The sequence below is a fragment of the Thalassospira mesophila genome (genome assembly GCF_002115755.1).
GTDB lineage: Bacteria > Pseudomonadota > Alphaproteobacteria > Rhodospirillales > Thalassospiraceae > Thalassospira > Thalassospira mesophila.
In genome coordinates, this window is record NZ_JFKA01000005.1 from 1 (window position 1) to 57671 (window position 57671).

The window sequence follows — 57671 nt, forward strand, 5'->3', positions numbered from 1 at the left end:
TTTGCTCTACCAACTGAGCTATGCCGGATTAGTGGAGGCGCGAGCCGGAATCGAACCGGCGTGCAAGGATTTGCAGTCCTCTGCGTAACCACTCCGCCATCGCGCCAGCGCGTCGGCAGGGCGGTGTATAGCCCCTAGGAATGCAGGCCGTCAAGCACCCAATTTTACATTTTTCATACAATGGCTTGAAATATGCTTCAAATACAGGCCCGCCGCCAGTTTGATGCTGGCGGCGGGGATAGAGGGTATGCCGGAACGGCGGTTATCCCCGGAACTGGGGTTGGCGCTGTAACCATGGGCGCAGGATTTTTTCGCGATCCGCCGAGGGACCGAAATTCAGGTTGGCAATATCACCGCCGCTGTTTTCGGCCTCGAATGACAATGTGATGTTCGGGCCATCAACGCGAATGGTACCACGCGCGCCACGAGAAATGCCTTTTTGCAGTTTCACTTTGCAGCCGCCTAGCGACAAATCAAGGGTTTTGCCACTTATCGTTTCGCCGTTTACCGTGATCTGGATTTTGGTTTCAATTGCAAACCGGGGATCACGGCGACGGTTAACTTCCGGCGTTGCAGTTCGAACAATCCGCACCAGGGTGGCCCGCAGTTCGGCAATGCTGGAATCGACCTCGGATGCGATTTTGTTCATGTTTTCGGCACGTTCCAGGTTGCTGTCGGCTTCCTGGGCCACATCGGAGATTTTTTCTGTTACCTCGTTCGAGGCCGTTGCCGTTTCAATCACGTTACGGGCAATTTCCTGGGTGGCGCTGTCTTGCTGATGCACGGATGTGGCAACATTTGATGCCACCTGGTCAATACGGCGGATGTTTTCGCTCATATGTTGCACGGTTGACACGACCGAGCCGGTAACCTGCTGGATATCGCCAATTTGCCGTGTGATTTCCTCGGTCGAGCGGGCGGTCTGATTGGCGAGGTTTTTAACTTCCTGGGCAACCACGGCAAAACCTTTGCCGGCATCGCCGGCACGGGCGGCTTCAATCGTTGCATTCAGGGCTAAAAGGTTGGTCTGGGCGGCGATATCGGCAATCAGTTCGGCAACCTCGCCAATCCGGTCAACACTGTCTTTTAGAGACAAAACAGTCCGTTCGGCCTCAACACCTGATGCGTTGGCTTCGGTTGTGATCGCGGTTGCTTCTTCGATCTGGCGCGAGATTTCGCGAATGGAGGCGGCAAGTTCTTCAGATGCGCCAGATACGGTTTCGGCATTGGCAAGGGCTTCGTGGGCGGCCGCTGCAACGCTTTCAGAATTGGTTGAAACCCGCTGCGAAGACGACGCCATATCGCTGGCCGATGAATTAAGCCGCGCTGTTTGATCAATGATCGCTTCAACAACAATCTGCAATTCACGCTCGACCGTTTCAGCGAGGTTTTGCAGCGCATTGACGCGCAAGGCGGCGGCCTTTTCCTCGTTTTGCTGACGCTCCAGTGCGGCATAGGCCAGCTTGGCATGCAGCGCGCGCAATTGCTGGGTTGCGGGTTTGAAATCCGGCACTGTTGGTAATTCGATGTCGTGGGACAGGTCGTTATGGGCAATGGCCTCGAAATGATCTTCCATGCGCAGCAAAGGCATGCGCAATTTGCGAATCATCAAAGCCCCGTAAAGAAGTGTCAGGCCGATTGCCGCAGCGATAATGATCAGGTTTACGGTAATTGCTGTATAAAAATTGGCTTCCGCGGCACCAACCCGTTCTTCCGTCAGCTCTGTTTGCATATGGGCAAGCTCGCCCAGCGCCGATGTTAGTGGATCAATGGTTTGATAAAGCTGCTGTTCAACGATTGTTTTCAGCTTTGCTTTGTCTTTGGCGCGAAATGCGGATTCAAGATTGGCACTCAACGCGTCTGCCGACGTCATCATCGCGCGAATTTGTTCGAGAATTTTTTGTTCTCGCGAGTTTAAATCTTCGGTCGGGTAGTTGGCAATATTGGCGTGGATTCGCTTTTGCGCTGTCGTAATGCCCGAAAGCCCGGCGTCCCAGTCAAAGTTGCCATTATTCACCTTATGCGCGGCATCAACGATAAAAACGGCATAGTCATCCGACACTTCTTTCAAAAGATTAAGCGGCTTGACCCGTTTTTCATAAACGTTGACCAGATGATTTTCGGTGTTTTGCTCCGCCCAAATGCCAAAGCCACCAATGACGACCATCAAAATAATCATTGAACCAAAAGCCAGGGTCAGGCTGCCGCGAATCCCCGAAACGAAATTTCGTACCGAAGCACCAAAACCGGTTTTGATTATTTGTCCATCGTCCAGCCTATGACCGGACGCCGTACCATTGCGCATATCGGCATAGGTTTGTTCGGCTTCGCGTTTTTCCTTGGCGGTTGGCTTGGTGCGGATCGAGATGAAGCCGGCAATTTTGCCTTCCTCGATGACGGGGGTAACGTTGGCCCGCACCCAGTAATGGTCGCCATTTTTGCGTCTGTTTTTCACCAGCCCCTGCCATGGGCGGCCCGCCTTTATGGTTTTCCACAAGTCGGCAAAGGCCTCTTTGGGCATGTCGCGATGGCGGACAATATTATGTGCAGATCCAATCAGTTCGCTTTCTTCAAAACCACTGATCTTGATGAATTCTCTATTGGCAAAATCAATTTTGCCACCGATATCGGTCCGGGAGACAAGAATACTGTTGTCTTCCATTTCGATTTCGCGGTTTGTAACCGGCCCCGTGTCCCGCATGGTCCCCTCTGGTGTTGCTGGCGTTACGCAATTTATGCAGTTGTTGCTAATACGCAGATACAACGCGGAAAAGTTTGATATATCTTTGTATGTAGAGATAAAATCAATTGTGTTATTGATGCTATCCATTGGTATTATAAATAGCAAGTTCTCTGGATGGTTGAAATTGCGTCTGCCAATGGTCCCCAATATTTAACGGGCACAATTAATGCATCCCGTTTGTCGTTCAACCATAAGATCATACTTAAATTGGCACCAATTACCAACGGCGATCTCGGGACGATAGCCCGTTGGTAATCTGATTTGGCTGTGATGCGCTCAGGGCAGGTTTTTTTGTGGGGAGGGTGTGTTTTTGTGGGCACAGGCCGCATTGCCTGCATTTGGGGGCTGGCTGTGAAAATATCGCGTTAAGTGATTATCCCGGGTGGCTAAGGGTGTAATTTGGCGAAAAACATGCCAATAAATACATTCAGTAACGGATGTGCTGATTTCCAATGTTGTCAGGGGCACGCAGGCTGATTATAAACAGGACACCTCATCTGGCTCCCGGGCTTTATTCGTCGCGGGGGTTTATAGTGCATTTCTTGCGGGAATTTCAGGTCAGACATGATGGATTATCAAATCGCGCGCCACAACATGGTGGAAAATCAGGTTCGTGCCAACAAGGTCACCGATCCTTTGGTCATCGCGGCGATGGAAGAAGTCCCGCGCGAACTGTTTTTACCGGAAAGCAAGCGTGGCATCGCCTATACGGATGAAGACATTGCCATTGGTAATGGTCGTTATGCCATCGAACCGATGGTCATTGCCCGTTTGATGCAAATCGGCGAAATCGCCCAAACCGACGTCGCACTGATTGTCGGGGCAGGGTATGGTTACGCCAGTGCCCTTGTTTCGCGAGTAGCAGAAACGGTTGTTGCTGTTGAAAGTGACCCGGTCATTGCGCAGGCCGCCGAAAAAATTATGCAGCAAAACAATTACGACAACGTCATCGTTGTTGAAGGTGATGCCGTGACCGGTTACGCAAAACAGTCACCTTATAATATTATTATGTTTGATGGCGCAGTTGCCGAAGTTCCCCAGGCCATTCTGGCCCAGCTTGCCGAAGGCGGCCGGTTGCTCGCAGTGGTGCGCGAAGAAGGCAAGGTTGGCATTGCGCGTCTGTATGAGCGCGAACATGGTGTCATCGGGCACCGTGATCTGTTTGATGCCTATGTTCCTTATTTGCCAGGTTTCGAACCAATAGAAAGTTTTGTATTTTGATTTAAACAATAATTGCGGATCTGATGTCGGGGGTACGATATTGGAACGCATCGTTGTGTTAATCGCTGTTGCAAGGTCTGGTTCAATTGGACATGGTTCGGGAAATTTCATGTGAAGACGTCGCGCGGATGATAAAAACATCTGCGCCGTTAACCGTGATAGACGTGCGAGAAGCCTGGGAAGTGGAAATTTGCGCCATTAATGGCGCTGTCCATATTCCGCTTGGCGATATTGCGCAACGGATCGATGAAATTGATACCGGCAAACCGGTGGCAGTTTTGTGCCATCATGGTGTTCGAAGTCGCCACGCCGCCATGTTTTTGATGTCACGCGGGGTTCAAGACGTTTTTAATATCGTCGGTGGTATTGATTTGTGGGCTATCGATATCGCGCCAGAAATGGCACGATACGAATGATGGAATTGAACTAATTCGGCTAATATAAGGGACTGAGGGCACTTTTTGCTTTCAACGGGCTCTTTTTTTAGACATTTTTAGTAGCAACGTTACCATATCGGAACTGCGCTGGGGTCGGGACTTGGTGTAGGACTTTGACAAGGGTGTATAAATGATAAAACGGTTCTTGCTGACCTGCAGTATTCTGGCGACCGCCGGAATTGTTTCTGCCGGGGCGTCTGCGGAAACCCTCGAAGATGCGTTAGCCAAAGCATATCAGAGCAACCCGACCCTCGAAGCTGGACGGGCTCAACTGCGTGCAACGGACGAGCAAATTTCTCAGGCATTGTCGAATTGGCGTCCCACTGTTCAGCTGAACGGTAGTGCCGGTATTCGCAAGCTTGACGTTGATACCAATCAGGCATCAACAACCCGCGATACCACGCTTAATCCTTATGAAGTCGGATTGAATGTCAGCCAGCCGCTTTATCGTGGTGGCCGAACTGAAGCCCAGACCGAACGTGCCGACGCACAAATCAAATCACAGCGTGCGGCTTTGCGCTCAAGCGAGCAGAACGTATTTCTGAACGTTGCCACGGCATATTTCAACGTTTTGCGTGATACGGCTGTTGTGGAACTGAACCAGAACAACATTCGTGTTCTCGAACGTCAGCTTGAAGCCACCCGTGACCGCTTTTCCGTGGGTGAAGTAACCCGTACTGACGTATCGCAGGGTGAAGCCCGTTTGGCTGGTGCCAAGGCTGACCTGATTGCAGCGCAGGGTACATTGGCCAACACGCGTGCGGTCTACGAACGTCTGGTTGGCAATGCACCGGCTGATCTTAAAATTCCTGATCCGCTGGGCGGGCTTCCGACCGGTGTCAAACAGGTTGTTGAAACAGCAAGTGCGCAGCATCCTGATGTGTTGCAGGCGCAGTATTCTGAAGATGCAGCCAATGATGACATCCGGCTGAACGAAGGCGTTTTGTACCCGGTCGTTAGCCTGACGGCAGGCGTTTCGCGCAGCAGCGAAGCCAGCGCCGAGGATACCACTACCGATACGGCCGAAGTTTTGGCCGAGGTAACGGTGCCGATCTATCAAAAGGGTGCTGAATATTCCAGTATTCGTGCGGCTAAACAGTCTGCTAGTCAGGCGCGCATGATTGTTGACCAGACCCGTCGTGAAGTGATCGAAAGTGCAACCAGTGCCTGGGAAAATCTGGTAACAGCACGGGCCAGCATCGAAAGCCAGCAGGCTGAAGTTTCTGCTGCTGAAGTCGCCCTTGATGGCGTTCAGCGGGAAGCATCGGTTGGCTCGCGGACGGTTCTGGACGTTCTTGACCAGGAACAGGAACTGTTACAGGCGCGTGTGTCGCTGGTGCAGTCTCGCCGGGATGCCGCTGTTGCGGAATTTCAGGTGAAGGCCGCAATCGGTGCATTGAATGCCCAGGTTCTGGGGCTGCCGGTTGATATTTACGATGTCGAACAGAACTATAATAAAGTTAAGGATCAATTGTGGGGATCTGATTGATCTGGAAGTGCCAACACCGGCCCCGAACGGGAAGGGGTCGGATAATCGACCGGACCAGTTCGGTGATTATTTTTTAGCGCGGAAGAAAACCAATGAGTGACGGGCAACAGGAACCTTCGATGGAGGACATCCTTCAGTCCATTCGCAAAATTCTTGCGGATGAAGGTGAGGATGACAAAAAGGAACCGGCAAAACCAAAGCCGGCCCCGGCCCCGGTGCCTGAACCTGAACCAGAGGTTTTTGACGAGCCGGAAGACGATTTTGACGAACTGGTGCTGGAAGATGAGCCCGAAGAGCTGGAGCTTGAGGACGAAGAACCGGAACTTCTTGATCTTGACGATGAAGAAGAACTGGAACTTGAGCCCGAGCCTGCGGGCATGGACCTTGACGACATGCTTGATTTTGACGAGCAGGTTGAAGAAGAACCGGAACCCGAACCAGAGCCGGAACCGGTTTATGAAAAGCCACGTCAGCCTGTGCCTGCTTTTTATGAAGAAGAAGATGATGACGAACCTGCCCTGATTTCAGGACAGACGGAATCTTCGGCTTCGGGCAGCATGACCGAACTGGCCCAGGCCGTTGCGCGCAAGCGTGCGATCGGGCTGGGGATCAATGCCGGTCACGCCACGCTTGAAGATCTGGTGCGCGACATGTTGCGCCCGATCCTGAAAGAGTGGCTGGACGAGAATTTGCCCTATATGATCGAACGCCTTGTGAAAAAGGAAATCGAGCGGATTGTCAGCCGCGCCGAAGACCTCTAGGCGAGCCGATTAGCAACAATCAGCGGCGCGCCTTTCGGTGCGCCGCTTTTTTTTCTTTTATCGATAAAACCCGCAGCGGATCAGAAAGACGATGTTGGATAAAACCTACAACCCGACCGACGTGGAAAACAAACTCTACGAAAAATGGGAAAAATCCGGAGCCTTTGCCGCCCATCCGGAAAGCAAAGAAAATCCCTATGTCATTATGATGCCGCCGCCCAACGTGACCGGCAGCCTGCATATGGGCCATGCTTTGACCTTTACCTTGCAGGACATTCTGGTGCGTTATAACCGCATGACCGGCAAGGATACCCTGTGGCAGCCGGGCACGGACCATGCCGGTATTGCGACCCAGATGGTGGTGGAACGTCAGCTTGGCGCCCAAAATGTGACCCGTCACGATCTGGGCCGCGAAAAGTTCGTCGAAAAAGTCTGGGAATGGAAAGAAGAATCGGGCGGTACCATTACCAATCAGCTGCGCCGTCTGGGCACATCACCCGATTGGCCGCGCGAACGCTTTACGATGGATGAAGGCCTGTCGTCTGCTGTGCGCAAGGTATTTGTCACCCTGCACAAACAAGGGCTGATTTACCGCGACAAGCGACTGGTCAATTGGGACCCGAAACTTCTGACCGCAATTTCAGACCTGGAAGTGGTGCAAAAAGAGGTCAAAGGCCATTACTGGCATTTCAAATACCCGATTGAAGGCCGCGAAGGCGAATTTATTACCGTGGCCACCACGCGCCCGGAAACCATGCTGGGCGATACGGCCGTTGCGGTTCATCCCGATGATGAACGCTATCAGGATCTGATTGGCAAATATTGTATTTTGCCAATCGTGGGCCGTCGTATCCGCATTGTTGCCGACGAATATGCCGACCCGGAAAAGGGTTCAGGTGCGGTTAAAATTACCCCGGCGCATGATTTTAACGACTTTGAAGTCGGCAAGCGTCACGACCTTGAAAAAATCAACATTCTTGATGATCACGCCTGCATTAACGACACCGCGCCCGAAGAATATCGCGGGCTTGACCGGTTTAAGGTGCGCGACCTGATCATTGCCCGGATGGATGAATTTGGTCTGTTGGAAAAGATCGAAGACACCGTTCATATGGTGCCCTATGGCGACCGCTCAAATGTTGTGATCGAACCCTATTTGACCGATCAGTGGTTTGTGAACGCCGAGGTATTGGCGAAACCGGCGTCCGAAGCAGTTGAAGATGGTCGCATCCGATTTGTGCCGAAAAACTGGGAAAACACCTATTTTGAATGGATGCGCAACATCCAGCCCTGGTGTATTTCGCGTCAATTGTGGTGGGGCCATCGCATCCCGGCGTGGTTTGGTCCGGATGGCACCTTCTTTGTTGAAGAAACAGAAGAAGAAGCCATTGCAGCAGCCAAAGCCCACTATGGCAAGGATGTTGAACTTAATCAGGAAACCGATGTTCTTGATACGTGGTTTTCATCCGCCTTGTGGCCGTTTTCGACCCTGGGCTGGCCGGAACAAACGGCAGAACTTGGAAAATATTATCCGGGTGATGTGCTGGTTACCGGCTTTGACATTATTTTCTTCTGGGTTGCCCGCATGATTATGATGGGCATGCATTTTATGGACGGGCAGGTACCGTTTCGTGATGTGTATATCCATGCTCTGGTGCGTGATGAAAACGGCCAGAAAATGTCCAAGTCCAAGGGCAACGTCATCGACCCGCTGGACCTTATTTCCGAATATGGCTGTGATGCGCTGCGCATGACGCTAACCGCGTTGGCCGCACAGGGACGCGACATTAAACTTGCGGCGTCGCGGGTTGAAGGCTATCGCAATTTCGCGACCAAAATCTGGAACGCTGCGCGTTTCTGCGAAATGAACGAATGCAATGTCATAGACGGTTTTGATCCCAAATCGGTTAAAACAACCCTGAACCGCTGGATTGTGGGCAAGGTTGCCGAAGCGGCGAAAACTGTTTCCGGCTCGATTGAAAACTACCGTTTCAATGATGCCGCGGCCGGTGCCTACCAGTTTGTTTGGGGCACCTTCTGTGACTGGTATCTGGAATTGGCAAAGCCTGTATTCATGGGCGATGACGCCGATGCCAAAGCCGAAACACGTGCCACGGCGGCCTGGGTTTTTGATCAAATATTGCTGATCTTGCATCCGGTGATGCCGTTTATCACCGAAGAATTGTGGGCGCAAACCAGTGAGAAACACACCGGATTGCTGATGGCGCAAGCCTGGCCCGCACTGGCCGATGATTTGATCGATACCGGCGTCGAAGCCGAAATGGATCTGGCCTTGCGCCTGATTGGCAATATTCGCGGTGTGCGTTCGGAAATGAATGTACCGCCGTCGGCAGAAGTGCCGATTTATCTGGTCGATGCCACCGATGCCATGAAAGCAGCGATTGCCGCACAGGAAGCCCAGGTAAAACGGTTGGCCCGTGTTGCCGTAATCGAGTTTATCGGGGCGGACCGGGTGGAATCTGTTGCCAAGGGTGCGATCCAGACTGTGGTGGATGGTGTACCGGTATTTGTTTCTGTGGCCGATTTCATTGACATTGCGGCTGAAAAGGCGCGACTGGAAAAAGAAATCGACAAGATCGGCAAATATATCAAGGCGCAGGAAGGCAAACTGTCAAATGAACGATTTGTCAGCCGTGCCCCTGAAGAAATTGTTGCAGCGGAAAAAGCCAAACTGGCCGATGCCCGTGATACGCTGACCAAGCTGCAGGAAGGTTTTGACCGCATTGCCGCCATGTAAGGTTGTGCGACGTTAACGCTGATCGAACAGGGGATGTGGCAAAAGCTGCATCCCCTTTTTGATGCTGGTATTGATCCGTGAATAGCCTAAATTAGGCTCACTTATTTTGCGCTGGAGATATATATCATGCCCTTTTCCAGGTTGCCTGAACCGCCCTATTACGCCGTGATTTTTTCATCAATTCGCACCGAAGGCGATGATGCGGCATATGGTGAAACCGCAGCCATGATGAGCCAGCTTGCCGCGGCCCAGGACGGGTATCTGGGCGAAGATTCAACCATGCGTGATGGTGAAGGTATGGGCATTACGGTGTCATACTGGCGTGATGAAGCTGCAATTCGCGCATGGAAACAACATCTTGATCATACTGTTGCCCGGAACGCCGGACGCGAGAAATGGTATCAATCCTATACGTTGCGTGTGGCCAAGGTAGAGCGGGCATATGATTTTGATCGTCCCGAAAGCGGGTTTTCAAAACAGGCTGCCGTTTGATGCATGTTGAAGAATATCCGTTCGTCGACCCTGTTAGCGCCTATAAAACACTGGCGAAAATTGATGCGTGCCATTTGCTGGATTCGGGCAACCGGGATGGATTTGCCTATATCGCTGCGGGATCAATCCATAAGCTGACGGCACGCGACGGGCAGGTGACACTCGATGGAAACATTGTTTCGGGTGCACCCTTTGCCGTGCTGGCCGATGTTTTGGATCAATATCAATTACTGCATAACCCGGCCTTGCCACCCTTTCAGGGCGGGGCTGTGGGCTATTTCGGATATGACCTGTGCCAGCAACTCGAACATCTGCCCACACCCGGGCAGGATTGGCTCGATATCCCCGACATGATGGTGGGGATCCATGACGTTGTGGTTTCATTTGATTTGAGCCAACGCCGCATGTGGATTATCTCGCATGGCTTTCCGGCCACCCAAGATTCCGACAGGCAAAGCAGTTCCCGTAAGCGGGTTCGCCAGATCAGGGATTGTTTGCGAGGGGCGGGCGCGCGCGATCTGGAAATACCGGCAGCACCGCAACCGCCAGCCATAACACCGTGGCAGTCAAATTTCACCCGGACGCAATATGAAAATGCAGTACAACGGGTGAAGGACTACATTTTTGACGGTGATATTTTTCAGGCCAATTTATCGCAGTCATTTTTTGCACAATATGGGCAAGACCAGCTTTGCGATCCGTTTGGTTTATATCGCAGGCTGTCATCGTTAAGTCCGGCTCCGTTTGGTGCTTTTCTTGATTTTGGCGATGTATCAATCCTGTCAAATTCGCCCGAACGATTTTTAAAGGTAGGTCCGGACGGGCAGGTTGAAAGCAAACCGATCAAGGGAACGCGCCCGCGCGGCAAAACGCCGGTAGAGGACGCAAAATTTGCGCAGGATCTGCTTTTGTCGGAAAAGGATCATGCCGAAAATGTCATGATCGTTGATCTGCTGCGCAATGATTTATCCCGGGTTTGTCAACCGCACACGGTGGATGCAAGCAACATTTGCCAGCTGGAAAGCTTTGCCAATGTGCATCATCTTGTGTCCACCGTCACCGGAACGCTTGAGGGCGCCAAAACAGCGATTGATGCCCTGGTTGCCTGTTTCCCCGGCGGGTCCATTACCGGTGCCCCAAAAATTCGCGCCATGGAAATTATCACAGAACTGGAAAACCGGCGCCGGTCTGTCTATTGCGGTGCAATTGGCTTTATCGGGTTTGACGGGGTCATGGACACCAACATCGCCATTCGCACCTTGGCGGTTCATAATGGCCGGATGGCGTTTAACGTGGGGGGCGGCATTGTGGCCGATAGTATCCCGGCGCATGAATATGACGAAACCCTGTCAAAAGCGGAAAAACTGATGGCAGCCCTTGGGATATCTGCCGAAAATGCGTGATTATTGGCCATGGGGTGACCTGTGCCTGAAGACAGAAAATGGAAATCGGTTGTGATTCTGCTGATCGATAATTACGATTCTTTTGTTTTCAATCTTGCCCGGTATGTCCGTGAATTGGGCCGCGAGGTGCAGGTTATGCGCAATGATGCGATTGACAGTGCTGGCATTCGCGACCTGAACCCGACCGCCATTATATTATCACCTGGTCCCTGTGCGCCCGATCAGGCCGGAAACTGCCTTGATATTGTGCATAAGCTGAGCGCCGATTTTCCGATATTAGGGGTATGTCTGGGCCATCAGGTTATAGCACAGGCCTTTGGCGGCAAGGTCGCGCGGGCAAACCATCCCCTGCATGGCAAAACCAGCCTTGTTGAACACGACGGCACCGGTGTTTTTGGAGGTTTACCTAATCCGTTTCGGGTAACGCGCTATCATTCGCTGATTGCCAAGTTACCCCATGCTGGCACCGCTTTAAAAGCAACAGCACATAGCCCGGATGGCGAGTTAATGGCATTGGCGCACGCGGACTTGCCTGTTTATGGTGTGCAATTTCACCCCGAATCCGTGCTAACCGAACATGGGCATGCTTTGCTTGCCAACTTTCTGAGCATTGCCGAAGGTTTCAAAAAGATGCCTGCAAAGCAGGGTTTATCGGGTGACGAAGCAAGACAGGGGCCAGAAACATGCTGTGGCTAAATGGCAAATTTTACCCTGATGACGACGCAACAATTTCCGTTTTCGACCGGGGTTTTCTGCTGGGTGACGGGGGTTTTGAAACCATGCGCGCAACTTCAGGCAAGGTTTCATGGCTGGATAAACACCTTAACAGAATATTGCAGAGCATTGAAATTATTGGTGGTGGCTTCACCGATTTGCCCCAAAAAAATGCTATCGCCGATATTATTGCAAGGCTTTGTCAAGGGTATGAAAGCCGCCACGCTGTTATTCGGTTAACCGTGTCGCGTGGCCAGGGTGGGCAGGGGTTGTTGCCGGTAAAAGTGCATGACGGGGCGGTTTTGATAACGGCAAAACCGTTTGATCTGACTATTGGAAGTTGGCCCATGACACTTGCCGTTTCACAAAAGGTGCGGAGAAACCTGTGGTCGGTAACGGCGAAAATCAAAAGCCTGAATTACCTTGATAATATTATCGCGCGCCAGGAAGCCGCCGATAATGGGGCCGAAGATTGCCTTGTTTTGACACAGGATGGTTATGTCGGAGAAACGACAATCGGGAATATTTTTGCGCTTAAAAACGGAAAGCTGCATACCGCAGCCAACGACACAGGAATATTCGCCGGGTTAAGCCGGTCTTTTATTATTGATTGGGCCCAGCGCCATTTGATTGACATATGTTACGATCCTTTAACGGTTGAACAGTTACATACCGCGCAATGCGTATTTGTCAGCAATGCGTTACGTGGTGTGCGCCCGGTGGCCTGTATTGGTAACCGCAAGCTTGAAACCACGCAGGCTGGACTGGAATTATATAAAAAAATTGCGGCTGACATTGAAAACAGCCTTGGGCGATAGCTTCTAAAAGGGGACCAACTTTTCAAGTTGCCAACACGCTTACGGGTTGGATGCAAACGCAGGAAGCAGATGACAGAAACGGGTAAATTAAAAGAAATACCGGCGATACGTTTGCTGGAAATGCTTAAGAAAAATGATCAGTCGGGCAAGACGCTTTTTGTCGGCCTGCTGGATTTACCGGCATCGTTACGTTTGTCTGATGATGATTACGCGGTTTTGATGCGCGAAGCGTTCCGCCAGTTACCCGAGCGAACCCAGCAATACAAACTTGATAACGGCATGGTGGCGTTTGTGCGTTTGGGACGCGGTTTTGGCAGTGTTGACATGTTTGTCGATACCATCAGCGAATTGCTGGAAACGGTTATTTCCCGGCATGGGCTGGGCACCGTTCCAGAAACGATCTGGAATGAATATCGCTGGCCTGATGACGATGCCGGTTTGCGAGCAGGTTTGCGGATTAACGAAAAAGAGGTTGTTTCCTCGACGGGCAAAAAGAAAATAAGCTTGGCCAGCCTGTTGCAAGCCGCCATTTCGGCAGACGCCGTTTACGATTCCTGTCGGCGTCAGGCAATACTGGAAATCCGCGATACCCAGCGTGAAATTATAGGGCACGAGCTTTATTGCTCGCTGGATTTTTTGCGTCACAATCACCTGGCCAATTTTGTCCTTGAAGGATCAGGTGAACTGGAAATTCTGTCGCGTGTCCTTGACGAAAAGGTGATGGCCTTTACGCAAAAGATATCGCCTTTATTGCTGCCTGATGTGCTGCATCTTAACATGCAGGTTCAAACTATTTTTTCCGACGCCTTCACCAGCTTTCTTGACAGCGGAGACAGCCGCTTTGCGCGCAATCTGGCGATTGAAGTGTCGCTGGAAAATGCCATTGCCGACTGGTGGGAATTTGAAGATGCCTGCAAATTATTGCAGTCCGCCGGTGTGCGTGTGGGGCTGGACCGTATTACGCTGCCAGCACTGGAGTTTTTGTCGCCGCGCAAGATCAAGGTCGATTTTGTCAAAGTGATCTGGGACCAGAATATTATTGGCTCCAAACGATCAACCGTGGCCGAAAGGCTGCGTGAATTTGCAACGGCGCTGGGCAATCGCAACCTGATTTTAACCCGCTGCGACAGTCGCACCGCCGTGCGTATGGGGCGCAGCCTTGGCGTTGATGCGTTTCAGGGCAGTTATGTTGATGCCTTGTTGGGCAAGCACCTTGCCGATCATTGCGATTCGCCGCATGCCGCAGGTAACGAACGCCGGTGTGCAGTGTGCCAATGGGCGCCGCGCGAAACCCAAAGCAACGGCTGCAGTTTTCATTTCCGGGCCGGTAAAGTGCTACCGCCGCTTTAAGAGCCGGGGCAGACTTGGCATTCGCCGTGCATTGGCGAGCAAACCGGTTATCCCCATTTTCGCAACACTATGTTGGCAAGGTTTGAACTTGCCAACATAGGCGTAATTTTCTAGTGTTGGCGCGCTGATCGTTTGTTGCGGTCAGTTATGTCGTTATTACAACGGCGCTTATTCTCAGGGCAGGGTGTAATTCCTGACCGGCGGTAACCCGATTTCGGGAAGCCCGCGAGCGCCTGACGGTTTATCTGTCAGGGTCAAGCAGATCTGGTGTGATTCCAGGGCCGACGGTAAGAGTCCGGATGGGAGAGGATAAGGCGTGACGGGGCAGGTTAATGGATATTCCATGTGCCTGTTTTGTCAGGTATCGACAAAGGGCGATGTTTTGGCATCGTTGCTTTGGCCTTTCTTGTGTGCCCTGATTCGTAAGCCGCCATCAAGGAGGACGGTTATGAATCAGAGTGATCATCAGGAACCCGCATTGTCGCAATTTGGCAATTCAATGGCCCGTATGGAACGTGCTATTGCCGATTTGCAGGCAGGAAAAGGGGTTCTGGTTGTTGATGACGAAGATCGCGAAAACGAAGGCGATCTGATTTTTTCTGCACAGCATTTAACCAATGAACAAATGGCGATGCTTATTCGCGATTGTTCCGGCATTGTGTGCCTGTGCCTGACAGATGCCCATGCAACCGCGCTGGATTTGCCGCCAATGGTGGACAACAATACATCGAGCATGGGAACAGGCTTTACCGTGACCATCGAAGCCAAAGCTGGCGTTACCACCGGCGTTTCGGCAGCCGACCGTGTGACAACGGTTAAGGTTGCCACGGCAGAGGGTGCCAAGGCATCGGACCTTGCCCGTCCTGGTCATGTGTTTCCGTTGCGCGCCCGTCCGGGCGGGGTGATGGAACGTCGCGGCCATACCGAGGCCACGGTTGATATGATGCGTCTGGCAGGGCTAAAACCGGCCGGGGTGTTGTGTGAAGTCACCAACCCCGATGGCACCATGACCCGCTTGCCCGGACTTGTGGAATATGCCGCCCGCCATGACATGGTTGTGATCAGCATCGATGATATCGTCGCCTATCGCCAGCAAATGCAACAGGCCGCTGAATAATTTTGCTGCCGTTTGATCGGTGCAAAAACATAAAGGGACGGTCACATGAACCGTCCCTTTTGTTTTTATCATCTATCAGATCAATAACTCATCGCATCTGTTTGATTACAATAAATTATCCGTCAATCATACACCAGACCGGTGTGTGATCCGATGCCTTTTCCTTGCCGCGCGGATCACGGTCAATATCGGCAGCACTTAACCGGTCTGCGGCGGCCGGGGTGAGCAGCAAATGGTCAATACGCAGCCCGTTATCCTTGTTCCATGCCCCGGCGCGATAATCCCACCAGCTATATTGATGGCCATTGGCATTAAAGGTGCGAAAGGCATCGGTGTAGCCCAAATTCATCATGGTGCGCAGGCGTTTGCGCTCTTGTGTTGAACACAAAACCTTTTCATGCAGTTTTTCCGGGTCATAAACATCGGAATCATCGGGTGTGATATTGTAATCGCCGCCCATAACCGCGGCTTCCCCACTGGCAAAAACGCCCTCAAACCGCGTGATCAGGCGGTCCAGAAAATTCAGCTTGTAAGCAAATTTCTCTGATCCGACTTCTGTTCCCATCGGCACATAAATAGAGGCAACCCGCACCGGGTTTTGCCCTGAAATCACGGCTTCAATATAACGGGCCTGTTCGTCATCGTCGTTGCCGGGCAGGCCGCGCTGAACGTCCTCAATCGGGAATTTAGACAGGATGGCGACGCCGTTATAGGTTTTCTGTCCGTGAATGGCGATGTTATAGCCAAGGTCTTCAATTTCCATGGCCGGGAAACCATCATCAACCGTTTTGGTTTCTTGCAACAAAACCACATCGGGCTGGGCTTGCTCCAGCCATTCGAGGATATTGGGAAGGCGCGCCTTGATCGAGTTGACATTCCAGGTGGCGATTTTCATAGTTTCCTCGAATTTCGGTAAAACATTGCCAAAAATAAAACGGGACCTGCGATATCACAGGTCCCGAAAAGATTTAACGCTTTCGTACCGGTCGATCAAACCGAGAAACTTGACCCGCAGCCACAAGACGATGATGCATTGGGATTATTTACCCGAAATGCCGCACCGACCAGTTCGCGAACAAAATCAATTTCGGCGCCGCCCAGCAGGTCGAGCGAAACGTCATCGACGACCATTTTGGCACCGTGATTTTCGAAAACATGGTCTTCGTTGTTGCTGTTATCATCTAGCGAAAATTCATATTGAAAACCGCTGCAACCGCCACCAGAAACCTGTAACCGCAGCATCAGGCCGTTATTGCCTTCGCTGTTGATCAGTTCCTGGATGCGGGTCGCAGCACTTTCTGTCATCTGTACTTGCCGGGATGCTTCCGCCATTTACATGCTCCTTGACGCTCAACCCAACGGGTGGGGTTTCATAATCTGAAGTCACTTTAACACATTCAGACCTGCCTGTTTAACCTGTATTTAGCCCATCATTGCTAAATGTCAAAACCCCGGATCAACAAGGCTGCCATGCCACTGGCATGCCTTGCTTGCGTTTTGTCGTGAAATGGCTCAAAACACCGGCAGACTGTTGGCCATTGGCCCTAACTCACAAATTACAAAAGTCTTTATTGCCATGAATGTTTTCAGCCAGTTGAAAAGCGATATCGAAGGCCAGATTGCGGTCCTTCAAACCGAAGGCATCCTGTCGGGTGATCTTGACGTGTCGCGCGTTACCGTCGAACCCCCGCGCGACCCGTCGCACGGCGATGCCGCCACCAATGCCGCCATGTTGCTGGCCAAGGGTGCCGGGATGAAGCCGCGCGACCTGGCCGAAAAGCTGGCCGAAAAGTTGCGCACAGTTTCCGGTATTGCGGCAGTTGAAATTGCCGGTCCCGGTTTTATCAATTTGCGTATGGCCAATGAATTCTGGCTGTCGCAAATTACCGAAGTCCTTAATGTTGGCACGGAATATGGCAACAGCCCGATGGGGCAGGGTGAACGGGTGAATGTCGAATATGTTTCGGCCAACCCGACCGGGCCGATGCATGTGGGCCATTGCCGGGGTGCGGTTGTTGGTGATGTGCTGGCAAACCTGCTGTCTAAAGCTGGCTACGACGTTACCAAGGAATATTACGTCAACGATGCCGGTGCGCAGGTTGATGTGCTGGCGCGTTCCCTTCACCTTCGTTATCGCGAAGCCCTGGGGCAGAATATCGGCACCATTCCCGCCGGTCTTTACCCCGGCGATTATCTGGTGGCACCGGGTAAAAAACTGGCTGCGCGCGACGGCGACAAATGGGTCGATCAGCCCGAAGAATCCTGGCTGCAGGAATTTCGCGGTTTCGCCATTGCCGAAATGATGGGCCTGATCCGCGACGATCTGGCACAGCTTGGTGTGGAACATGATGTTTTCACTTCCGAAGCAGCGCTGGTTGCCGCAGGCAAGGTTCAATCGGCGTTTGATTTTCTTGAAAGCAAGGGCGACATTTATGTTGGCGTGCTTGAGCCGCCAAAAGGTAAAACCCCGGAAGATTGGGAACCGCGCCCGCAAACCCTGTTCCGGTCGACCGAATTTGGCGACGATGTGGACCGCCCGCTAAAAAAATCCGATGGCAGCTGGACCTATTTTGCCTCCGACATCGCGTGTCATTTCGATAAATACGAACGTGGCTTTGCCAACATGATTGACATTTTCGGGGCCGATCACGGCGGTTATGTCAAACGCATGAAAGCCGCGACCAAGGCCATTACCAGTGGTAATGGATCGCTTGATGTCAAACTGTGCCAGTTGGTGAACCTGTTTGATAATGGCGAACCGGTTAAAATGTCGAAACGGTCGGGAACGTTTGTGACATTGAACGAAGTTGTCGAGCAGGTCGGCAAAGACGTTGTCCGTTTCATTATGCTGACCCGCAAAAACGATGCGACGCTGGATTTTGACTTTGCCAAGGTAACCGAGCAATCCAAAGATAACCCGGTTTTCTATGTGCAATATGCCCATGCCCGGATCTGTTCGGTGTTCCGTCAGGCGGCGGAAGCCTTCAGGAATGTTGATTTTTCGGATGCGGCACTGGTTGGTAGCGATTTGTCGGTGCTTGATTCCGACGAAGAAATGCGCCTTGTGCGCCGCATCGCCGAATGGCCGCGTATTGTTGAACAGGCCGCAACCGCGCATGAACCGCACCGGATTGCGTTTTTCCTAAGCGAAATTTCCGCTGACTTCCATTCGCTGTGGAACCGGGGCCGCGACAATACCGAATTGCGCTTTATCAAGGCCGATGACCTGGCCACCACCCAGGCACGCCTGGCAATGATCCGTGCTGTTGCCCTGGTGATTGCGTCCGGTCTTGCGGTTGTTGGGGTTAGCCCGCTCGAGGAGATGTAACCATGTCCGGGGATCACAGCCGCGGATTGCACGCCGAACACCGTCGTCCTGCATCTGGCTCAGGTCAGGGCGGAGGCTGGAAAAGGGGTGCCGCGACTGTGGTTCTGGGAATGGCTGTTATCGGCGGCGGCATTGGCCTCGGCACATGGTGGTTTTATGGTCACGGCCAGTTTATCACCCAGGAAGGTGATTTGCCGGTTCTCGTACCCGAAGACGGGCCGATCAAGGTGCGCCCTGATAGCCCCGGCGGCATGGAAGTGCCTCATCGTGACACTACCATTTATCAGGAACTTGATGAAAGTGGCGGCGACGTTGCTGTGGTTATTGACGCCATTCCCGATATGCCAAAGGCACCCGATGCCTCTGAACTGGGGCCGCCGCCCGATGCGCGCAATCTGGTTGGTGATCAAATTGCCATTGATACCGGTAACGACATAACCGCCCCCAAACTTGATGCGCCGTCCTCAGACGGTTTGCAAGACAGCGCCAATACCGGCCCGGCATCAAAGCCTGCCGAAAAATCAGCCGCCGCACCAAACCCGCCGCCAACTGCGGTTGAAAGTTCAACCGATGGCGAGTTTCGCATTCAGCTGGCATCCTTGCGCGATGAGACACAGGCAAGTGTTGCCTGGAAGAAAATAGCATCGGAAAACAAAGATTTGGTCGGTAATCTTAAGATGTTTGTCCAGCGGGTTGACCTGGGTGACAAAGGTGTCTTTTATCGTTTGCAGGCAGGCCCGCTTGACGGACTTGCTGCTGCTGACAAAATTTGTTCCGAATTAAAACAACGCAATGTGGGGTGCCTCAGTGTCCGGCCTTGAGTTCAAACGACCCAGAGCCTGTATCCTCGGGCTTGAAGGAACAGCATTAAGTAATTGGGAAAAAGGCTTTTTTCGCGAGGCTGATCCTTATGGTTATATCATTTTTGCCCGAAATGTGGCCGACCCTGATCAGCTCAAACGCTTAACGGGCGAGTTGCGCGACCTAAACGGACGCAGCAATTTGCCCATTCTGGTCGATCAGGAAGGGGGCCGGGTGACGCGGTTAAAGCCGCCGCACTGGCGCAAAATGCCCGCTGCCGGGGTGTTTGGGCAGCTCTATGAACAACATCCCGACGATGCCCGGGAAGCGGCCTATCTGAATGGGCGGTTGCTGGCCGCGGATTTGATTGATGTCGGCATTTCGGTCGCCTGTGCGCCGGTACTGGACCTGTATTTTCCGGGTATGAGCGACGTTGTCGGTGATCGTGCCTATGGTAGCGAAGTTGCCAATGTTGTTGCCCTTGCCAGTGCTGTTTCAGCAGGACTTATGGATGGTGGAATTGTACCGGTGGTCAAACATATCCCCGGTCACGGGCGGGCATCGGTTGATAGCCACAAGGATTTGCCGGTGGTCAGTGCCTCGCGCAGCAGCCTGTCGGTGAATGATTTTGAACCGTTTCGCCAGATGAAAGATGTTCTTGCCGCGATGTCGGCACATATCCTGTTTAGTGCGATTGACGACCAGCGCCCCGGCACGGTTTCGCCCAAGGTGATTGACGAGATTATTCGCGGTGATATCGGATTTGATAACCTTTTGATCAGCGATGATTTGTCGATGGAAGCCCTGGGCGGTTCCATCGCCAGTCGCACCTATGAATGTCTTGTTGCGGGCTGTGATATTGCCCTGCATTGCAATGGCAAGCGCACCGAACTTGAACAGGTTGTTTCGATGTCGCCCAAACTTGACGGGCAGGCATTGGCACGTGCCCTTGCGGTAACCAACAAGATAACATCCCTTCAGGGCTCTGTCCCTGCACGGCCGGTTCTGGCGGACTGGAATGCGCGACTGGCGCAATTGCTGGCACCTGTGTGGCCCGCGGCACAAGGAGAAGGTGCTTGAACCATATTATCGACGTGATTATTTCGGCAACCACATGGGTTTTGCCGGTGCTTTTTGCTGTGACCTTGCACGAAGCCGCACACGGTTTTGCCGCCAAGGCCTTTGGCGACGATACCGCACAGCGGGCAGGGCGGCTAAGCCTTAATCCGATCCGCCATATTGATCCGGTTGGTACCATTGTTATCCCGGGGCTTTTGCTGTTAACCGGGGCGCCGTTTTTGTTTGGTTACGCCAAACCGGTGCCAGTGGCATTTCACCGTCTGCATCCCCAGCGGCTGGGCATTATTGGCGTGGCTATCGCGGGGCCGGCAATTAATATTGTGCTGGCAATTTTCTCGATCATGCTGTTGGCATGGTTGCCGTCATTCTCGCCTGCGCTGAACGACTGGCTTGGCAAAACCCTGAACAATTCCATCGCCTTGAACTGTGTTTTGGCCGTGTTTAACATGTTGCCCATTCCGCCGCTTGATGGCGGACGGGTCCTGACGGCCATTTCACCGGCCCCGATTGCCCGTGTTTTGATGAGGATGGAAAAAGCCGGTATGGTCTTGTTGATCGCACTGGTGTTTTTACTGCCTTATGTGACAGCGCAGCTGGGCATTAATCTGCCGATTTTTCAATGGATTGTTGTTGAACCGGCAATGTGGCTTATCAATTTTCTGGTCAGCTTTTTTGTTTGACCGGTCATTGCCATTATATGAGATCTGAATGGCTAAAACCGTTTCACCAGAATCTGGCATCAGTGACGAAGCCTTCGACGTAGCCCCCGTCGATCAGGTCAGTCTGGCTGACCGTCTGGTTCTGGATCTCGACGGTTTTGAAGGCCCGATTGACGTTTTGCTTGAACTGGCCCGTGATCAAAAGGTCGATATCATTCGCATATCGATCCTGGCCCTGGCCGAACAGTTTCTGGATTTTATCAATCGCGCGCACGAAATGCGCCTGGAACTGGCAGCCGACTATCTGGTGATGGCGGCGTGGCTGGCTTATTTAAAGTCGCGCCTGTTATTACCCAAACAGGAAGATGACGGCGAAGAGCTAAGCGCAGAAGAAATGGCCGAATTGCTGGCGTTTCAGTTGCGCAGGCTGGAGGCCATGAAAGCCGCCGGGGCCAAATTAACCGACGGGCCCAATCTGGGACGAGATTTTTTCGCCCGGGGCGCGCCCGAGGAAATGCAGGTAACCACATCGTCGGTTTATGATGCCTCGCTTTACGATTTGCTAAAATCTTACGCGCACATCATGCTAAGTGCCGAGGCCAAAACGCTTGAGATCGAGGCCTTTGATCTCTATGCGATGGATGATGCGATCCGACGTCTGCGCGATTTGTTTGGTCGGCGGATTGTACCGCAATGGACGTTGTTGATGGAATTTATGCCACGCGGGCTGGGCTCGCCTTTAAAAGCGCGATCCGCGCTTGCCGCACATTTTGTTGCCAGCCTGGAAATGTGCCGCGATGGCGAACTTGAAATTGCGCAAGAACAGGTGTTTGGCCCGATCATGTTGCGGTCGCCACAAAAGCCACGCCCGGAACAAACGGTATCCTTTGATGATGGCTGGGATGGGGTAACCGGCGCGGATAAAGACCGCGGCCTTGCGACCCAAGATGCAATTGGTGCAATTGACGGGGCGGGCGATGACCGGGGCTTTGAACGCGATGGGGGCGATGATGAGTGATAATAATAACGATAACGGCCAGCTTGAAATGGCTGGCATGGTGCAGAAACCGGCCATCGATCTGCAACATCTGCGCATTGTCGAAGCCGTTCTGTTTGCCTCTAGCGAGCCGTTAAGCGAAAAGCTTCTGGGCGCACGCTTGCCATCCGATGCAAAAATCGCTGATATTCTGGCTGAATTGCAGGAAACCTATGCGCAACGCGGCGTTAATCTGGTGCATGTTGGCGATAAATGGGCGTTTCGCACGGCCATTGACCTTGCCGGGGATTTACATGTCGAGGTCGAAAAATCCAAAAAGATGACCCGGGCGACATTGGAAACACTGGCGATTATTGCCTATCACGAACCGGTCACGCGGTCCGAGGTTGAAGAAATTCGCGGTGTGGCCCTGTCAAAGGGCACGCTTGATATTTTGCTTGAAGCCAAATGGATCCGCCCGCGCGGACGCAAACGTGTGCCGGGCCGCCCGGTTTTGTGGGCAACAACGGATGATTTCCTTGATCATTTCGGGCTGCAAAACCGCGATGATTTACCCGGTCTTGCCGATTTGAAAGCCGCAGGTTTGCTCGATAGCCGCCCGGGCATGGGGCGTTATGGCGCAAGTTCGGGCGATGACAGTTTGTTGCCTGAACCCGAAGATGACCCGTCAAGCACGGAATCCGCTGTTGAAGAAGCACTGACCAGCCGAAACCTGGCCGATCTTGATGCGGAAATATATGCACAAAATCTTCCGGGCGATGATCTGAAGCCTGATTGATCGCGATCAATTCATTCAACAGGCAAACTGTTGCATGTGACGGGCGAGGGCTTTAAACCACAACGAGGCATTGCTTGTCATTCGCACTGTTTGCGGGGCAAAAACCGTTTTTGGTCGATTTAAATCAATAAAGAGTACGTCATGCCGGTTGGCCTTAGCCTGAAAAATGTCAGCCATGAATTTGGCAATACCCGTGTTTTGCGTGACATCAATGTCGATGTTGCGCCGGGCGAACTGGTGTGTTTGCTTGGCCCATCGGGCTGTGGCAAGACAACGGCCCTTCGCATCGCGGCCGGGCTGGAGCGTTTGCAAACCGGTTCTGTTTTGATCCATGACGAGGTTGTGGCATCTGCCGGGCAGTATCTGGAACCTGAAAAGCGCGGCGTCGGGTTGGTATTTCAGGATTATGCCCTGTTTCCGCACCTTGATGTTGCGGGCAATATCGGGTTCGGGTTGCGTCATATGGCGGCGGACGACCGGCGCAAAGCCGTGGTGAATGCACTGGAACGGGTTGGCATGGTTGATTATATCGACGCCTTTCCCCATCAATTATCGGGCGGACAACAACAACGCGTTGCCCTGGCGCGCGCATTGGCACCGGTGCCACGTGTTATGTTGCTTGACGAACCTTTTTCCGGGTTGGATGTGGCGCGCCGGGCCGAATTGCGCGACACCACGCTTCATGTACTGAAAAATGCCGGTATTGCAACGGTTATGGTCACCCATGACCCGGAAGAAGCCATGTATATGGGCGACCGGATCATTGTGATGAATGAAGGGCAGGTGATGCAGGATGGCACCCCCGAGGAGCTTTATTTTCACCCGGCAAACCATTTCGTGGCGTCGTTTTTTGGCGAGGTAAACCTGTTTCCCTCCCGCGTTGAAAACAGCGTTGCGGCAACGCCGCTGGGCGAGGTTGCGACGGATGGAATTGCCGATGGCACAGCCGTTGATGTTTTGGTCCGTCCCGAGGGATTGCGCATTGGCGCAGCGGGGCACAATGGCGATGTTTTGGCCAATATTGATGCGGTCCGATCACTTGGCGGGGTGAGCTTGATGCATCTTTCGGTTCACAATGGCCCGCATATTCATGCGCGGGTGCCACGCCGTCAGGTTATAGACAAGGGGGGAGTCGTATCTATTACGCTTGATCCCGAGATGACGTTCGTGTTTCCTAGGGAATAGAAACGACGGCGGAAGAACCCAAACCCGCAAACACCGCGTTGCACACCATGGGGCTTTCTGCCATTATCGCTTGCCCTGTTCAAAGGGCGAGTACCGTATTGGGAGTAGAAAAGTTATGAGTATCGGCGTCTGGCAAATTGTACTGATTTTGGCCATTGTCCTGATTATTTTTGGTGCCGGTAAACTTCCGCGCGTCATGGGTGACATGGGCAAAGGTATTCGTAGCTTCAAGTCTGGCATCAACGAAAAAGATGATGAAGAATCCGACAAGGCTTCTATTGGCAACACCACCTCGGCTTCGGTGCATACCGAAAGCAAGGACAAGGATTCGGTTAAGTCCTGACCTCGTCTGTCCGACTGGCTTTGCTCTGATAGGCGCTATTCATGTTTGATATCGGTTGGACCGAAATGGCACTTGTGGCCGTCGTCGCGCTTTTTGTCGTCGGCCCCAAGGATTTGCCCCATGTCCTTTATAAAATGGCACATTACTGGAAAAAAGTGCGCGGTATGGCGCGCGAATTCCAGGGCGGCATCGACAGCCTGATCCGCGAGGCCGAGCTTGACGAATTGCGCAAGCAGGCCACTGGTGCCAGTACCAGCGCGACTGATTTTCTCGAAAAGCATATTGGCGGCAGCGATACCAATGTATCAAAGCCGACCACCAAAAAAGCCGATTCTCCTTCTGTACCGGCGGATGCAACCGTTTCTGCGACGTCTTCTGACGCAGTTAAGGGCGATGACACAAAAAATTCTTCGTCTGAATCTTCGCCGGAATCTGCGCCAGAACCTGCTGTGAAACCGGTGCGTCAGTCCGTGACGGAACCGGCGGACATAAAAGATCAACCAGAACCGGCAACCGCCCGGACCCAGCCGGAGAAATAGGCGTGAATATGCAGCTTCCAGACCAGCAGATGCCAATTATGGAGCATCTGATAGAGTTGCGGAATCGCCTGACATGGTCGGTGCTTGCACTTATTGTGACTTTTGGCGTCTGTTACTATTTTGTCGAAGACATATACGCTTTTCTGGTGCGGCCATTGGCCGCAGCCATGGGCCCTGGCAGTGACCGCCGCATGATTTACACCGCCTTGACCGAAGTGTTTTTCACTTACGTCAAGGTGTCGTTTTTTGCGGCCATGTTTGTGTCAACACCGGTGGTGCTGGGCCAGATATGGGCTTTTGTGGCACCGGGGCTTTATAAAAACGAACGCCGGGCTTTTTATCCATTTTTGTTTGCCACCCCCATCCTGTTCTTGCTGGGCGGGGCGATGGTTTATTATTTTATCATGCCGCTGGCATGGAAGTTTTTCCTCAGCTTTGAAACCGCGGGCAGCCAGACCGGGCTTGCCATTCAGCTTGAAGCCAAAGTCGGCGAATATCTGTCGCTGGTAATGAAGCTGATTTTTGCCTTTGGTCTTAGTTTTCAGTTGCCGGTATTGCTGACCCTGATGGCCCGTGCCGGGCTGGTGACAGCCGCCGGACTTGCCAAAAAACGCAAATACGCCGTTGTCGTGACCTTTGTCTTTGCCGCCGTCATGACCCCGCCGGACCTGATCTCGCAGGTCGGTCTGGCAATACCGATTATGCTGCTTTATGAAATTTCGATCGTCATGGCCCGGATGAGCGAGCGCAAACGTGCCGCAAGCCAGGCAGCAGAAGATGACGAAGACGATTATAATAACAGCGGTCGGTCAGACGATGATGTGAATGCACAGTCTGCTGCGGCGGCGCGTGCAGGAAATAGCGACACATCGGCGAAAAACAGCGGTGCGACATCCGATGAAAATACGGATGCGAAAAAGCAGTCACCCTCATCACAATCTGGTTCAATGACCGGTGATGATGATGAAGATGATTTTAACAATGCCCGTTAAATAACCTTCGCAAATAACAAGACGTTTGGGCGGGGTGGACCAATGGTTCACCCCGTCGTATAACCAGCCCCTAAAAATCAGACAAACAAGGTGCGGTTTTATGCACGATATAAAATGGATTCGTGACAACCCCGATGCATTTGACGCAGCGATGAGCATGCGCAATGCCGAAATTACTGCGGCCCGATTAATCGAGATTGACGCCGAACGCCGCCGCCTGATGACAGAACATCAGGAATTGCTGGCGCGCAGAAAGTCGATCTCGGGGGATATTGGCAAGGCCAAAAAATCTGGCGAAAACGCAGATGACCTGATGGCCGAAATGGGCGGATTAAAAGACCGCATCAAAGCTGCCGAAGATGGTCAGGCGTCACTAAATGAACAGCTTGATCTGCTGCTAACGTCATTTCCCAACATTCTTGATGCAAACGTTCCCAAGGGTGCGGATGAAGACGACAATGTTGAAATTCGTCGTTGGGGCACCCCGGCCACGTTTGATTTTGACGTCAGCGAACATTTTGATCTGGGCGAAAAGCTCGGCATGATGGATTTCGCCACGGCAGCCAAACTTTCAGGCTCGCGCTTTGTGATATTGCGTGGCCAGTTGGCACGGCTGGAACGTGCCCTGGCCCAGTTCATGATCGACCTGCATGTCAATGAACATGGCTATGAAGAAACCACAACACCAATGCTGGTCAAAGACGACGCCATGTTTGGCACCGGCCAATTACCCAAGTTCGCCGAAGATTCGTTTAAAACCACCAACGACATGTGGTTGATCCCGACATCGGAGGTAACCCTGACCAACCAGGTCGCGGGCGATATTATCGATGTTGCACGGCTGCCATTGCGGTACACCGCCTTAACCCAGTGTTTCCGCTCCGAAGCGGGCTCTGCCGGGCGTGATACCCGTGGCATGATCCGCCAGCACCAGTTTGCCAAGGTTGAAATGGTGTCGATTGTCGACCCGGACCAGTCTGATGCCGAACTGGAACGTAAAACCGGCTGTGCGGAAGAAATCTTGCAAAAGCTCGATCTTCCTTATCGCACCATGCTGCTATGTTCGGGCGATACCGGATTTTCGGCGATGAAAACCTATGACATCGAAGTCTGGTTGCCAGGGCAGGGACGGTATCGTGAAATTTCGTCATGCTCGAACACTGGCGAGTTTCAGGCGCGGCGCATGAATGCCCGTTGTCGGACACAGGGTGATAAAAAAACGCGGTTTGTTCACACCCTTAACGGATCGGGGCTGGCGGTTGGCCGGTGCCTGATTGCGGTAATGGAAAATTATCAGCAGGCCGATGGCTCGATCCGGGTTCCCGATGTGCTGGTGCCTTATATGGGCGGATTGACCAAAATTGCCGCCGTTAACTAAGGGAAACTGATGATCGATCTGCAAAACGCCCGCATCCTGATTTGCAATGATGACGGCATTGATGCCCCTGGCATCAAACTTCTGGAAAATCTTGCACGCCAGTTTTCTGATGATGTGTGGGTGGTTGCACCATCGATAGAACAAAGCGGCGCAGGTCATTCATTGACCCTGCGCCGCCCCTTGCGCATTCACAAACGTGACGACCGGCATTTTGCCGTTGATGGCACGCCGACAGACTGCATTTTGCTGGCCATGCAAGTGATCATGCGTGAAACGCCGCCCGATATTGTGTTTTCCGGCATCAATCGTGGCGGCAATCTGGGCGAGGACGTGACCTATTCCGGCACGGTGGCTGCCGCCATGGAAGCCGCCTTGCTAAATGTGCCCGCCATTGCCTTTTCGCAGTATTTTTCGCAAAAGCTGATCAATTGGGACGTCGCCAGTGCTTATCTGGTCGATGTGGTGCGTTCACTTATTAAAGCAGAATGGCCCAGTAACGTTTTGATAAACGTGAATTTTCCCGAACAGGAACGCAATGGTGGCGCGCAAATACGCGTCACCCGCCAGGGGCAACGCAAGATTGGCGACCATGTTGCAGAACGCCTTGATCCGCGCGGCGAACCCTATTACTGGATCGGGGCTATTCGATCGGAATTGCCCGAAGATGAAAACGCCGATTTACATGTGATTGAAAAGGGCGATATTTCTGTTACGCCTATCGGCCTGGATTTTACCGATAACGCGACCCACGAAAAACTGACGAAGGCATTTCAGTGAATACGCCTGCCATTACCCGTGCCCCGGAAATTGATGCCCTGCTGGCAACCCTGCGACTTGATGGCATTCATGATGATGCGGTCCTGGAAGCGCTTGCCGCTATTCCGCGTGAAATGTTTGTTGCCGAACCGTTTGTTGGCCGGGCATGGGAAAATGTCGCCCTGCCGATCAGCAAGGGCCAAACCATTTCCCAACCCTATATCGTCGCGTTGATGACGCAGGCCTTACAGCTTAACGACCGCATGAAGGTCCTCGAAGTCGGGACGGGGTCGGGTTATCAGGCGGCCATTCTGGCGCGGCTGGCCCGGCGGGTTTATACGCTGGAACGGCAAAAACCATTGCTGCGCGAAGCGGAAAACAGATTTCGCCGCCTTGGCTTGCACACCATTTCCACCCTTCACGCTGATGGCGGGCTGGGCTGGAAGGCGCAGGCCCCGTTTGACCGGATCATTGTTACCGCATCGGCACAGGATGTGCCCCCGGTTCTGGTCGACCAGTTGGCCATTGGGGGCATTATGGTGGTGCCCGTGGGCGAGGTTTCCCATACCCAGATCCTGTTGCGCGTCATGCGCACCCCGACCGGAATTGACGTAACCGAGCTAATGCCGGTACGTTTTGTGCCCATGCTGGCGGGCACCGAAGAATTCTAGCAATCATCACCGGTCGAGAAAATTGCCACCTGCTTACCGATTGTTAACCGGTAGTGATGGAAAATCTTTGGCATGATGAAAAATTATGCCAAACACGTCGTTCACAATGTCCGGACGTTGCTGTTTGTCTGCGCGACAACAGCGACGCTTGGCGGCTGTTTGCTTAATTCCAGGCCGGTTCCGGTTGTGTATGACGAGGGAACAAATTATTCGCTGACAGCAATGCCAGAATTGCGCAATGGCGAACGTGTTATCACCGTTAAAAGCGGCGATAGCGTTTCCCTGTTGGCGGAGCGGTATCATGCTGATTTTCAGAAATTTTCCGCGCGAAATAATCTGAGTTCCCCCTATGTGATTTATCCGGGGCAACGCCTTGTGTTGCCACCCTGGCAAGCCGATTATAACAGCAACCCGCCGGGAACGGCTGTGGCGTCATCATCGCGAAAATTAACCACAACCAAACAGGTTGTTATTGCCGGGCGCAATCAGTCGGCTGAGATAAGTGCATCGCCCCTTGATGCGCCAGAAGATGCGCGCGCGACATCGCCGGCCACACGCCCGTCTGATCTTAGCCCCGTTACCGATATTACCAGCCAGAAGGCCAATTATGCCACCGGGGCCAATGTCCCGGTGCCGGGGATAAAACCGCAGGATGTTGCAATTCAGGCGCAACGCCAGTTTGCGGCGGGGAAAAGCTGGCATAATGAACCAGCGACAACGGTGGCGCGCAATTCAGCCCCATCCGGCGCTGCGTCTGCACCGGCGTCGGTTAAACCTGCTACAATGTCCCGGGCCCGTGTCGACGAGATCGATCCGGCCAATCGACAGGGTTTTATCTGGCCCGTGCAGGGCAAAGTGGTTTTAGGATATGGCGCCGGGCCAGGCGGCCTGTTTAATGACGGCATCAATATTGCTGCCGAACGCGGAACGGCCATTCTGGCCACCGACAATGGGGTTGTGACCTATGTTGGCAACGAATTGCGCGGTTTTGGCAACCTGATCCTGATCAAACATGCCGATGGTTATGTGTCGGCCTATGCCCACACCGAAAATCCGCTGGTGGCGCGCGGCGACATTGTCACACGGGGCCAGCGCATTTCATCGGTCGGGGCGACAGGGGCCGTTAACCGGCCACAACTTCATTTTGAAATTCGTCAGGGCCGCAAATCGCGCGACCCGGTCAAATATCTGCCGCAGGCGGTTGCCTCGCGATAAAATGAAAACGGCCTGACGCGATATCAGGCCGTTTTCCGTATCGGGATTGTATTTGATGCCGGGGCTTAAGAAATGTGTTTTCCCTGTTCGCCGGCTATTTCCTGAATAAACTGCCATGCGACTCGCCCGGAGCGGCTGCCGCGTGTCACGGTCCATTCCTTGGCGCGGGCAAAAAGCTCTGCTTTGGGCATATCCAGACCAAACTCGTCGGCGTAACCGGCGATAATTTCGAAATACACATCTTGCGAAATATTGTGAAAACCCAGCCACAATCCGAACCGGTCAGACAGCGAAACTTTTTCCTCGACAGCTTCCGACGGATTAATTGCCGTTGAGCGTTCATTTTCGATCATGTCACGGGCCATCAAATGGCGACGGTTCGAAGTGGCATAGAAAATAACGTTATCGGGGCGGCCTTCAATACCGCCATCGAGCACCGCCTTTAGCGACTTGTAGGATTCGTCCTGAAGGTCAAACGACAAATCATCACAAAACAAAACCGTTTTACGCGCACTTTCCTGCAAGATACCTAAAAGCACGGGCATGGTGGGAATATCCTCGCGGTGAATTTCCACCAAAGCCAGCGATGCCGGGGTTTCCTGATTGATCAGGGCATGCATGGCCTTGACGATCGAACTTTTACCGGTGCCGCGCGCGCCCCACAGCAAGGCGTTGTTGGCGGGCAGGCCGTCGGCGAACCGTTTTGTGTTGTTATATAAAATCGTTTTTTGCTGCTCGATCCCCTGCAACAGGCCGATATCGACCCGGTTGACCTGTTTGATCGGGTGCAAATAACCGGTTTCGGCATGCCAGACAAAGGCATCGGCGGCGGAAAGGTCATTTTTCTGGCGGGCAGGCGGGGCCATGCGCTCAAGCGCGTCGGCAATGCGGTTCAAGGTTGGCAGCAAATCGGCAAGGGTATCGGTCATCGGGGCCTCTTGAAGGGTTTGTTTTTGATTGCGGCGTTAGGACCGCGTTTTATGGCCGAACCCTATCACAGCATTATCAAAGGGGAATAGTCTGTTGCCGCGCGCATAAATACTGTGAATCCGATCACAAACCCAGTTAAAGCCGCGCTATTCAACTGCTAATGGGCAAGGGTATGGAGATTATAAGGCATCAATGGGGATGTTTGGGGCAAAATTGCGCGATCTTCCTTGCAACGACGAACGACACCGTTATATTCCGGCAGTTGATTAGTTTTTCCGTTTTAGGTTAGGAGTTCCTAATGTTGATTTCACCGGCTTTTGCGCAGGGTGCTGGTGCCGCTTCTGGCGGAGCAGATATGCTGACCAGCTTTCTGCCCCTTATCCTGATTTTTGTGGTTTTCTATTTTCTGCTCATTCGTCCGCAGCAGAAGAAAGCAAAAGAACACAAAGCAATGCTGGCCGCGGTTCGTCGCGGTGACAAAGTCGTGACTGCTGGCGGGATCATCGGGACCGTTGTTAAGGTTGTCTCGGACGATGAAGTTTCGGTCGAAATTGCTGATGGTGTGAAAGTTAAAGTCGCACGCGGTATGATTTCGAACGTTCTGTCGCGAACCGAACCTGCCAAGGGCGGTTCGGATGCCGAAGAAAAGGCAGACGACAAGAAAATTGAAGAAGTCAAAAAAGACTGATTTCTGTCAAGGCGCACAGGCGGGACCCCACGGTTCCGCCTTTCTGCTTATTACTGGCGGTCGGCCGGGCAAGTCCTTCCTTATTTCCTGATTGCGCCCTGAGCCCGATGTCGCAATGTTCCCCAGACATCTCTGGTTAAAGGACACATGCTTTATTTTACCAAATGGAAAGCAACACTGGTGCTTCTGGTGTGTGCTTTGGGCGTGATATATGCCGCGCCAAACTTCCTTCCCAAGGGTATATTTTCGACAGAAGCAAGCTGGATGCCCGGCAAACAGATCAGCCTCGGGCTTGATCTGCGTGGCGGTTCACACATGCTTTTGGAAGTGGGCGTCGATTCCGTTATTCGGGAACGTTACGACTCACTTACCGAAAACATGCGCGATGCCCTGCGTGAACAACGTATCCGCTATCGCGGTTTACGGGGTTCGGCAGAAGGTGCATCGGTAAGCATCGTAAGCGATGATGATGTCGAAAAGGCCCGATCCATGCTGGCAAAGCTGGACCCGTTGACAATTGTCGGCGGTGAAGGCAACCACATCATGATGACCTACAACGAAAAGACGCGTCGTGAAATGATCGACCGCGCCATCAGCCAGTCGCTGGAAGTTGTACGTCGCCGTGTTGACGAACTGGGGACGACAGAACCGTCGATCCAGCGTCAGGGGGAAGACCGTATCGTTGTGCAGGTTCCTGGTCTGGATAACCCGACGCGCTTGCGCGATATTCTGGGTCGTACAGCCAAAATGAACTTTCACCTGATCAATGAAACCAAAACACCGCAACAGGCAAAGGCGACCGGCATTCCGCCCGGCGCTGTTATTATGCCTGGTGCCGACGATGCGTCGCCTGGGGAACCGGAAGAATATCTGGTTGACCGCCGCGTTGTCGTTTCGGGTGATAACCTGATCGATAGCCAGCCGACCTTTAACGATGGTCGCCCGGTGGTTTCGTTCCGGTTTGATGCTGCCGGTGGTGCGCGGTTTGGCGATGTTACCAGCAAAAATACCGGTCGCCGTCTGGCGATCGTACTGGACGGCAAGGTCATTTCGGCCCCCCGGATCAATGAACCGATCATGGGTGGTAGTGGCATCATTACCGGCCAGTTCGGTGCGCAGGAAGCCAACGACCTCTCGTTGCTGCTGCGCGCAGGGGCGCTGCCTGCACCGATGAAAATTCTTGAAGAACGTTCGGTCGGTCCGGGACTTGGCCAGGATTCAATTGATTCGGGCGAAATCGCCGCCATTCTTGGCATGGTTTTCGTGGTCGCCTTCATGGCAATCAGCTATGGCCTGTTTGGTATCTTTGCCAACATCGCGTTGGTCGTGAACCTGATTTTGATTTTGGCGGTTATGTCGATCCTTCAGGCAACACTGACCTTGCCGGGCATTGCCGGTATCGTTCTGACAGTCGGGATGGCGGTTGATGCCAACGTTCTTATTTTTGAACGGATCCGCGAAGAACGAAAAGTCGGCCGATCGATTATCAATTCGATTGATGCCGGTTACCGTAGTGCAATGTCGACAATTCTTGATGCCAACATCACAACCCTTATCGCAGCCCTGGTCCTGTTCAGCTTTGGATCAGGCCCAATCAAAGGGTTTGCTGTAACCCTGGCTATCGGGATTATCACATCGATGTTCGCAGCCATCTGGGTGACACGTCTGATCGTGGCAATCTGGGTCAAGCGGTGTCGTCCGACTGAGCTGGTATTATGAGGAAGGGAGCAAACCGCACATGAAACCGTTGCATCTTGTTCCGGATGAAGTGAACATCCCGTTCCTCAAGCTCCGGAATTTTTTCTACATCTTTTCCGTATCGCTGGTGGTTCTTTCTGCAGTTCTGTTCTTTACCAAAGGGCTGAATTTCGGGATCGACTTTCGCGGCGGTATTCTGGTCGAAGCAAAAACCAGCGGGCCTGCCGATATTCCGGGCCTGCGCGATAATCTGGGCAGCCTTGGCCTGGGTGACGTTTCGATCCAGCAATTTGGCGAACCCGACGACGTTCTGATTCAGCTACAGCGTCAGGACGGCGACGAAAAGGCCCAGATGGCCGCGCTTGAAACCGTTACCAAAGCCCTTGGTGACGAGGTCAGCATTCGCCGTTCAGAACTTGTTGGCCCGAAAGTCGGTGGCGAGCTTAAAGAAGCCGGGATCTATTCGGTCGTGATTTCGCTGGCGCTGATCATGATTTATATCTGGTTGCGGTTCGAATGGCAGTTCGCCGTGGCGTCGGTTGTGGCTCTTTTGCATGACGTGATCATCACGGTTGGTTTGTTTGTGATCAGTGGTGTCCAGTTCGACCTGGCAACGCTGGCGGCAATCCTGACCGTAGCCGGTTATTCCATCAACGATACCGTTGTGGTTTTTGACCGTATTCGCGAATTTATGCGCAAATTCCGCAAGATGGACCTGGTCGAACTGCTCGACCTGTCAATCAATACCACCTTGTCGCGGACAGTGATGACCTCACTGACCACGCTGCTGGCTTTGATTGCGCTGTTCCTGTTTGGTGGCGAGGCCATTCGCGGCTTTACCTTTGCCCTTATTTTCGGGATCGTGATCGGCACCTATTCGTCGATTTGCGTGGCATCGCCGTTGCTGGTGGTGTTGAAGTTGCGTCGTAAAATTCCCGAAGGTGAAGAAGCCTCGGCCGAAGAAGCCGGCGTGCTTTAAGATCACTTTTGGCGCGATCCGTTGCGTCAGACATTTACAAGAAGGCCGGGATCGTGCGAAAACGACCCGGCCTTTTTTATGTCGGACTGGCAAACCAACCCGACACGCCAATGCCAGAAACGTCATCACCCGCGTCACTATCAACGAGGTCAATCATGTCACTCGACATCACACCGATGGTTACATCGGGCCGCAAAATCGTTACCAGCTATGGCGATGGTCTGTTTCGTTTTGGCACGGAAAAGGCCGAAGGTTCCATTTTGCTGTTTTCAACCGAGGTCCTCGCGTGGCCGCATGCAAGCCTTGATAGCATCGATGTAGATGCCTTTGCCGAGGTCATTGCCCGGGCAGGGCAGATCGATTTCCTGTTGTTGGGAATGGGCAACCGCATGCAGCCGGTTAAAACCGCGTGGCGAAACGCTCTGCGCCCGCATGGTATTGTCATTGAACCGATGGATACCGGGGCGGCTTGTCGCACTTTCAATGTCTTGCAATCCGAAGAACGGCGTGTTGCCGCGGCATTAATTGCGGTTTAAGCGCCCGTTCCACCACCGATAATGACGGCAAACACGCACACCAATCACTGCAAAAATCCGAAAAAAACGGGCTAAGCCCTGTTTTGGGCATTTGCAACTGCCGGGTAAAACTGTTCCATGAACGAGACACCAGACCTTTCCTATTGTGCCCAATATGTTCGCCGGAATGACCGGGACCGGTTCCTGTGCGCGCTTTTTGCCGCCCCTGACCGGCGCGAGGATCTGTTTGCCCTGTATGCCTTTAATCAGGAAATATCAAAAACCCGCGAAATGGTTAGTGAAGCGATGCTGGGGCAGATCCGACTGCAATGGTGGCGCGATGCCCTTGATGGTATTGAAAAGGGCGAGGTTCGCAAACATGAAGTTGTTGAACCGCTGGCCGGTTTGATCTCGACGGACAAAGTGGCACGTGGCACGCTTGAGGCCCTGATCGATGCGCGCGAATTTGATTTGTTCGATACAGCTCCGGACAGCTTGAAGGCGCTTGATGATTATATTGATCAGACAGCAGGCCGTGTCAGTCAGGCTGCTGTTGGTGTGCTGGGCGTGAATGATGCCGATGCAGACGAGGCGGCGCGTCGTGCCGGGAATGCCTATGGCACAGTAGGTATTTTGCGGGCGATGGTTTTTCATGGTCGGGCCAAACGCCAATATGTTCCGACCGACCTTCTGGAACAACATGGCGTGTCGACAGGGGATATTTTTGAATTCCGTCGCACCGATGCGGTCCGGCAGATGACAAAACATATGGCCGAGCATGCCGACAAAAAAATCCGCGAGGCACGTAAAATGCGCTCAGCAGTTCCAAAACCGGCACTATCGGCGGTATTGCAGGTCGTGTTGGCTGAAAACTATTTGAAAAAGCTGAAAAAGGCCGATTATGACCCGTTTTCTGCGGAATTTGGCTTGGCCCGCCCGGCCAGTTTCCGCCTGACATTGCGGGCTTTTTCCGGTTATTGGTAAAGCGGTGTCTTTACAATGGGCGAAAAGGTTATAAATCTTTACATGTCAACCGGTTCCTGACCAAAATCATACCTTGAACCGGTGTTTTAAGCCCGTGGGGTCACAAAATGAAAATCATCAGGAAACTCGCATTTCTCGTCATCGTTCCTGCGGCGATTCTGGTGGCATTTTGGCCGGGTCGGCACCCTGCGGCGGCCATGTCGATTGATCCTTTTCTGGGCACCTATCACGGCACCGCAATTTCCGAAGCCAGAAACGAGCTGAAGGCCCGCGACCTTGACGTTGCGATCAAAAAAGCGGGCAATGCCTTTTCAATCGACTGGTCGACGGTTATTTACAAATCCGATGGGCGCGAAAAAACTGCCGCGATTAGCATCGATTTTTTTGAAACCGACCGTCCCGAAATTTTTGGCAGTGCCATGCGCACCGGCCTGTTTGGCAAACGTGTCCCCAATGACCCGCTAAAAGGCCAGCCCTTTGTCTGGGCGCGCATTGTCGATAAAACGCTTACTGTGCATGCGATGTATATTCTCGATGATGGCGGCTATGAAATGCAGGTTTACGAGCGCACGCTTGATGACGATGGCAATCTGGATCTGGTTTTCAAGCGTTTTCGCAATGGCAAAAGCATTCGCGAAATAACCGGCAAGCTAACCCGGGTTGATCTGGGCCGCGATTGACTGATCGACTGATTGATACATGAAACGCCCGATCATCACTGACCGGGCGTTTTTGTTTGGTATGAACAGCTATTTTCGGGTGTCAGCTAATTGATGCTGGCCAGCCACTCATCAAAGACCGGTATCGCGCGGTCGGTATACAGCTTTTTGCGATCCCGCCCTTTAACCCGTTTGGTCAGTTCAAGTTCGGGAAACAGCCCGAAATTAACATTCATCGGCTGGAATGTGCTTTCATCGGCACCACCGGTAATGTGGCCCAGCAATGCGCCCATCGCGGTAACTGCCGGGGGCAGGGGCAATTCACGGCCCTGTTTTTCGGCTGCGGTAAAGCGCCCGGTCATCAGGCCGACAGCCGCACTTTCAACATAGCCTTCGCAACCGGTAATCTGCCCCGCAAAGCGAATATCGGGCCGCGTTTTCAGGCGCAGGGTCGGGTCGAGCAAACGGGGCGAATTGATAAAGGTATTACGGTGAATGCCGCCCAGGCGGGCAAAGTCGGCGTTTTCCAAACCAGGGATGGTTTTAAACACTTCAACCTGGGCACCGTATTTTAGTTTGGTCTGAAACCCGACCATATTGTAAAGCGTGCCCAGGGCATTATCCTGGCGCAGTTGAACAATGGCATAGGACTTCACCAGCGGGTCATGCGGGTTGGTCAGGCCAACCGGCTTCATCGGGCCGTGGCGCAGGGTTTCGCGGCCCCGTTCGGCCATCACCTCAATTGGCAGGCAACCATCAAAATACGGGGTGTCTTTTTCCCAATCCTTGAATTCGGTTTTTTCACCGGCCAGAAGCGCGTCGATAAAGGCATTATATTCATCCCGGTTCATCGGGCAGTTGATGTAATCCTTGCCGTCGCCCTTGTCATAACGCGACTGAAACCACGCCTTGTCGAAATCAATGCTTTCCTTGTACATGATCGGGGCGATGGCATCAAAAAACGCCAGCGATTTTTCGCTGGTGGCCTCGCGGATGGCTTCGGCCAGCGGGCCTGATGTCAGCGGGCCGGTGGCAATAATGGTGTTGCCCCATTCGACCGGCGGCAAACCATCAATCTCGCCACGCTCCAGCGTGATCAGCGGATGATTGGAAAGCGCATCGGTAACCGCTTGCGAAAAACCTTCGCGGTCGACAGCCAATGCCGCCCCGGCGGGAACCTTGTGTTTATCGGCACAGCGCAAAATCAAGGAATTGGCGCGGCGCATTTCATCATGGATCAGGCCGACAGCATTATATTCCTTGTCGTCAGACCGGAATGAATTCGAGCAAACCAGTTCGGCGCATTTGTCGGTGTGGTGCGCATCGGTCGGGCGGGTAGGCCGCATTTCGTGAATGATCACGGGGATGCCAGCTTCGGCCAATTGCCATGCCGCTTCGCTACCGGCCAATCCGGCACCAATGATATGAACGGGTGTAACCGTATTCAAGCTGAACCTCCGTCAAGCAGGTGATGGCATAACGCCAAGATTGCCCCACACATAGCGGTGCAACGGGCCAAATTTCAAGACAATTGCAGAATTTTCTGGCCCTCATTTGCCAAAATATCGTTTCGACAATGGCCTGTGTCACATTTTCGGGCGATCAACGTCAGTTGGGTGGTGCTTGTGCTCACAAGCAGCCAGATGAACAAGCAGGAATTCGCCCAAATGGAACCATCCACGCCAAACCCGGCAAAACCCGCCGATACGTCAAATTCCGGTTCGGCATCGGGGAACGCCCCCTTATCAACAGCCGAAACTGTCGCTGATACGCCGCCAGCATCGTCGTTATTGCCGTCCGCACAAACGACACCGAAAGAACCTGTGAACCGGTTTATCGCAATACTGGTATCGGGCGGGGATGTGGCAAAGCTATCGGCGGCAAGTGCTGCGCTGATATTGTCGCCGGTTGTTCTTGTTGTTGTTTTGGGGACATTTTTTGCGATTGATACGCTGGTCAGTTCGTGGGGTGGGCGATTGTTCGGGTTCAGTTATGATCTGGTGTTTTTTGTCGGCGTTTTTGGTGCGTTGGGTGCAACTGTCAGCGTGATGCTACATATGGGCAATAGCCACAACTGGCCGGGCATATCGCCGCTGGATGTCTTTTTCAAATTTCTGTTTCGGCCATTTTTGGGCTTTATTTTTGCCGTTCTGGCCTTGCTGGTTATCCGCGCCGGTATTGTCCCGGAATCGCTTAACCAGTTACAGGCGATCAAAGACCTCAACGATATTGGTACAAACAGTCTGGCCGCCGATACAGGTCAACAAGTGGCGATCATGTTATTGATTGCCTTTGTTGCCGGGTTCAGCGAACGGTTGGTCAAGGCGATTTTACAAACGGTCGAGGGCCGCATCCGTGCTTTGGCAATCGGGTCTGATAACGCCAAATCCACGTGATGCGGCCATATCGTTATTCAATGCGCAAATGCCGTTTCAGGTATTTACCGGTATAGCTGCGCTCATTGTTCATGATGTCTTCCGGCGTTCCGGCCCCCACCAGTTCGCCACCGCCGTCACCCCCTTCGGGGCCAATATCAATAATCCAGTCGGCGGTTTTGATGACATCAAGGTTATGTTCAATCACAACCACGGTGTTGCCCTGATCGGCCAGTGTATGCAGCACTTCTAACAATTTGCGAATATCGTGGAAATGAAGGCCGGTTGTCGGCTCGTCCAGAATATAAATGGTGCGCCCGGTTGCCCGTTTTGACAGTTCTTTGGCAAGTTTTACCCGCTGGGCTTCACCGCCCGACAGGGTGGTGGCCTGCTGGCCCAGATGAACGTAACTTAAACCCACCTGTTTAAGGGTTTCCATTTTGTCGCGAATGCTGGGAACGGCTTTGAAAAACTCGGCACCCTCCTCAACAGTCATATCAAGAATATCGGCTATTGATTTGCCTTTAAACGATATTTCCAGCGTTTCGCGGTTATATCGTTTGCCTTTGCACTGGTCACAGGTGACATAAACATCGGGCAAAAAGTGCATTTCAATTTTGATAAGGCCATCACCCTGGCAGGCTTCACAACGACCGCCCTTGACGTTAAACGAAAAACGACCGGGCTTGTAACCGCGTGTTTTGGCCTCGGGCAACTGGGCAAACCATTCGCGAATGGGGGTAAAGGCGCCAGTATAGGTGACCGGGTTAGAACGCGGGGTGCGGCCAATCGGGCTTTGGTCAATATCGATAATTTTATCGATATGTTCGATGCCCGAAATGCTGTCATGGGCGCCGGGTTGGCTGCGCGCATTGTGCATGCGTTTGGCTAGCGATTTATATAGCGTTTCAATCACCAGGCTGGATTTACCGCCACCCGATACCCCGGTCACGCAAATGAATTTGCCGAGCGGAAAATCAACCGTGATGTTTTGCAAGTTATTGGCCCGCGCACCGGTAACGGTAATCGCTTTGCCACTGCCAGCCCGGTGTTTGTCGGGGACGGCAATTTTTTCAACCCCGGTCAGGTATTTTCCGGTCAGGCTATTGGGGTTTTGCTGAATTTCTTCCGGTGTGCCTTCTGCGACAATACGGCCACCATGAATACCGGCACCCGGACCCATATCAACCACGTAATCAGCAGCACGGATGGCGTCTTCGTCATGCTCGACCACCAGCACGGTATTGCCAAGGTCACGCAAGCGTTTTAACGTTTCGAGCAAACGGTCATTATCGCGCTGATGCAGGCCGATGGACGGTTCATCAAGCACATATAAAACGCCGGTCAGGCCCGATCCGATTTGCGATGCCAAGCGAATACGCTGGCTTTCGCCGCCCGATAACGTGCCCGATGTGCGTGACATCGACAGATAGTTCAAACCGACATCGTTCAAAAACCGCAATCGGTCATTAATCTCGCGTAAAATACGTCGGGCGATTTCGGTCTGTTTTTCGTTCAGTTTTGGTTCAAGCGCAACAAACCAGTCCACAGCCTTGCCAATCGACAGGGCAGTGATTTCAGAAATGGTGCAATGGTCGATTTTAACGGCCAGGGCTTCGGGTTTCAGGCGCTGCCCATGGCAGGCATCGCAGCTTGAAATGGTCTGGTATTTGGCCAGTTCATCGCGCGCCCACTGACTATCCGTTTCACGCCAGCGCCGCGACATGTTGGGAATAACCCCTTCAAACGGGCGGGTAACTTTATAGCTGCGCGATCCGTCATCATAGGTCACGGTCACTTCTTCTTCGCCAGAACCGTGCAAAATAATCTGCTGTGCTGACGCAGGCAGTTTTTCCCACGCAACATTGGTTTTAAAGCCGAAATGCTTGGCAATGGCGCGCAGTGTTTGCAAATAGTATTTTGATGTTCCACCGGCCCACGGGGCCACGGCGCCGGTATCAAGCGTTTTGCTGGTGTCGGGCACAACCAGGTCGGCATCAAATTCCATCTGGGTGCCAAGGCCGTCACAAACCGGGCAGGCGCCAAACGGGTTGTTAAACGAAAACAGGCGCGGTTCAATTTCTTCAATGGTAAAGCCTGAAACCGGGCAGGCGAACTTGGCCGAAAAAAGCGTGCTGTCGCCGCTTCGCGCATCTTCGGTAAACACGATGCCGTCGGTTAGTTCAAGGGCGGTTTCAAAACTGTCGGCAAGGCGCGTCTGAATGCCGTCCTTCACCACAAGGCGGTCGACAATGACAGATATGTCGTGTTTCAGCTTTTTGTTAAGATCGGGGGCGTCATCAATGTCGTACATTTCGCCATCGATTTTAACGCGCTGAAAGCCGCGCGCGCGCAGGTCTTTCAATTCCTTTTTATATTCACCCTTGCGGCCGCGCACGATGGGGGCCAGCAAATAAAGCCGCGTGCCTTCTTCCATTTCCATCACCCGATCGACCATTTGTGAAACGGTCTGGCTGACAATTGGAAGGCCGGTGGCCGGAGAATAGGGAATGCCGACCCGCGCCCACAACAGACGCATATAGTCGTAAATCTCGGTCACAGTCCCCACCGTCGAACGCGGATTGCGCGAGGTGGTTTTTTGTTCAATCGAAATGGCCGGCGACAGCCCGTCGATATATTCGACATCGGGCTTTTGCATCATTTCCAAAAACTGGCGCGCATAGGCCGACAGGCTTTCGACATAGCGGCGCTGGCCTTCGGCATAGATGGTATCAAACGCAAGCGAGCTTTTACCCGAGCCTGAAAGGCCGGTAATGACCACAAGTGAATCGCGCGGCAGGTCCACATCAATGTTTTGAAGATTGTGTTCTTTCGCACCGCGAACCGAAATTTTTGTCAGCATATCCGGCCTTTGTTCCTGAATTGTTCGGAAAATGTATAGAGGAGCCAGTCTATATACGCAAGTGGCCCCCTGACAGTTCCTGTCAGGAGATGTCAGCATAACCGATATGCGGGGGGGGGGGAGGCCGCACAATATGGGGACAAAAACAAAACCCGCCAGAGGGCTCTGGCGGGTTTTGATAACAGTGCAGCGTGATTAGCCCTTGGCGACAGACTTGCCGGTCGCGCCCAGATCCTTGAAGGCTTCTTCAAGGCGGGCGGCCATCGAAAGTTCGGCCTCGCGAACCCAGACACGCGGGTCATATTGCTTTTTGTAAGGCGTGTCGTTGTCTGGATCGACCTGGTATTTGAAGGCGCGGGCGTTTTCTTCAACATATTTACCAACCGCCGTTGCATAGGCAAACTGGGTGTCGGTATCGATGTTCATTTTGAAAACGCCATAGCCAACGGCTTCTTCGATTTTTTCTTTTTCCGAACCGGAACCACCGTGGAAAACGAAATCAAGCGGGAAACCGTCAAGGTCGTGTTTTTCGGCAACGTATTTCTGCGATTCCAGCAAAATTTCCGGGCGCAGCTTTACATTGCCGGGCTTGTACACGCCGTGAACGTTGCCAAATGCCGCTGCGACCGAAAAATGGCCCAGCGGTTTAAGGCGACGATAGGCTTCTTCAACTTCTTCAGGCCGGGTATACAAGCGCGGGTCAATATCGTCTTGGGACGTATCAAGTTCCTTGCCAATACCGTCTTCTTCACCGCCGGTAACACCCAGTTCGATTTCCAGGCTCATATCGACAGCAGAAAGACGTTTGAGAAATTCCTCGCAGGTGGCCAGATTGTCTTCAAGGGGTTCTTCTGACAGATCAAGCATATGCGAGCTAAACAAAGGCTTGCCGGTTTCCTTGTACGCTTTTTCGCCCCAGCTCAGCATACCATCGACCCACGGAACAAACTTCCGGTTGGCATGATCGGTATGAAGAACAACGGCGACGCCATAATATTCAGCCATAAGCTGGGCATGGCGGGCGGCAGAAACGGCGCCAATAATACGGGCAGCATTGGCATCCTTGATGCCCTTGCCGGCAAAAAACTGGGCACCACCGTTCGATAGCTGAATGATGATATCCGAACCGGCATTGGCAGCAGCTTCAAGGGCTGCGTTTAATGTGCTCGACGAGGTAACGTTAACCGCGGGTAGGGCGTAACCGTCCTGCTTGCAAGCAGCGACGAGTTCGCGATAGTCAGCGCCGGTAACAACACCGGCTTTAACGGAAGGCATGTGGGTACTCCTCCTGGGGGTCAGAGCATTATAATAGTCCCCGTGCGAACTGATTGGTCCGCAGCAAGGGCGATCCGTAAGGAGCCCAATGCATCCGTCATATGCTGCGTAAGGTCAAGATCTTCCGTCATAGACTTTAGGAAAAACTGCTGTTCACGCAGACACAAAGCATCATGATCGGGCTCGTCGTCCGTTCTGATGATCTCATCTGATTGTGTGAATTTTCCGTCACGATCTGTGGCAGCATGATGTAATTTTAAGGCACTGGTTTTGGTATGTGTATCAATATCGGCCGATCCGGCGCCTTTTTCTTCTACATCTGTGATTGAGACAGAGCCCTTCGGCCCGATCACGTCTTTAACGAAAAACGCCGTCTCGCTAATCATGGGCCCCCAGCCCGCTTCATACCAGCCAATCGACCCGTCATCGAACCGTACCTGCAATTGGCCATAATTATACATATCTTCGGCAACGTCGGGCGACAGGCGAACTCCCATGGCGTTCACCGATACCGGTTTGGCACCGGTTATCAGGCACATCATGTCCAGGTAATGCACCCCGCAATCGACAATCGGCGACACACTGTTTAACAGGCGTTTATGGGTTTCCCAAAAGGCCCCGCTGCTTTGCTGGTTCAAATTCATGCGCATCACCAGCGGCTTGCCCAGTGTTTGCGCCAGTTCGACAAACTTCTCCCATGATGGGTGATGGCGCAGAATATAACCGATCACGAGCTTTCGATTGTTTTTCATCGCGCTGTCAACAACCCGCTTCGCATCTTCAACGGTGGCGGCCAGCGGCTTTTCAATAAATACGTGCGCCCCGGCTTCAAACGCCGCCACGGCATAATCAGCATGGGTTTCGGTATAGGTATTAATCGAAACGGCATCGGGTTTTGTAGCTGTTAGTGCCGTTTCATAATCGGTAAATTGCGGATAACCGGCGAAACCATCGGGTAGGGTGCCATCTGCAATGGGGGATCGTGTGCAAAGCCCGACAATTTCATAGCCCTTAAGGGCGTGATAAGCCTTGGCATGGGACATCCCCATATTGCCCAGTCCGACGACAAGAACGCGTACGGGTTTCGACGTCATGAGGTGCCTCCATTTTAATGCTTTATATAACGAACAGTCGTTATTGCCCTGAAATCCATGTGTTTTTTACCGAAAATTCCGCGCTATCAAACAAAACCAGATCGGCATCAAAGCCAGGTTTGATCCGACCTTTGCGGTTGCCCAGTTTTAAGAATTCCGCAGGGTAAAGCGATGCCATACGCAGGGCTTCGGCCAGATCCGTGCCGATCATTTCCACCGTATTTTTGACTGCCGACATCATATCAAGATCGGACCCGGCCAGGGTGCCATCGGCCAGCGCGCAGCGGCCATTGGTGGCAATAATTTCCTCCCCCCCCAGAACAAAACTTTTGTTCTTTGCGCCCACCGTTGGCATGGCGTCGGTCACCAGCATGATTTTGCCGGTTTTTTTGGCGCGCACAGCGATTTGCATGGCAGCAGGATGCACATGAAAGCCATCGGCAATCAGCCCGCACCAGGTGTTGTCATCGGCAATGGCGGCCCCGGCAACGCCCGGTTCCCGGTGGTTAAGCGGGCTCATGGCATTAAAAAGGTGGGTAAAGCCGCGCAAACCTTCGCCAATGGCCTTTTGCACATCATCATATGTGCCCGCCGTATGGCCGGCACAAACCAGAACGTTGTTTTCGGTCAGCTTGGCAATGGTGCCGGCCTTGGCCTTTTCCGGTGCCATGGTCACCACAATGCGACCATTGGGCAGGCTGGTCAGAACCTCAATCGCATCATCTTCCATCGGGCGGATAATGCTGGCGTCATGAACGCCTTTGCGTTCGGTATTCAAATAAGGCCCTTCAAGGTGAATGCCGATAATGCCGGGTACATGTTGCGCAATCGCATCTTTAACGGCCGCAATTGCCGCCAGCATTTTTTCGCGGGTATCGGTAATCAGGGTTGGTAACATGGCCGTTGTGCCAAATTGCCGGTGACCGGCCATAATTGCGCGCAGGCCATCCACCGTCGGACTGTGGTTTAACAAAACGCCGCCGCCGCCATTCACCTGAACATCAATGAAGCCCGGCGCAAGAATATTACCACCCGCATCATATATTTCCGCATCTGGCGGGATAATGCTGGCATCGCCAATGGCCGAGACTTTCCCGTTTTCGATCAGAACTGTTTTATCTTTAAAAAACTGGTCCCCATCGAACAGATGGGCATGAGTAATGGCAAGAACCGGCATTAATGCGTCTCCGTTACCTTTGAGAGATGCGGCGGGGCATCGGGGTTACAGCCGCGCAACAAGGCGACATGTTCGGCCAGCGTATAAAATGTCTGGATCATGGCGATAGGCGCAAATAACGGGTGGATATCTTCGACAACCGGCAAATGGCCTTTGGTGTCGCTATGCCCGGTTTCAGCAGCAAACAGGTTGTCGGTTTTGGCACGCATTTCGGCCAAAAAACCTTCAACACTCTCGCGCGTGGCATCTTGTTGTGAAAATACCAGCATCGGGAAATCGCTTGTGACCAGTGCCATCGGGCCATGTTTGACTTCGGCGGCACTGAACGCTTCGGCATGCAGGCTGCTGGTTTCCTTGAATTTAAGGGCTGCTTCCTGCGCAATAGCAAAGGCCGGGCCGCGACCGATAACATAGAGTCCCTGCGATTTTGCAATTGGTTCGGCCGCGTCAAGCCAGTCCTTGTCCAGCGCGCGGGTCAATTGTTCGGGCAGGGCATCAAGCGCTTTATTCAGCGTATCGTCATTGACCCATGCTGCCACAATCTGGGCAATGGCCGATAAGGTCGCGATATAGGATTTTGTCGCGGCAACACTGGTTTCAGAACCAGCCAGCAACGGAATAACGTGGTCAACCGTTTTGGCAAGCGGAGAATCCGTTACATTGACCAAGGCAACGGTGCGGGCCCCGGCTTTTTTCGCCGCTGCGGCACTTTGCACCAGATCCGGACTTTTGCCCGACTGTGAAACGGCAATAAACAGTGCCCCCTTAACCGCCAGCGTCTTGCCGTAAATCGAGGTAATAGACGGGGCTGCCGATACCACAGGAATGCCAAGCTGGCTTTCGATCAGGTATTTGGCATACAGCGTTGCATGGTCCGAACTGCCGCGACCACACGTCATGACAAAGGTGGGCGGGGTTGCGCGTAATTCTTCGGCCAGTTGAGCAATTGCTGCATGATTGGTCGCAAGTTGCGCTTTTACAACCGACGGGGCCTGAGCCGTTTCGCGACCCATCTGGGTTTGCGGTGTCCAGCGTGTGGTCATGTTTCGTGTCCTTAATTTGCAATGTGCATATACGGTGGTGGCACCTGGGTTCTACCCCTAGCGCGCATCGACCTGCATTTCGGCGATAAAGTCGTAACTGTCGCCGCGATAATGCGATCTGGTGAATTCAACGGGGGTGCCATTGGCCAGAAACGACCGGCGTTCAATATAAAGGGCGGCACTTCCTTCGGGCACGCCAAGGGCGCGGGCTGTTTCGTAATCAAACAGTTCGGCGCGTAACCTTTGCAGGGCGCGTTCAGGTTTTTTGCCATATTTCGCCAGTGCGTCGTAAAGCGACTTGTCCACTTCTTCGGGCACGGGAATAAACTGTTTGGGCACCACGGCAAATTCCAGCGCCATCGGTTTGTCATTGGCGGTACGCAACCGGCGAAACCGGGCGACCTCGGTGCCGGGCGACAGGTTTAACGCCATGGCTTCTTCCGGGGTTGCATAACCGACAGATTTTTCCAGCCAGACTGCACCGGGGTTCATGCCCCGTGTGGTCATGTCTTCGGTAAAGGATGTCAGCCGCGACAGGGCCTGTTCAACGCGCGGTGCGACAAAGGTGCCCGCACCATGGCGTTGCACCAGAACGCCATCATCGACCAGTGCGCGTACAGCATTGCGTACCGTAACGCGTGAAATACCCAGTTCCGTTGCCAAATCCCGTTCACTTGGCAGGGCATCGTCAACCTTTAATAGCCCATCATCAATAATGGCCTTAAGGGCGGTTTGCAGGCGACGGTATAGCGGACCATGGCCGGTATTTTCAAAGTCGCGGGCGCGCAGGCTTTTTAAAACGTCATCTGGTGCAATCATGGGTGGGCCTCAAATTGGCGTTTGGCCATCAAAATGGCCCCATCAAGGGCGTCGCCCGATGCGGGAACCATTTTTTGCTGAATATCAGCGGGCATTAACGCAGCCATGCGTTGGGCAATGCCGCCCATCAATGTCAGGCACGGGGCACCAAATGCCAGTAACCGGCGCAATATTTGTTGGTTGGCGGAACCGGCATGCGAAACAATTTCCGACGCAACTTTGTCGTCGGCATCAAAGGCATCAAAAACAGCCATGGTAAATTGCCCGTAATCGGCGGGGCGCGCAGTTTCGGCAAAGGATACCATTTCTTCCGGGCTGTTATGAAAATGTGCCATTAACTGGCGGGTCAGCCCGGATTCCAGACCAATTTTTTCATGCGCCAGCAGGGTTTTTTCCAACGCATGTTTGCCAATGCGTGCGCCGCTGCCAATGTCGGAAATTTCAAATCCCCAACCGGCAACAGCCAATTGCTGGTCGCCAACAATGGCTTGCCCGCAGGTTCCGGTGCCGACAATCAAAATAGCACCATCGCGGCCATTATGCGCGCCAAGGCATGCGCTATAGGCATCGGTTTCAAAAACGGCACTGGCAAACGGGTGGGGATGGGCACGAATCCGGTTTTTCTCGCGGGTGAGCGATAAACCGGCAAGGCCCAAACCGGCATGAATATCACCGATTCGATTCCGCGGCAGCGATGCCTTTTCAAGGGCTTCAAAGGCCGCACCGGTTATTTCGGCAAAGATTTTTTCCAGACCAAGGCGTGTATTGGCGCTGCCGCGCATGGCTTCCCCCAGGATATCGCCATTATCGTTGCACAGCCGGACCCGGCACCGCGTTCCGCCGCCATCAACCCCCAGGAAAAGTCTTTTTGCTTCCGGTTTATTCATTGTTTGTCATCCCTAACTGGCATCACCATAACAGAGTGGTATCAATAATAGCAATACCAATACAGGTCCACTTATCGCAAGTGAGAGCCCCTTAGTCTGTACCAACCAGCCCGGACAAACATGCTGTTTAAATTAAATTTTTCTTTATCCACTGGCACTTAAACCAAAAAACACACCACATCTTGCAGGTGCCGACAGGTTGAAATTTAACGCCTTGCGTGTCTGGTATCACAATGGTATTTAATTATGGAAGGGAGATCAGGGAAATGGCATCAGGCACCGAAGTTTTCGATATGCGCTTTGCCGGGTTGGACCAATGGTCCGATGCCGATTTCCTGACGGCGTTATGGGAAGGCCAGATACGCGCTGTTGCCGCGGTCGGCCCGATGATTGAACCCTTGGCCCATGCGGCTGCCGACATTGCGGATCGATTGCTGGGTGGTGGTCGCCTTGTTTATGCCGGGGCCGGGACATCGGGCACAGTTGCCTGGCAGGACGCCAAGGAACTGGGCGGTACTTTTGGCTGGCCCGAAGACAAAACAATTGTTTTGCTGGCGGGCGGTGTTGACAGTGCGCCGGGTGTTTTCAATTCCGCCGAAGATGACCGCGATGCCGCACAGAACGAAATTTCCCGACACAATATCGGCCCCAAAGATGCGGTTATTGCGGTTGCCGCCAGCGGATCGACCCCCTTTACCTTAAGTGCGGTGCAGGCGGCTAACAATGCCGGGGCGCTTACAATTGGAATTTGCAATAATGCCGACGGGGCTTTGTTGACCCATGCGCATCACGGTATTTTTCTTGATAGCGCACCCGAGGTTGTGGCGGGTTCCACCCGAATGGGGGCGGGCACTGCGCAAAAAGCGGCTCTTAACATGCTGTCAACACTGGTAATGAACAAGCTGGGACGGTTGTTTGATAACCTGATGGTTGGCATGCGGGCCGAAAACATCAAATTACAGGGCAGGGCGGTTCGCATCGTTTGCCATATCGCCGGGTGCGATGGCGATGGCGCACAGGCCGCCCTTGAACAATCCGGTTTTGATATCCGCTGCGCCGTTTTAATGGTGCGCGGCCAAACTTTGCGAAAAGCAAAAGAAATTCTGGCGTCCGTGAACGGTAATCTTCGGGCGGCGCTTGAATATAAGGGTTGAACCCGGTTCACAAAGGACCGGGCAGCCTACCGACATTGATCAGAGGAGGCATAAATGTCGAACAAACTATTGGCCAAAGGGCTGGCGGGTGCCTTGGCGGCAAGTGTCGCCCTGGTTCCGTTGATGGCGCAGGCTGGCGATCTGGTGATCGAAAGCTGGCGTAATGACGATATTGATATCTGGAATGACAAAATCATCCCGGCTTTTAACGAACAATATCCTGATATTCATGTGTCGTTCAAACCGACAACACCAACCGAATATAATGCAGCGCTGAATGCAAAACTTTCCGGCGGGACTGCAGGCGATCTGGTGGCGTGTCGTCCGTTTGATGCCTCGCTTGAGCTTTATAAACAGGGCAATCTTGCGTCCCTGAACGATCTGCCGGGCATGGATAACTTTTCCGATGTGGCAAAATCGGCATGGCAGACCGATGACGGGTCAACCACGTTTTGCGTGCCGATGGCGTCGGTTATTCATGGCTTTATCTATAACAAGGAAGCCTTTGAAGAAGTTGGCGTAGAGGTTCCCAAAACCACCGAAGAATTCTTCCAGGTTCTTGATAAAATCAAGGAAGATGGCACCTATATTCCGATGGCAATGGGCACGGCCGACCAGTGGGAAGCCGCTACCATGGGCTTCCAGAATATCGGTCCGAACCATTGGAAAGGCGAAGAGGGCCGCAAAGCCCTGATCGACGGCAGCCAGAAATTTACCGACAAACCCTATGTCGATACTTTCACCGAACTGGCCCGTTGGAAAGATTACCTGCCTGATGGTTTTGAAGCCATTTCCTATCCCGATGCGCAGAACCTGTTCTCGCTGGGCCGTGCGGCCATTTATCCGGCGGGTTCATGGGACATATCCTTGTTTAACAAACAGGCCGATTTCAAATTCAGTGCCTTTCCACCGCCCGCACCGGCGGGTTCTGATACCTGCTATATCAGTGACCACACCGATATCGGCATGGGCCTGAATGCCCATTCCAAAAATGCCAAAGACGCCAAGGTATTCCTTGAATGGATGACTGGCCCGGCCTTTGCCGAGCTTTATTCCAACGCGCTTCCGGGCTTCTTCTCGTTGTCGAATGCCAAAGTCGATATTAAGGATCCGGTTGCACAGGAATTTGTCAGCTGGCGCCAGAAATGCAAATCGACCATTCGGAACTCCTATCAGATCCTTTCGCGCGGCACGCCGAACCTTGAAAATGACCTGTGGAACATTTCCGCCCAGGTTATCAACGGCACGCTGACGCCGGAACAAGGGGCACAAAAGGCCGAAGACGGCCTGGCAAAATGGTATGCACCGCATCAGAAATGATCGGACAAGCAATTGGACAGGCGCAAAATTGTGCCTGTCCACCCTTCGGGGTATGGGATAATTTTATAAAAGCGGGCGGCGTTTGATAACGCCCGACAGGTGGGAGAGGGGCTATCTGTCCATCTTATCTATCGCCCCGCCATCAGACATTTTCAGACAGACAGGACATGGTATGGCGCATTCAGGGCCCATGACCGATTGGCGCAAGGCAAAGCTGCCTGTGTTTGCCTTTCTGGCACCCGCAACAATCCTTTATACGCTGTTTATGATTTACCCGTTGATCGATTCGATCCGGTTAAGTTTTTACAGCGCGCCATCGGGCGGCGATCTGGCTTTTGTCGGTTTCGATAATTATCGCACAATCTTAAGCGATCCCGACTGGGCCTCAACGTTCTGGAACAGCTTCTGGAACAACATGAAATTTTTTGCCGTTCACATGCTGGTGCAAAACCCCATCGGCATTGCGCTTGCCGCAGTTCTTAGCCTGCCGCGCCTTAAATTTCGCAATACCTACCGCACCCTTATTTTCATGCCGACCATGCTGTCGGTGGTGATTGTCGGCTTTATCTGGCAGCTTATTTTAAGCCCGGTTTGGGGTGTTGGTGCCGATATTCTTGATATTGTCGGCCTGAAATCGCTGTTTGGTCCGTGGCTGGGCAAGGAAGGCAGTGCGCTGATAACACTGGCATTCATTTCCGTCTGGCAATGGGTCGGCATTCCGATGATGCTGATTTATGCAGCCTTGCTGGCCATTCCCGAAGACCTGGTTGATGCCGCCATTGTCGATGGGGCGTCCCATTTCGAGGTGTTCTGGCATATCAAAATGCCCCTGATCCTGCCAACGGTCGCCATGGTGTCGATTTTAACATTTGTCGGTAACTTCAATGCCTTCGACCTTGTTTATACCGTAAAAGGTGCGCTGGCCGGGCCGAATTTCTCCAGCGATATCATGGGCACTTTGTTTTACCGCACCTTCTTTGGCTATCAGTTGCAGCTTGGCAGCCCGACACTTGGCGCAACCGTGGCATCGTTGATGTTTATGATCATCCTTGCCGGTGTGCTGTTTTACCTGTTTGTCGTGCAGCGCCGCATGTCACGCTATCAACTGTAAAGGGGGACTGCATCCATGGCTTTTAATGTTCGCAAGGATCAGGCATCCCGTGCTGTTATCGTTCACGCAGTATTGCTCAGCTACACGCTGATTGCGCTTTATCCGGTATTTCTGATCGTGATTAACGCGTTTAAATCCCGCAAGGGCATTTTTCGCGAACCAATGGCGCTGCCAACGAGCAAAACCTTCAGCCTTTCCGGCTTTGAAAAGGTCTTGGACAAGGCCGATTTCGGGACGTACTTCTTTAACAGCATGTCGGTAACGATCATTACCATTGTGGTGGTTCTGTTGCTTGCCGCAATGGCAGCATGGGCATTATCGGAATATAAATTCCCCTTCAATACCGCCCTGGCGATTTATCTGGCGATTGGCATCATGGTGCCGATCCGTCTTGGCACGGTCTCTATCCTTAGTTTGATGGTCGATCTGGGGCTGGTCAATACATTGACATCCCTGGTCCTGGTCTATGTGGCGCAGGGCTTGCCATTGGCAATTTTCATCCTGACCGAATTCATGCATCAGATTCCCAAGGATTTGAAGGAAGCCGCCCGTTGTGACGGGGTTGGCGAGTTTAAAATTTTTTTCGCGGTCATTTTACCGCTGGTGCGCCCGGCTGTGGCGACGGTTGCGGTGTTTACCATGATCCCGATCTGGAACGATTTGTGGTTCCCCCTCATTCTGGCCCCGGGTAACGGCAAACAGACCATTACGTTGGGGGTGCAACAGTTTATCGGGCAATATGTCACTGACTGGAACGCGGTGCTGGCATCGCTCAGCCTCGCCATCATTCCCATCCTGATCCTTTATCTGATTTTCTCCCGCCAACTGATCCGCGGCCTAACATCTGGCGCAGTGAAGTGATTTACGGGTTACAGGAGCACTTTAAAAAATGGCCGATTTGAAACTGGACCAGATCTGCAAAAGCTATGGCGCGGTCGATGTGCTGCATGGCATTGATCTGGATGTAAAAGACGGGGAATTTGTTGTTTTTGTCGGCCCGTCGGGCTGTGGCAAATCAACACTTCTGCGCATCATTGCCGGGCTGGAAGACATTACCAGCGGCGACCTTATGATTGACGGGGATGTTGTAAACACCAAAACGCCCAAGGATCGCGGCATTGCCATGGTGTTTCAGTCCTATGCGCTGTATCCGCATATGACGGTTTATAAAAACATGGCCTTTGGCCTGAAACTGGCAAAAACCGATAAAGCCGCCCTTGATCAGCGCGTACGGGCAGCGGCATCCACCTTGCAACTTGACAGTTTGTTAGACCGCCGCCCGTCTGAACTGTCGGGCGGGCAACGTCAGCGTGTCGCCATTGGCCGTGCCATTGTGCGTGAGCCCAAGGTGTTCCTGTTTGATGAACCATTGTCAAACCTTGACGCCGCCTTGCGGGTGCAAACCCGGATCGAAATTGCCAAGCTGCATCAAAAGCTGAAATCAACCATCGTTTATGTCACCCATGACCAGATCGAAGCCATGACACTGGCCGACAAAATTGTGGTGATGAATGCCGGCAAGGTCGAGCAGGTCGGGTCCCCGATGACGCTTTATCATCATCCCAAAACCCGCTTTGTTGCCGGGTTTATCGGCTCGCCAGCAATGAATTTCACCCGGGTTAAAATCATCGCCACGGCGGATGAAACGGTGACCGTTGAAATGCCAGGCGGCGGCACCGCGATTTTGCCGTTTGCTGTTCCGGCCGGGCAGGTGGGCAATGACGTTGAACTGGGCATTCGCCCCGAACATCTTGAACTGAACCGCGCGGGCGACTTGCCCGTCAGCGGCGAGGTTGAAGTGGTCGAGAAGCTTGGCGACTCCACCTATCTTTACGTGCGTTTGCACAATGGCGATCTGGTTACATTGCGCGCACCGGGCCATAGCCGGGCCAAAATCGGCGAAACGGTTGTTGCTGCAGCCGATGGCGGGGCTGCCCATTTGTTTGACGCCAACGGCCAGACTTTTGCCAAGGTGAATTGCCCTGCGCAATATAGCGCCGACGAATAGGGCATTAGGATTACAATATCTGTCTGATTTGGGGTGGTCCATGGGGCCACCCTTTTTCGTTTTTAATCGTGGATCATGCGAAGCACCGCCACAAATTTTGTTGCAGAACTTTAACTTGCGATTTGGGGCGAAACATGGCGAAACTTGTAACGAAAAGTTCAATAGAAAACGAAATCAGTCTTTTTGGTTTCGTTTCAACATAAAATTTGCTGATAATATCATTCAGCGGCGTCCCATAGCGCGGGCTGTGGGAGCGTGATTGGTGGCAGATTTTGATTTCGTCAACAAAGGGGTTCGTTACAATGTCTAAAAATACCGGTTCGCTGCGCGCAACCATGCTCGGTGTATCTGCACTGGCGGGTGTGATGATGCTGGCAAGCGCTGCCCAGGCAGAAGAATTGCGTTTGCTGACCTGGGGTGGTTATGCCCCGGATGACGTTGTCCAGATGTTTGAAAAGGAAACCGGCATTGATGTCGAGGTAACCCTGTCAAACAATGAAGACATGATTTCAAAATTGCGCGCCACCGGTGGCGGCGGTTTTGACCTTGCCCAGCCGTCACAGGACCGCATTGCCGGTGTTCAGATGGAATATGGCATCTACAAGCCGATGGATCTGTCAAAGGTTGATGCCGCACAGTTTATCCCGTCCATGCTGGCCGCTACCAAAACCAACACCACGGTTGATGGCGAAGTTTATGGCCTGCCGCATATCTGGGGTACCAGCGGCCTTGTGGTTGATACCAAAAAAGCACCCGACGTTAAGGATTACACCGACCTTTGTAATGATAGCGTTGCCGGTAAGGTTTCCTACCGTCTGAAACGCCCGACCCTGATCGGCTTTGCCTTCGCCATGGGAATGGACCCGTTTGCCGCCTATAATGACGAAGCCAAATATCAGGAAATTCTCGATAAGGTTCAGGAAAAGCTGATCGCGTGCAAACCGAACGTCAAAACCTATTGGGAGGGTGGCGATGCGCTGCTGAACCTGGTGCGTTCGGGCGAAGTTGTTGCGGCCATGGCATGGGATACCGGCGGGTGGAAGCTCAATAACGATAATGCCGACATTACCTTTGTTGCCCCGAAATCCGGTGCGCTGGGTTGGGTCGATACGTTTGCATTGCCGCGCAAAACCGAAAACGAAGCAGCCGCATACAAATGGATCAACTTTGTTATGCAGCCGGAAATTGCCGCCAAAATTACGGCAAGTGCCGGTAACTTCACCGCTTCCAAAGGGGCTGACGCCTTTGCCGAAGACAAGTTGAAAGCACAGTTCCAGGGCAGCTTCCCGCAGGAAGCCCTTGATAACATTAAATGGTATCCGCCGGTTCCTGCCGGTTTGGAAACCCTTGAAGGCAAGGCACTGGACCGGATTAAAGCCGCCCAGTAATGCCTGACGGTTATGGCATCCCCGGCGTTAATCCGGGGGTGCCATATTTGTTTAAAAACAAAAAGATGCGATCCATTTCGCACCAACATAATTAAAAATATTCAGGATAGTTCGGGGTAAATATGGCCGACCAGTTTGATTTGGAATGCCGCGACGTTGTTAAAACATTTGGCCAGTTCACGGCTGTGGATCAGGTGTCGCTGACCATACCGCAGGGATCGTTTTTTTCCATTCTGGGGCCCAGTGGCTGTGGCAAAACAACCTTGTTGCGCATGCTGGCAGGATTTATCGAACCCGCAAAAGGCGATATCCTGATCAAGGGCAAGTCGGTGTTAGGTGTTGCCCCCAACCGGCGTCCGGTCAATATGGTGTTTCAACACCTGGCCCTGTTCCCGATGATGAATGTTGCGCAAAACGTTGCCTATGGCTTGCGTCGCCGCGGGGTCGACCGCGCGATAATAGACAAAAAAGTTGCCGAAACACTGGCCCGGGTCGGCTTGCCCGATGCAGGGCCAAAACAGATTACGCAGCTTTCAGGTGGGCAAAAACAGCGTATCGCCATTGCCCGCTGTCTGGTGCTTGACCCCGCTGTTTTGTTGCTTGATGAACCCTTGGGCGCGCTGGATTTAAAATTGCGCGAACATATGAAGGTCGAGCTGAAACAGCTTCAGCACGAAATTGGCACCACCTTTGTTTACATCACCCATGACCAGTCCGAAGCGCTGGTGATGTCCGATCAGGTGGCGGTGATGAATGCGGGCCGGTTTGAACAGGTCGGCACGCCGCAGGAATTGTATTATCATCCGCAAACACCGTTTGTTGCCGGGTTTGTCGGCGAAAGCAATCGTTGGCAAGGCACGCTTGAAACCATGGCCGACGGGCAGGCCATTATCCGCCTTGATAGCGGCGGGGTGATTTATACCGACCCCGAACAGGTCGCGGGCCATTCGCAGCCCATTGGTCAGCGGATGGATGTTTTCGTCCGCCCCGAGGCGATTACAATTGCCGCCAAAGGGCAAAGCAGCCCGGATGCAGCACCTGGCATCAACAATATGCAGGGACGGGTTGAAAACCTGTTATTTAACGGGGCGGCCAGCAGTGTGCAGTTGCGTGAAACCACCACTGGCCATGAAATGAATGTCGCCTTGCCGCAAACCGGGGCTTTCGCGGGCTTGCGCAATGGTGATGAACTGGATTTAAGCTGGAGTGCCGGCCAAACCAAATGTTTTCCGGCGACGAAAACAGCGCCCGTTACGGCCAATGCGGCCGGCGAGGCCGTCGCATGAAACACACACCGGGTTCTGTTGCTGGCAACGGGTTAAAGCTGGGTGTGGTGCTGATGGCAACGCCGTTGCTGCTGTGGCTGGTGTTGCTGGTAATTTTGCCGCATCTTGATTTGCTGATGGTGTCGCTGCGCGAACGTGTTTCCTACGGCAAATATGCGTTCAGTTTTGCCAATTATATCGAATTTTTTACCGAGCCTTTGTACTGGAACACCTACGTTCGCACCGCCACAATGTCGATTTTGGCAACGGCACTAACATTGGTCATCGGCTTTCCGATTTCGTACTATATTGCCAAGGTGATGCGGGGCAGGGGCAAAAGCGTTTTGTTCCTGATGTGCCTGATCCCGTTCTGGGTCAGCGAACTGGTACGTACGTTCGGTTGGATGATTTTGCTGCGTGAAAGCGGCGTTTTAAGCCATTTCCTGCAATGGGCAGGGCTGGTCGATGGCCCGGTCGAAATGCTGTATAATGACGTCACCATCATGGTGGGGCTGGTTTACACATCAATGCTGTTTATGGTGGTGCCGCTGGTATCGGTTTTAGACAGCCTTGACGACAGCCTGATTGAAGCAGGATATGATCTGGGCGGGAATGCCTTCACCGTTACCCGCGACATCGTCATTCCCCATGCCATGCCCGGTATTGCGTCGGGTTGCATTGTTGTTTTCATGCTGACACTGGGCAATTACCTGACACCAAACCTTTTGGGTGGCAAAAGCAGCCTGTGGTTTACCGAACAAATCTATACCCAGTTCATCACCCGGTTTAACTGGGAATCGGGCTCGGCCTTCGGGTTTTTGTTGCTGGTTTTATCATCGCTGATTGTCTGGCTGGGCTTAAAACTCAGCCGTCAGACATTGTCCGATACGGTCGGCTAGGGGGAACATCATGATACCTTCCATTCCGCAATCGCGTTATGCCAAGGGCATTTATGGTGCCTATGTAACGCTGTTTTTTATCTATCTGGCGGCCCCGCTGGTGGTGGTTGGGGTGTTTGCCTTTAACGACAGCCTGTTCCCCTCGATGCCGTGGGAAGGGGCGACGCTGGCGTGGTTTTTTGGTGATAAAGCCCCGTATGTTGGCATTTTTCACGATAGCGCGCTTTTGCGCAGTATTGGTACATCGGCCTTTGTTGCTGTGTGGGTCACGCTTTTGTCGGTTATTGTTGGCACCTGTAATGCGTTTTTGTTTGAGCGCGCAAAGTTTCCCGGCAAAAACCTGCTTTATATGCTGGCGATTTCGCCACTGGTTATTCCCGGTGTGATTTTGGGGATTTCAATTCTGGTGTTTTCCAACGCCATTGCCAACGGCATCGAAGACAGCATTGGCTGGGATCTCGACTTTTTACGCCCGGGGCTGTTTTTGGTCATCATCGGCCAGTTTGCCTTTATCA

Annotated in this window: 53 protein-coding genes, 1 tRNA gene and 1 riboswitch (1 of these 55 running past the window's edge); of the genes, 41 read left to right on the forward strand and 13 right to left on the reverse strand. The window is 52.9% G+C overall.

Going from position 1 to position 57671, the window contains the following annotated elements; all coding sequences use genetic code 11:
• Window positions 1–32: 32 nt before the first annotated feature.
• Window positions 33–106 (reverse strand) — tRNA-Cys (locus TMES_RS12180).
• Window positions 107–262: 156 nt separating this feature from the next.
• Window positions 263–2701 carry a methyl-accepting chemotaxis protein gene (locus tag TMES_RS12185; RefSeq protein ID WP_158091232.1) on the reverse strand — a complete coding sequence of 813 codons (2439 nt, stop codon included), beginning with the start codon at window positions 2699–2701 and terminating at the stop codon, window positions 263–265.
• Between the two features lie 606 nt (window positions 2702–3307).
• On the opposite strand from TMES_RS12185, the gene TMES_RS12190 reads away from it, so the two are divergent.
• From TMES_RS12190 to ribB, 11 genes are all read left to right on the forward strand, one after another.
• Window positions 3308–3964 carry a protein-L-isoaspartate O-methyltransferase family protein gene (locus TMES_RS12190; RefSeq protein ID WP_245835381.1) on the forward strand — a complete coding sequence of 219 codons (657 nt, stop codon included), beginning with the start codon at window positions 3308–3310 and terminating at the stop codon, window positions 3962–3964.
• A gap of 92 nt (window positions 3965–4056) precedes the next feature.
• A complete protein-coding gene (locus TMES_RS12195) occupies window positions 4057–4380 on the forward strand; it encodes a rhodanese-like domain-containing protein (protein WP_085582911.1) in 324 nt (107 codons plus the stop codon).
• 151 nt (window positions 4381–4531) lie between these two features.
• Window positions 4532–5890 carry a TolC family outer membrane protein gene (locus TMES_RS12200; protein WP_085582913.1) on the forward strand — a complete coding sequence of 453 codons (1359 nt, stop codon included), beginning with the start codon at window positions 4532–4534 and terminating at the stop codon, window positions 5888–5890.
• 119 nt (window positions 5891–6009) lie between these two features.
• Window positions 6010–6651 (forward strand): DUF2497 domain-containing protein, encoded by a 642-nt coding sequence (locus tag TMES_RS12205; protein ID WP_085582915.1) that lies wholly within the window; start codon window positions 6010–6012, stop codon window positions 6649–6651.
• Between the two features lie 91 nt (window positions 6652–6742).
• A complete protein-coding gene (locus TMES_RS12210) occupies window positions 6743–9409 on the forward strand; it encodes a valine--tRNA ligase (protein ID WP_085582917.1) in 2667 nt (888 codons plus the stop codon).
• 126 nt (window positions 9410–9535) lie between these two features.
• Window positions 9536–9901, forward strand: coding sequence for an antibiotic biosynthesis monooxygenase family protein (locus tag TMES_RS12215; RefSeq protein ID WP_085582919.1), 366 nt, complete (start codon window positions 9536–9538; stop codon window positions 9899–9901).
• On the forward strand, window positions 9901–11304 hold the full coding sequence (gene pabB / locus TMES_RS12220; RefSeq protein ID WP_085582921.1) for an aminodeoxychorismate synthase component I: 1404 nt from the start codon (window positions 9901–9903) through the stop codon (window positions 11302–11304). The genes TMES_RS12215 and pabB overlap by 1 nt, the downstream gene beginning before the upstream one ends.
• 51 nt (window positions 11305–11355) lie before the next feature.
• Complete coding sequence (locus tag TMES_RS12225) at window positions 11356–12000, forward strand: anthranilate synthase component II (protein ID WP_085582923.1); 645 nt, start codon at window positions 11356–11358, stop codon at window positions 11998–12000.
• Window positions 11988–12836 carry an aminotransferase class IV gene (locus TMES_RS12230; protein ID WP_085582925.1) on the forward strand — a complete coding sequence of 283 codons (849 nt, stop codon included), beginning with the start codon at window positions 11988–11990 and terminating at the stop codon, window positions 12834–12836. Before TMES_RS12225 ends, TMES_RS12230 begins: the two co-directional genes overlap by 13 nt.
• 69 nt (window positions 12837–12905) lie before the next feature.
• Window positions 12906–14186 (forward strand): EAL domain-containing protein, encoded by a 1281-nt coding sequence (locus tag TMES_RS12235; RefSeq protein ID WP_085582927.1) that lies wholly within the window; start codon window positions 12906–12908, stop codon window positions 14184–14186.
• Between the two features lie 166 nt (window positions 14187–14352).
• A riboswitch (FMN riboswitch) is annotated at window positions 14353–14501 on the forward strand.
• Window positions 14502–14634: 133 nt separating this feature from the next.
• A complete protein-coding gene (gene ribB, locus TMES_RS12240) occupies window positions 14635–15303 on the forward strand; it encodes a 3,4-dihydroxy-2-butanone-4-phosphate synthase (RefSeq protein WP_085582929.1) in 669 nt (222 codons plus the stop codon).
• A gap of 115 nt (window positions 15304–15418) precedes the next feature.
• Here the strand turns inward: ribB and xth are convergent, their stop codons facing one another.
• Both xth and erpA read right to left on the reverse strand, forming a co-directional pair.
• Window positions 15419–16198, reverse strand: a complete 780-nt coding sequence (gene xth / locus TMES_RS12245) for an exodeoxyribonuclease III (protein WP_085582931.1) — start codon at window positions 16196–16198, stop codon at window positions 15419–15421.
• A gap of 95 nt (window positions 16199–16293) precedes the next feature.
• Window positions 16294–16635 (reverse strand): iron-sulfur cluster insertion protein ErpA, encoded by a 342-nt coding sequence (gene erpA / locus TMES_RS12250; protein ID WP_085582933.1) that lies wholly within the window; start codon window positions 16633–16635, stop codon window positions 16294–16296.
• A gap of 244 nt (window positions 16636–16879) precedes the next feature.
• Between erpA and argS the strand changes: the two genes are divergently transcribed.
• The 14 genes from argS (at window position 16880) to TMES_RS12320 (ending at window position 30025) form a co-directional block, all read left to right on the forward strand.
• Entirely contained in the window at window positions 16880–18631 is a 1752-nt protein-coding gene (gene argS, locus TMES_RS12255) for an arginine--tRNA ligase (RefSeq protein ID WP_085583551.1), read from the forward strand.
• Between the two features lie 110 nt (window positions 18632–18741).
• Window positions 18742–19452 (forward strand): SPOR domain-containing protein, encoded by a 711-nt coding sequence (locus tag TMES_RS12260; protein ID WP_158091233.1) that lies wholly within the window; start codon window positions 18742–18744, stop codon window positions 19450–19452.
• Window positions 19439–20512 (forward strand): beta-N-acetylhexosaminidase, encoded by a 1074-nt coding sequence (gene nagZ / locus TMES_RS12265; protein ID WP_245835384.1) that lies wholly within the window; start codon window positions 19439–19441, stop codon window positions 20510–20512. The genes TMES_RS12260 and nagZ overlap by 14 nt, the downstream gene beginning before the upstream one ends.
• Window positions 20509–21192 (forward strand): site-2 protease family protein, encoded by a 684-nt coding sequence (locus TMES_RS12270; protein WP_085582939.1) that lies wholly within the window; start codon window positions 20509–20511, stop codon window positions 21190–21192. The genes nagZ and TMES_RS12270 overlap by 4 nt, the downstream gene beginning before the upstream one ends.
• 28 nt (window positions 21193–21220) lie before the next feature.
• Window positions 21221–22189: a segregation and condensation protein A gene (locus TMES_RS12275; RefSeq protein WP_085582941.1), complete on the forward strand. Its 969-nt coding sequence runs from the start codon at window positions 21221–21223 to the stop codon at window positions 22187–22189.
• Window positions 22149–22946, forward strand: coding sequence for an SMC-Scp complex subunit ScpB (scpB, locus tag TMES_RS12280; RefSeq protein ID WP_342746312.1), 798 nt, complete (start codon window positions 22149–22151; stop codon window positions 22944–22946). The genes TMES_RS12275 and scpB overlap by 41 nt, the downstream gene beginning before the upstream one ends.
• A 141-nt stretch (window positions 22947–23087) precedes the next feature.
• Window positions 23088–24131, forward strand: coding sequence for an ABC transporter ATP-binding protein (locus tag TMES_RS12285; RefSeq protein WP_085582943.1), 1044 nt, complete (start codon window positions 23088–23090; stop codon window positions 24129–24131).
• Window positions 24132–24246: 115 nt separating this feature from the next.
• Window positions 24247–24474 (forward strand): Sec-independent protein translocase subunit TatA/TatB, encoded by a 228-nt coding sequence (locus TMES_RS12290; RefSeq protein WP_085582945.1) that lies wholly within the window; start codon window positions 24247–24249, stop codon window positions 24472–24474.
• A gap of 41 nt (window positions 24475–24515) precedes the next feature.
• A complete protein-coding gene (tatB, locus tag TMES_RS23330; protein WP_085582947.1) occupies window positions 24516–25013 on the forward strand; it encodes a Sec-independent protein translocase protein TatB in 498 nt (165 codons plus the stop codon).
• A gap of 8 nt (window positions 25014–25021) precedes the next feature.
• The gene (gene tatC, locus TMES_RS12300) at window positions 25022–26005 is read left to right on the forward strand and encodes a twin-arginine translocase subunit TatC (protein WP_085583555.1); all 984 of its coding nucleotides are present in this window, start codon (window positions 25022–25024) and stop codon (window positions 26003–26005) included.
• Window positions 26006–26105: 100 nt separating this feature from the next.
• Window positions 26106–27383 (forward strand): serine--tRNA ligase, encoded by a 1278-nt coding sequence (gene serS, locus TMES_RS12305; RefSeq protein ID WP_085582949.1) that lies wholly within the window; start codon window positions 26106–26108, stop codon window positions 27381–27383.
• A 9-nt stretch (window positions 27384–27392) separates the two neighbouring features.
• Window positions 27393–28160: a 5'/3'-nucleotidase SurE gene (gene surE, locus TMES_RS12310; protein WP_085582951.1), complete on the forward strand. Its 768-nt coding sequence runs from the start codon at window positions 27393–27395 to the stop codon at window positions 28158–28160.
• Window positions 28157–28810, forward strand: a complete 654-nt coding sequence (locus tag TMES_RS12315) for a protein-L-isoaspartate(D-aspartate) O-methyltransferase (protein WP_085582953.1) — start codon at window positions 28157–28159, stop codon at window positions 28808–28810. Before surE ends, TMES_RS12315 begins: the two co-directional genes overlap by 4 nt.
• 72 nt (window positions 28811–28882) lie before the next feature.
• Entirely contained in the window at window positions 28883–30025 is a 1143-nt protein-coding gene (locus TMES_RS12320) for a peptidoglycan DD-metalloendopeptidase family protein (RefSeq protein WP_245835386.1), read from the forward strand.
• A 65-nt stretch (window positions 30026–30090) separates the two neighbouring features.
• Here TMES_RS12320 and TMES_RS12325 read toward each other — a convergent pair whose 3' ends face one another.
• Window positions 30091–30954 (reverse strand): ATP-binding protein, encoded by an 864-nt coding sequence (locus tag TMES_RS12325; protein WP_085582955.1) that lies wholly within the window; start codon window positions 30952–30954, stop codon window positions 30091–30093.
• A gap of 299 nt (window positions 30955–31253) precedes the next feature.
• Here TMES_RS12325 and yajC point away from each other — a divergent pair, with 299 nt between their 5' ends.
• The 6 genes from yajC (at window position 31254) to TMES_RS12355 (ending at window position 36499) form a co-directional block, all read left to right on the forward strand.
• Window positions 31254–31643, forward strand: coding sequence for a preprotein translocase subunit YajC (yajC, locus tag TMES_RS12330; RefSeq protein WP_085582956.1), 390 nt, complete (start codon window positions 31254–31256; stop codon window positions 31641–31643).
• Window positions 31644–31790: 147 nt separating this feature from the next.
• Window positions 31791–33362 carry a protein translocase subunit SecD gene (gene secD / locus TMES_RS12335; protein WP_085582958.1) on the forward strand — a complete coding sequence of 524 codons (1572 nt, stop codon included), beginning with the start codon at window positions 31791–31793 and terminating at the stop codon, window positions 33360–33362.
• Window positions 33363–33381: 19 nt separating this feature from the next.
• Window positions 33382–34320, forward strand: a complete 939-nt coding sequence (gene secF, locus TMES_RS12340; RefSeq protein WP_085582960.1) for a protein translocase subunit SecF — start codon at window positions 33382–33384, stop codon at window positions 34318–34320.
• 155 nt (window positions 34321–34475) lie between these two features.
• Window positions 34476–34856, forward strand: a complete 381-nt coding sequence (locus TMES_RS12345; protein WP_085582962.1) for an Mth938-like domain-containing protein — start codon at window positions 34476–34478, stop codon at window positions 34854–34856.
• Window positions 34857–34973: 117 nt separating this feature from the next.
• Window positions 34974–35819 carry a phytoene/squalene synthase family protein gene (locus TMES_RS12350; RefSeq protein WP_085582964.1) on the forward strand — a complete coding sequence of 282 codons (846 nt, stop codon included), beginning with the start codon at window positions 34974–34976 and terminating at the stop codon, window positions 35817–35819.
• A 107-nt stretch (window positions 35820–35926) separates the two neighbouring features.
• Window positions 35927–36499, forward strand: coding sequence for a hypothetical protein (locus TMES_RS12355; RefSeq protein ID WP_211275917.1), 573 nt, complete (start codon window positions 35927–35929; stop codon window positions 36497–36499).
• Window positions 36500–36585: 86 nt separating this feature from the next.
• Here the strand turns inward: TMES_RS12355 and trmFO are convergent, their stop codons facing one another.
• Complete coding sequence (gene trmFO, locus TMES_RS12360; RefSeq protein ID WP_085582966.1) at window positions 36586–37926, reverse strand: methylenetetrahydrofolate--tRNA-(uracil(54)-C(5))-methyltransferase (FADH(2)-oxidizing) TrmFO; 1341 nt, start codon at window positions 37924–37926, stop codon at window positions 36586–36588.
• Between the two features lie 219 nt (window positions 37927–38145).
• Here trmFO and TMES_RS12365 point away from each other — a divergent pair, with 219 nt between their 5' ends.
• On the forward strand, window positions 38146–38874 hold the full coding sequence (locus tag TMES_RS12365; RefSeq protein ID WP_143589643.1) for a hypothetical protein: 729 nt from the start codon (window positions 38146–38148) through the stop codon (window positions 38872–38874).
• A gap of 13 nt (window positions 38875–38887) precedes the next feature.
• On the opposite strand, the gene uvrA is transcribed toward TMES_RS12365, so the two are convergent.
• From uvrA to TMES_RS12400, 7 genes are all read right to left on the reverse strand, one after another.
• Window positions 38888–41716: an excinuclease ABC subunit UvrA gene (gene uvrA / locus TMES_RS12370; RefSeq protein WP_085582969.1), complete on the reverse strand. Its 2829-nt coding sequence runs from the start codon at window positions 41714–41716 to the stop codon at window positions 38888–38890.
• A 195-nt stretch (window positions 41717–41911) separates the two neighbouring features.
• Complete coding sequence (fbaA, locus tag TMES_RS12375; protein ID WP_085582971.1) at window positions 41912–42991, reverse strand: class II fructose-bisphosphate aldolase; 1080 nt, start codon at window positions 42989–42991, stop codon at window positions 41912–41914.
• A 20-nt stretch (window positions 42992–43011) separates the two neighbouring features.
• A complete protein-coding gene (locus TMES_RS12380; protein ID WP_085582973.1) occupies window positions 43012–44085 on the reverse strand; it encodes a Gfo/Idh/MocA family protein in 1074 nt (357 codons plus the stop codon).
• A 40-nt stretch (window positions 44086–44125) separates the two neighbouring features.
• On the reverse strand, window positions 44126–45262 hold the full coding sequence (nagA, locus tag TMES_RS12385) for an N-acetylglucosamine-6-phosphate deacetylase (protein WP_085582974.1): 1137 nt from the start codon (window positions 45260–45262) through the stop codon (window positions 44126–44128).
• Window positions 45262–46305: an SIS domain-containing protein gene (locus TMES_RS12390; RefSeq protein WP_085582976.1), complete on the reverse strand. Its 1044-nt coding sequence runs from the start codon at window positions 46303–46305 to the stop codon at window positions 45262–45264. Before TMES_RS12390 ends, nagA begins: the two co-directional genes overlap by 1 nt.
• A 57-nt stretch (window positions 46306–46362) precedes the next feature.
• Window positions 46363–47124 (reverse strand): GntR family transcriptional regulator, encoded by a 762-nt coding sequence (locus TMES_RS12395; protein WP_085582978.1) that lies wholly within the window; start codon window positions 47122–47124, stop codon window positions 46363–46365.
• Window positions 47121–48011, reverse strand: coding sequence for a glucosamine kinase nucleotide-binding domain-containing protein (locus TMES_RS12400; RefSeq protein WP_085582980.1), 891 nt, complete (start codon window positions 48009–48011; stop codon window positions 47121–47123). The genes TMES_RS12395 and TMES_RS12400 overlap by 4 nt, the downstream gene beginning before the upstream one ends.
• Window positions 48012–48277: 266 nt before the next feature.
• On the opposite strand from TMES_RS12400, the gene TMES_RS12405 reads away from it, so the two are divergent.
• The 9 genes from TMES_RS12405 to TMES_RS12450 all read left to right on the forward strand — a co-directional run.
• Window positions 48278–49165, forward strand: coding sequence for an N-acetylmuramic acid 6-phosphate etherase (locus TMES_RS12405; protein ID WP_158091234.1), 888 nt, complete (start codon window positions 48278–48280; stop codon window positions 49163–49165).
• Between the two features lie 54 nt (window positions 49166–49219).
• Window positions 49220–50485, forward strand: coding sequence for an ABC transporter substrate-binding protein (locus tag TMES_RS12410; protein ID WP_085582984.1), 1266 nt, complete (start codon window positions 49220–49222; stop codon window positions 50483–50485).
• Between the two features lie 172 nt (window positions 50486–50657).
• Window positions 50658–51596 carry a carbohydrate ABC transporter permease gene (locus TMES_RS12415; protein WP_143589644.1) on the forward strand — a complete coding sequence of 313 codons (939 nt, stop codon included), beginning with the start codon at window positions 50658–50660 and terminating at the stop codon, window positions 51594–51596.
• 15 nt (window positions 51597–51611) lie between these two features.
• Window positions 51612–52457, forward strand: a complete 846-nt coding sequence (locus TMES_RS12420; RefSeq protein WP_085582986.1) for a carbohydrate ABC transporter permease — start codon at window positions 51612–51614, stop codon at window positions 52455–52457.
• A gap of 28 nt (window positions 52458–52485) precedes the next feature.
• Window positions 52486–53604, forward strand: a complete 1119-nt coding sequence (locus tag TMES_RS12425) for an ABC transporter ATP-binding protein (RefSeq protein WP_085582988.1) — start codon at window positions 52486–52488, stop codon at window positions 53602–53604.
• A 302-nt stretch (window positions 53605–53906) separates the two neighbouring features.
• The gene (locus TMES_RS12435) at window positions 53907–54992 is read left to right on the forward strand and encodes an extracellular solute-binding protein (RefSeq protein WP_085582992.1); all 1086 of its coding nucleotides are present in this window, start codon (window positions 53907–53909) and stop codon (window positions 54990–54992) included.
• Window positions 54993–55114: 122 nt separating this feature from the next.
• Window positions 55115–56278, forward strand: a complete 1164-nt coding sequence (locus TMES_RS12440) for an ABC transporter ATP-binding protein (protein ID WP_085582994.1) — start codon at window positions 55115–55117, stop codon at window positions 56276–56278.
• A complete protein-coding gene (locus tag TMES_RS12445; protein ID WP_085582996.1) occupies window positions 56275–57156 on the forward strand; it encodes an ABC transporter permease in 882 nt (293 codons plus the stop codon). Before TMES_RS12440 ends, TMES_RS12445 begins: the two co-directional genes overlap by 4 nt.
• 10 nt (window positions 57157–57166) lie before the next feature.
• Window positions 57167–57671, forward strand: the 5' portion of a protein-coding gene (locus TMES_RS12450) for an ABC transporter permease (protein ID WP_085582998.1). 356 nt of this gene lie beyond the right edge of the window; the window shows 505 of its 861 coding nt (coding positions 1–505); the start codon lies at window positions 57167–57169; its stop codon lies beyond the right edge, outside the window.

Coding starts and splice junctions, on each gene's coding strand:
- TMES_RS12205 (WP_085582915.1), top strand. CDS start 6,010: ATGGAGGACATCCTTCAGTCCATTCGCAAAATTCTTGCGGATGAAGGT.
- uvrA (WP_085582969.1), bottom strand. CDS start 41,716: ATGCTGACAAAAATTTCGGTTCGCGGTGCGAAAGAACACAATCTTCAA.
- TMES_RS12230 (WP_085582925.1), top strand. CDS start 11,988: ATGCTGTGGCTAAATGGCAAATTTTACCCTGATGACGACGCAACAATT.
- serS (WP_085582949.1), top strand. CDS start 26,106: ATGCACGATATAAAATGGATTCGTGACAACCCCGATGCATTTGACGCA.
- TMES_RS12380 (WP_085582973.1), bottom strand. CDS start 44,085: ATGACGTCGAAACCCGTACGCGTTCTTGTCGTCGGACTGGGCAATATG.
- TMES_RS12420 (WP_085582986.1), top strand. CDS start 51,612: ATGGCTTTTAATGTTCGCAAGGATCAGGCATCCCGTGCTGTTATCGTT.
- TMES_RS12285 (WP_085582943.1), top strand. CDS start 23,088: ATGCCGGTTGGCCTTAGCCTGAAAAATGTCAGCCATGAATTTGGCAAT.
- TMES_RS12200 (WP_085582913.1), top strand. CDS start 4,532: ATGATAAAACGGTTCTTGCTGACCTGCAGTATTCTGGCGACCGCCGGA.
- scpB (WP_342746312.1), top strand. CDS start 22,149: ATGACCGGGGCTTTGAACGCGATGGGGGCGATGATGAGTGATAATAAT.
- TMES_RS12390 (WP_085582976.1), bottom strand. CDS start 46,305: ATGACCACACGCTGGACACCGCAAACCCAGATGGGTCGCGAAACGGCT.
- TMES_RS12275 (WP_085582941.1), top strand. CDS start 21,221: ATGGCTAAAACCGTTTCACCAGAATCTGGCATCAGTGACGAAGCCTTC.
- TMES_RS12210 (WP_085582917.1), top strand. CDS start 6,743: ATGTTGGATAAAACCTACAACCCGACCGACGTGGAAAACAAACTCTAC.
- TMES_RS12365 (WP_143589643.1), top strand. CDS start 38,146: ATGGAACCATCCACGCCAAACCCGGCAAAACCCGCCGATACGTCAAAT.
- argS (WP_085583551.1), top strand. CDS start 16,880: ATGAATGTTTTCAGCCAGTTGAAAAGCGATATCGAAGGCCAGATTGCG.
- surE (WP_085582951.1), top strand. CDS start 27,393: ATGATCGATCTGCAAAACGCCCGCATCCTGATTTGCAATGATGACGGC.
- tatB (WP_085582947.1), top strand. CDS start 24,516: ATGTTTGATATCGGTTGGACCGAAATGGCACTTGTGGCCGTCGTCGCG.
- TMES_RS12395 (WP_085582978.1), bottom strand. CDS start 47,124: ATGATTGCACCAGATGACGTTTTAAAAAGCCTGCGCGCCCGCGACTTT.
- secF (WP_085582960.1), top strand. CDS start 33,382: ATGAAACCGTTGCATCTTGTTCCGGATGAAGTGAACATCCCGTTCCTC.
- xth (WP_085582931.1), bottom strand. CDS start 16,198: ATGAAAATCGCCACCTGGAATGTCAACTCGATCAAGGCGCGCCTTCCC.
- TMES_RS12345 (WP_085582962.1), top strand. CDS start 34,476: ATGTCACTCGACATCACACCGATGGTTACATCGGGCCGCAAAATCGTT.
- yajC (WP_085582956.1), top strand. CDS start 31,254: ATGTTGATTTCACCGGCTTTTGCGCAGGGTGCTGGTGCCGCTTCTGGC.
- TMES_RS12415 (WP_143589644.1), top strand. CDS start 50,658: ATGGCGCATTCAGGGCCCATGACCGATTGGCGCAAGGCAAAGCTGCCT.
- TMES_RS12355 (WP_211275917.1), top strand. CDS start 35,927: ATGAAAATCATCAGGAAACTCGCATTTCTCGTCATCGTTCCTGCGGCG.
- tatC (WP_085583555.1), top strand. CDS start 25,022: ATGCAGCTTCCAGACCAGCAGATGCCAATTATGGAGCATCTGATAGAG.
- TMES_RS12405 (WP_158091234.1), top strand. CDS start 48,278: ATGGCATCAGGCACCGAAGTTTTCGATATGCGCTTTGCCGGGTTGGAC.
- TMES_RS12320 (WP_245835386.1), top strand. CDS start 28,883: ATGATGAAAAATTATGCCAAACACGTCGTTCACAATGTCCGGACGTTG.
- TMES_RS12215 (WP_085582919.1), top strand. CDS start 9,536: ATGCCCTTTTCCAGGTTGCCTGAACCGCCCTATTACGCCGTGATTTTT.
- TMES_RS12290 (WP_085582945.1), top strand. CDS start 24,247: ATGAGTATCGGCGTCTGGCAAATTGTACTGATTTTGGCCATTGTCCTG.
- TMES_RS12410 (WP_085582984.1), top strand. CDS start 49,220: ATGTCGAACAAACTATTGGCCAAAGGGCTGGCGGGTGCCTTGGCGGCA.
- pabB (WP_085582921.1), top strand. CDS start 9,901: ATGCATGTTGAAGAATATCCGTTCGTCGACCCTGTTAGCGCCTATAAA.
- TMES_RS12425 (WP_085582988.1), top strand. CDS start 52,486: ATGGCCGATTTGAAACTGGACCAGATCTGCAAAAGCTATGGCGCGGTC.
- TMES_RS12260 (WP_158091233.1), top strand. CDS start 18,742: ATGGCTGTTATCGGCGGCGGCATTGGCCTCGGCACATGGTGGTTTTAT.
- TMES_RS12235 (WP_085582927.1), top strand. CDS start 12,906: ATGACAGAAACGGGTAAATTAAAAGAAATACCGGCGATACGTTTGCTG.
- TMES_RS12440 (WP_085582994.1), top strand. CDS start 55,115: ATGGCCGACCAGTTTGATTTGGAATGCCGCGACGTTGTTAAAACATTT.
- TMES_RS12400 (WP_085582980.1), bottom strand. CDS start 48,011: ATGAATAAACCGGAAGCAAAAAGACTTTTCCTGGGGGTTGATGGCGGC.
- ribB (WP_085582929.1), top strand. CDS start 14,635: ATGAATCAGAGTGATCATCAGGAACCCGCATTGTCGCAATTTGGCAAT.
- TMES_RS12445 (WP_085582996.1), top strand. CDS start 56,275: ATGAAACACACACCGGGTTCTGTTGCTGGCAACGGGTTAAAGCTGGGT.
- TMES_RS12350 (WP_085582964.1), top strand. CDS start 34,974: ATGAACGAGACACCAGACCTTTCCTATTGTGCCCAATATGTTCGCCGG.
- TMES_RS12185 (WP_158091232.1), bottom strand. CDS start 2,701: ATGCGGGACACGGGGCCGGTTACAAACCGCGAAATCGAAATGGAAGAC.
- secD (WP_085582958.1), top strand. CDS start 31,791: ATGCTTTATTTTACCAAATGGAAAGCAACACTGGTGCTTCTGGTGTGT.
- fbaA (WP_085582971.1), bottom strand. CDS start 42,991: ATGCCTTCCGTTAAAGCCGGTGTTGTTACCGGCGCTGACTATCGCGAA.
- TMES_RS12325 (WP_085582955.1), bottom strand. CDS start 30,954: ATGACCGATACCCTTGCCGATTTGCTGCCAACCTTGAACCGCATTGCC.
- nagA (WP_085582974.1), bottom strand. CDS start 45,262: ATGCCGGTTCTTGCCATTACTCATGCCCATCTGTTCGATGGGGACCAG.
- TMES_RS12190 (WP_245835381.1), top strand. CDS start 3,308: ATGATGGATTATCAAATCGCGCGCCACAACATGGTGGAAAATCAGGTT.
- TMES_RS12195 (WP_085582911.1), top strand. CDS start 4,057: ATGGTTCGGGAAATTTCATGTGAAGACGTCGCGCGGATGATAAAAACA.
- TMES_RS12435 (WP_085582992.1), top strand. CDS start 53,907: ATGTCTAAAAATACCGGTTCGCTGCGCGCAACCATGCTCGGTGTATCT.
- erpA (WP_085582933.1), bottom strand. CDS start 16,635: ATGGCGGAAGCATCCCGGCAAGTACAGATGACAGAAAGTGCTGCGACC.